This is a genomic window from Cereibacter sphaeroides 2.4.1 (genome assembly GCF_000012905.2).
In the GTDB taxonomy this organism is placed as follows: domain Bacteria; phylum Pseudomonadota; class Alphaproteobacteria; order Rhodobacterales; family Rhodobacteraceae; genus Cereibacter_A; species Cereibacter_A sphaeroides.
In genome coordinates, this window is record NC_007493.2 from 3,116,897 (window position 1) to 3,172,941 (window position 56,045).

The 56,045-nt window shown below is 70.1% G+C and carries 47 protein-coding genes and 1 riboswitch (2 of these 48 running past the window's edge); of the genes, 30 read left to right on the forward strand and 17 right to left on the reverse strand.

The features are described 5' to 3' along the window. Positions 1-502, forward strand: partial view of a DNA topoisomerase (ATP-hydrolyzing) subunit B gene (gyrB, locus tag RSP_RS15120; protein ID WP_002721924.1) — the end only. The gene continues 1,934 nt to the left of window position 1, outside the view; 502 of the gene's 2,436 nt are visible here — the last part of the coding sequence; its start codon lies off the left edge, out of view; it ends in the stop codon at positions 500-502. On the opposite strand, the gene RSP_RS15125 is transcribed toward gyrB, so the two are convergent. Beyond that, positions 459-1,748, reverse strand: a complete 1,290-nt coding sequence (locus tag RSP_RS15125) for a DUF2254 domain-containing protein (RefSeq protein WP_011338895.1) — start codon at positions 1,746-1,748, stop codon at positions 459-461. The genes gyrB and RSP_RS15125 overlap by 44 nt on opposite strands. 89 nt (positions 1,749-1,837) lie before the next feature. On the opposite strand from RSP_RS15125, the gene zapE reads away from it, so the two are divergent. Beyond that, on the forward strand, positions 1,838-2,914 hold the full coding sequence (gene zapE, locus RSP_RS15130) for a cell division protein ZapE (RefSeq protein WP_011338896.1): 1,077 nt from the start codon (positions 1,838-1,840) through the stop codon (positions 2,912-2,914). Between the two features lie 207 nt (positions 2,915-3,121). Here the strand turns inward: zapE and serB are convergent, their stop codons facing one another. After that, positions 3,122-3,997, reverse strand: a complete 876-nt coding sequence (gene serB / locus RSP_RS15135; RefSeq protein WP_011338897.1) for a phosphoserine phosphatase SerB — start codon at positions 3,995-3,997, stop codon at positions 3,122-3,124. A gap of 139 nt (positions 3,998-4,136) precedes the next feature. Here serB and RSP_RS15140 point away from each other — a divergent pair, with 139 nt between their 5' ends. The 4 genes from RSP_RS15140 to RSP_RS15155 all read left to right on the forward strand — a co-directional run bounded on the left by RSP_RS15140 (position 4,137) and on the right by RSP_RS15155 (position 9,052). Continuing rightward, a complete protein-coding gene (locus RSP_RS15140) occupies positions 4,137-5,294 on the forward strand; it encodes a phosphoserine transaminase (protein WP_011338898.1) in 1,158 nt (385 codons plus the stop codon). Positions 5,295-5,374: 80 nt separating this feature from the next. Beyond that, positions 5,375-6,970 carry a phosphoglycerate dehydrogenase gene (gene serA / locus RSP_RS15145; protein ID WP_002721933.1) on the forward strand — a complete coding sequence of 532 codons (1,596 nt, stop codon included), beginning with the start codon at positions 5,375-5,377 and terminating at the stop codon, positions 6,968-6,970. Between the two features lie 98 nt (positions 6,971-7,068). Next, a complete protein-coding gene (locus RSP_RS15150) occupies positions 7,069-7,800 on the forward strand; it encodes a metallophosphoesterase family protein (RefSeq protein WP_011338900.1) in 732 nt (243 codons plus the stop codon). Between the two features lie 82 nt (positions 7,801-7,882). Beyond that, complete coding sequence (locus tag RSP_RS15155) at positions 7,883-9,052, forward strand: acetyl-CoA C-acyltransferase family protein (protein WP_011338901.1); 1,170 nt, start codon at positions 7,883-7,885, stop codon at positions 9,050-9,052. Positions 9,053-9,061: 9 nt separating this feature from the next. On the opposite strand, the gene pbpC is transcribed toward RSP_RS15155, so the two are convergent. Next, positions 9,062-11,086 (reverse strand): penicillin-binding protein 1C, encoded by a 2,025-nt coding sequence (gene pbpC, locus RSP_RS15160; protein ID WP_011338902.1) that lies wholly within the window; start codon positions 11,084-11,086, stop codon positions 9,062-9,064. Then, positions 11,083-16,509, reverse strand: coding sequence for an alpha-2-macroglobulin family protein (locus tag RSP_RS15165; RefSeq protein ID WP_011338903.1), 5,427 nt, complete (start codon positions 16,507-16,509; stop codon positions 11,083-11,085). The genes pbpC and RSP_RS15165 overlap by 4 nt, the downstream gene beginning before the upstream one ends. Positions 16,510-16,663: 154 nt before the next feature. Between RSP_RS15165 and RSP_RS15170 the strand changes: the two genes are divergently transcribed. Further along, the gene (locus tag RSP_RS15170) at positions 16,664-19,213 is read left to right on the forward strand and encodes a hybrid sensor histidine kinase/response regulator (protein WP_011338904.1); all 2,550 of its coding nucleotides are present in this window, start codon (positions 16,664-16,666) and stop codon (positions 19,211-19,213) included. A gap of 153 nt (positions 19,214-19,366) precedes the next feature. Here the strand turns inward: RSP_RS15170 and yaaA are convergent, their stop codons facing one another. Genes yaaA through RSP_RS15185 form a run of 3 tightly spaced genes read right to left on the reverse strand, consistent with a single transcriptional unit; the run spans position 19,367 to position 22,533 of the window. After that, positions 19,367-20,140, reverse strand: coding sequence for a peroxide stress protein YaaA (gene yaaA / locus RSP_RS15175; RefSeq protein ID WP_011338905.1), 774 nt, complete (start codon positions 20,138-20,140; stop codon positions 19,367-19,369). Beyond that, complete coding sequence (recQ, locus tag RSP_RS15180; protein WP_011338906.1) at positions 20,140-22,185, reverse strand: DNA helicase RecQ; 2,046 nt, start codon at positions 22,183-22,185, stop codon at positions 20,140-20,142. The genes yaaA and recQ overlap by 1 nt, the downstream gene beginning before the upstream one ends. A 57-nt stretch (positions 22,186-22,242) precedes the next feature. Next, positions 22,243-22,533 (reverse strand): YggT family protein, encoded by a 291-nt coding sequence (locus RSP_RS15185; protein ID WP_017140014.1) that lies wholly within the window; start codon positions 22,531-22,533, stop codon positions 22,243-22,245. A gap of 128 nt (positions 22,534-22,661) precedes the next feature. On the opposite strand from RSP_RS15185, the gene RSP_RS15190 reads away from it, so the two are divergent. The 6 genes from RSP_RS15190 to arfB all read left to right on the forward strand — a co-directional run bounded on the left by RSP_RS15190 (position 22,662) and on the right by arfB (position 27,811). After that, complete coding sequence (locus RSP_RS15190) at positions 22,662-23,189, forward strand: acyl-CoA thioesterase (RefSeq protein WP_017140015.1); 528 nt, start codon at positions 22,662-22,664, stop codon at positions 23,187-23,189. 94 nt (positions 23,190-23,283) lie between these two features. Continuing rightward, a complete protein-coding gene (locus RSP_RS15195; RefSeq protein WP_011338909.1) occupies positions 23,284-24,654 on the forward strand; it encodes an MFS transporter in 1,371 nt (456 codons plus the stop codon). Then, positions 24,651-25,535, forward strand: coding sequence for a penicillin-insensitive murein endopeptidase (gene mepA, locus RSP_RS15200; RefSeq protein ID WP_002721953.1), 885 nt, complete (start codon positions 24,651-24,653; stop codon positions 25,533-25,535). Before RSP_RS15195 ends, mepA begins: the two co-directional genes overlap by 4 nt. Continuing rightward, complete coding sequence (locus RSP_RS15205) at positions 25,508-26,398, forward strand: esterase-like activity of phytase family protein (RefSeq protein WP_017140016.1); 891 nt, start codon at positions 25,508-25,510, stop codon at positions 26,396-26,398. Before mepA ends, RSP_RS15205 begins: the two co-directional genes overlap by 28 nt. Positions 26,399-26,479: 81 nt before the next feature. Continuing rightward, entirely contained in the window at positions 26,480-27,106 is a 627-nt protein-coding gene (locus tag RSP_RS15210; RefSeq protein ID WP_011338911.1) for a queuosine precursor transporter, read from the forward strand. 279 nt (positions 27,107-27,385) lie between these two features. Then, entirely contained in the window at positions 27,386-27,811 is a 426-nt protein-coding gene (gene arfB, locus RSP_RS15215; RefSeq protein ID WP_002721956.1) for an alternative ribosome rescue aminoacyl-tRNA hydrolase ArfB, read from the forward strand. A gap of 8 nt (positions 27,812-27,819) precedes the next feature. Here the strand turns inward: arfB and pncB are convergent, their stop codons facing one another. Further along, positions 27,820-29,112 carry a nicotinate phosphoribosyltransferase gene (pncB, locus tag RSP_RS15220; RefSeq protein WP_011338912.1) on the reverse strand — a complete coding sequence of 431 codons (1,293 nt, stop codon included), beginning with the start codon at positions 29,110-29,112 and terminating at the stop codon, positions 27,820-27,822. A 1-nt stretch (position 29,113) separates the two neighbouring features. Continuing rightward, a complete protein-coding gene (gene pncA, locus RSP_RS15225) occupies positions 29,114-29,719 on the reverse strand; it encodes a bifunctional nicotinamidase/pyrazinamidase (RefSeq protein ID WP_011338913.1) in 606 nt (201 codons plus the stop codon). Between the two features lie 192 nt (positions 29,720-29,911). Between pncA and RSP_RS15230 the strand changes: the two genes are divergently transcribed. Both RSP_RS15230 and RSP_RS15235 read left to right on the forward strand, forming a co-directional pair. Then, a complete protein-coding gene (locus RSP_RS15230) occupies positions 29,912-30,694 on the forward strand; it encodes an SDR family NAD(P)-dependent oxidoreductase (RefSeq protein WP_011338914.1) in 783 nt (260 codons plus the stop codon). After that, positions 30,691-31,614: a 2-dehydro-3-deoxygalactonokinase gene (locus tag RSP_RS15235; RefSeq protein ID WP_011338915.1), complete on the forward strand. Its 924-nt coding sequence runs from the start codon at positions 30,691-30,693 to the stop codon at positions 31,612-31,614. Before RSP_RS15230 ends, RSP_RS15235 begins: the two co-directional genes overlap by 4 nt. Here RSP_RS15235 and RSP_RS15240 read toward each other — a convergent pair. Beyond that, positions 31,572-33,182, reverse strand: coding sequence for an alpha-amylase family glycosyl hydrolase (locus tag RSP_RS15240; RefSeq protein ID WP_011338916.1), 1,611 nt, complete (start codon positions 33,180-33,182; stop codon positions 31,572-31,574). The two genes, RSP_RS15235 and RSP_RS15240, sit on opposite strands and share 43 nt — an antisense overlap. Before the next feature lie 460 nt (positions 33,183-33,642). Here RSP_RS15240 and RSP_RS15245 point away from each other — a divergent pair, with 460 nt between their 5' ends. The 5 genes from RSP_RS15245 to RSP_RS15265 all read left to right on the forward strand — a co-directional run bounded on the left by RSP_RS15245 (position 33,643) and on the right by RSP_RS15265 (position 39,003). Further along, a complete protein-coding gene (locus RSP_RS15245; protein WP_009563407.1) occupies positions 33,643-34,881 on the forward strand; it encodes an MFS transporter in 1,239 nt (412 codons plus the stop codon). Between the two features lie 92 nt (positions 34,882-34,973). Next, positions 34,974-36,146 (forward strand): MFS transporter, encoded by a 1,173-nt coding sequence (locus RSP_RS15250; protein WP_009563408.1) that lies wholly within the window; start codon positions 34,974-34,976, stop codon positions 36,144-36,146. Between the two features lie 48 nt (positions 36,147-36,194). Next, on the forward strand, positions 36,195-37,229 hold the full coding sequence (locus tag RSP_RS15255) for a glycosyltransferase family 4 protein (protein ID WP_011338917.1): 1,035 nt from the start codon (positions 36,195-36,197) through the stop codon (positions 37,227-37,229). Continuing rightward, positions 37,226-37,852, forward strand: coding sequence for a glycosyltransferase family 29 protein (locus RSP_RS15260; protein WP_011338918.1), 627 nt, complete (start codon positions 37,226-37,228; stop codon positions 37,850-37,852). Before RSP_RS15255 ends, RSP_RS15260 begins: the two co-directional genes overlap by 4 nt. A 128-nt stretch (positions 37,853-37,980) precedes the next feature. Continuing rightward, positions 37,981-39,003, forward strand: coding sequence for an aspartate-semialdehyde dehydrogenase (locus RSP_RS15265; protein ID WP_002721972.1), 1,023 nt, complete (start codon positions 37,981-37,983; stop codon positions 39,001-39,003). Positions 39,004-39,088: 85 nt separating this feature from the next. On the opposite strand, the gene RSP_RS15270 is transcribed toward RSP_RS15265, so the two are convergent. Beyond that, positions 39,089-39,733 (reverse strand): carbonic anhydrase, encoded by a 645-nt coding sequence (locus RSP_RS15270; protein ID WP_002721974.1) that lies wholly within the window; start codon positions 39,731-39,733, stop codon positions 39,089-39,091. Positions 39,734-39,872: 139 nt separating this feature from the next. On the opposite strand from RSP_RS15270, the gene RSP_RS15275 reads away from it, so the two are divergent. From RSP_RS15275 to RSP_RS15285, 3 genes are all read left to right on the forward strand, one after another. Further along, the gene (locus RSP_RS15275; protein WP_011338920.1) at positions 39,873-40,256 is read left to right on the forward strand and encodes a hypothetical protein; all 384 of its coding nucleotides are present in this window, start codon (positions 39,873-39,875) and stop codon (positions 40,254-40,256) included. Positions 40,257-40,326: 70 nt separating this feature from the next. Next, positions 40,327-41,712, forward strand: coding sequence for a leucyl aminopeptidase family protein (locus RSP_RS15280; RefSeq protein ID WP_017140017.1), 1,386 nt, complete (start codon positions 40,327-40,329; stop codon positions 41,710-41,712). Next, entirely contained in the window at positions 41,712-42,524 is an 813-nt protein-coding gene (locus tag RSP_RS15285) for a C40 family peptidase (RefSeq protein WP_017140018.1), read from the forward strand. Before RSP_RS15280 ends, RSP_RS15285 begins: the two co-directional genes overlap by 1 nt. 106 nt (positions 42,525-42,630) lie before the next feature. Here the strand turns inward: RSP_RS15285 and RSP_RS15290 are convergent, their stop codons facing one another. From RSP_RS15290 to RSP_RS15300, 3 genes are all read right to left on the reverse strand, one after another. Then, positions 42,631-43,851: a winged helix-turn-helix domain-containing protein gene (locus RSP_RS15290; RefSeq protein WP_011338923.1), complete on the reverse strand. Its 1,221-nt coding sequence runs from the start codon at positions 43,849-43,851 to the stop codon at positions 42,631-42,633. Positions 43,852-43,865: 14 nt separating this feature from the next. Then, positions 43,866-45,044, reverse strand: a complete 1,179-nt coding sequence (rlmN, locus tag RSP_RS15295) for a 23S rRNA (adenine(2503)-C(2))-methyltransferase RlmN (RefSeq protein ID WP_002721983.1) — start codon at positions 45,042-45,044, stop codon at positions 43,866-43,868. Positions 45,045-45,182: 138 nt separating this feature from the next. Continuing rightward, positions 45,183-45,713: an invasion associated locus B family protein gene (locus RSP_RS15300; protein WP_002721985.1), complete on the reverse strand. Its 531-nt coding sequence runs from the start codon at positions 45,711-45,713 to the stop codon at positions 45,183-45,185. Positions 45,714-45,879: 166 nt separating this feature from the next. On the opposite strand from RSP_RS15300, the gene RSP_RS15305 reads away from it, so the two are divergent. Beyond that, complete coding sequence (locus RSP_RS15305; protein ID WP_011338924.1) at positions 45,880-46,869, forward strand: asparaginase; 990 nt, start codon at positions 45,880-45,882, stop codon at positions 46,867-46,869. Positions 46,870-46,884: 15 nt separating this feature from the next. Here RSP_RS15305 and RSP_RS15310 read toward each other — a convergent pair whose 3' ends face one another. Beyond that, entirely contained in the window at positions 46,885-47,724 is an 840-nt protein-coding gene (locus RSP_RS15310; RefSeq protein ID WP_011338925.1) for an SDR family oxidoreductase, read from the reverse strand. Positions 47,725-47,858: 134 nt separating this feature from the next. Between RSP_RS15310 and RSP_RS15315 the strand changes: the two genes are divergently transcribed. From RSP_RS15315 to RSP_RS15325, 3 genes are all read left to right on the forward strand, one after another. Next, positions 47,859-49,337: an AMP nucleosidase gene (locus RSP_RS15315; protein WP_002721991.1), complete on the forward strand. Its 1,479-nt coding sequence runs from the start codon at positions 47,859-47,861 to the stop codon at positions 49,335-49,337. A 128-nt stretch (positions 49,338-49,465) separates the two neighbouring features. Beyond that, on the forward strand, positions 49,466-49,753 hold the full coding sequence (locus RSP_RS15320; protein ID WP_002721993.1) for an HU family DNA-binding protein: 288 nt from the start codon (positions 49,466-49,468) through the stop codon (positions 49,751-49,753). Between the two features lie 69 nt (positions 49,754-49,822). Then, positions 49,823-50,704 (forward strand): DMT family transporter, encoded by an 882-nt coding sequence (locus RSP_RS15325; RefSeq protein WP_011338926.1) that lies wholly within the window; start codon positions 49,823-49,825, stop codon positions 50,702-50,704. Here RSP_RS15325 and aroC read toward each other — a convergent pair. Then, complete coding sequence (aroC, locus tag RSP_RS15330) at positions 50,701-51,801, reverse strand: chorismate synthase (RefSeq protein ID WP_002721996.1); 1,101 nt, start codon at positions 51,799-51,801, stop codon at positions 50,701-50,703. The genes RSP_RS15325 and aroC overlap by 4 nt on opposite strands. Before the next feature lie 112 nt (positions 51,802-51,913). Next, a riboswitch (TPP riboswitch) is annotated at positions 51,914-52,013 on the forward strand. Between the two features lie 34 nt (positions 52,014-52,047). Between aroC and thiB the strand changes: the two genes are divergently transcribed. From thiB to RSP_RS15345, 3 genes are read left to right on the forward strand one after another with little or no spacing between them, the layout of a single operon-like run. Then, entirely contained in the window at positions 52,048-53,031 is a 984-nt protein-coding gene (thiB, locus tag RSP_RS15335) for a thiamine ABC transporter substrate binding subunit (RefSeq protein ID WP_017140019.1), read from the forward strand. After that, positions 53,007-54,521, forward strand: coding sequence for a thiamine/thiamine pyrophosphate ABC transporter permease ThiP (locus RSP_RS15340; RefSeq protein ID WP_011338928.1), 1,515 nt, complete (start codon positions 53,007-53,009; stop codon positions 54,519-54,521). The genes thiB and RSP_RS15340 overlap by 25 nt, the downstream gene beginning before the upstream one ends. Further along, on the forward strand, positions 54,508-55,203 hold the full coding sequence (locus RSP_RS15345; RefSeq protein WP_011338929.1) for a thiamine ABC transporter ATP-binding protein: 696 nt from the start codon (positions 54,508-54,510) through the stop codon (positions 55,201-55,203). Before RSP_RS15340 ends, RSP_RS15345 begins: the two co-directional genes overlap by 14 nt. Before the next feature lie 49 nt (positions 55,204-55,252). On the opposite strand, the gene petC is transcribed toward RSP_RS15345, so the two are convergent. Further along, positions 55,253-56,045 carry the 3' portion of a cytochrome c1 gene (gene petC, locus RSP_RS15350; RefSeq protein ID WP_002722004.1) on the reverse strand. The gene runs 65 nt beyond the window's last position, so the window shows 793 of its 858 coding nt (coding positions 66-858); its start codon lies beyond the right edge, outside the window; it ends in the stop codon at positions 55,253-55,255.

Sequence of the window (56,045 nt, forward strand, 5' to 3'; positions counted from 1 at the left end):
CGAACGGCTGGATCTGACCGCTGCCGAATATGAGCGCGGATGGAAGGGCCGGATCACGCAGGATCACGGCATCCGCCTCTCGCGCGTCCTGCGCGGCGTGGAAGAGCTTCGCACCCTCGACGGGGCCGTGCTGCGCTCGGGTGAGGCCCGGCGGCTGTCGCAGGTCTCCGGCCAGACCCGCGATGTCTATGCGCCGGGCGCGCGGCTCGTCCGCAAGGACCGCGAGCAGCCGATCCACGGGCCGATCGCGCTGCTCAAGGCGGTGCTGGCCGAGGGCGAGAAGGGCCTGTCGCTCCAGCGCTACAAGGGTCTCGGCGAGATGAACCCGGAGCAGCTGTGGGAGACGACGCTCGATCCCGAGGCGCGAACTCTCCTGCAGGTGAAGGTGGACGATCTGGCCGAGGCCGACGACATCTTCACCAAGCTCATGGGCGACGTGGTCGAGCCGCGGCGCGAGTTCATCCAGCAGAACGCGCTGAACGTGGAGAATCTGGACACCTGAAGCCGAGCCGGGCCGCCTCGGCCCGGAGCCGGTCGAGGTCCCGATCGAATGTCAGTGCCTGTTCGGCGCGCAGCAGCGTCTCCTCCGAGAGCGCGCGCGCCGGATGTCCGAACAGCTGCGGTGCGCAGGTGGAGAGGGCGGCCAGCGCCCGCTGCAGGCGGATCTGCACCTCGAGCTGGCCGGCCCCGTCGCGGGCGATCCAGCGGAACGCGTCTTCCAGCACATCCTCCGGCGAGAGGCGGCCCACATGCAGCCGCCTGTGGCGCACCTCGCCCTTGGCCTTCTCCAGCGCCTTCGCCCAGTCGGCCAGCACGCGGGACGAGGTGCCGATCACGTCGATGGCCGTGCCGGGATCGTTGACCCCCGGCGAGAGCGCGCGCGAGGCGGTTTCCGACAGCACGATCATCGCGAAGCGCGGATCGGCCTCGAAGGTGCGCTGGCCGCCGATCACGAAACAGGCGCGCGCCAGTGCGACCTGTTCCGTATCCAGCCTCTGTCCCGCCAGCAGGAGCGGCCGGTTCGGATCCGCATAGGCGCCCGGCCGCGCCGCCACATAGAGGTCGATCTCCCACTCGTCGGCGAGGCGGGCGAGCTCGGCGACATTGATCGCCTGAACGAATCCCATCCGGTCGGGCAGCACGGCGGACCGGCCCTCGGGCAGCTCGGTCATCGGCACGCCGCCAAGCCAGGGCTCAGCCGCATCCGCCGCGAAGGCGCGATCGGCCGCTTGCTCGACGAGGTCGATGACCTCGGAGACGTCGCCGAGGTTCGAGAGCCTTCCGACCCAGCGGATGAGCGCCACGATGACGGCCATGATGACGGCGCAGGTCACGAGGAACAGGATGACCTTCGCCTCATCGCCGTAGTAGTTCGTCGAGAGCCCGACCAGACCCACGATCCCGTAGATGAAGCCGCCCAGAAAGGTCGAGATTGCATTCTGCGCCGTGCGGTCCTCGGTCAGAAGCGGTCGCGCCCGCGGCGTGGCCGCGCCCGCCGCCGCCTGAAGCGACGAGGCCATGATGCCCAGCGAGAAGATCGAGACCGCCAGCAGCGAATTCGACAGCACGTCGAGCAGGTCATAGACCCCGTCGAGCCCGATCAGACTGTTGACGTCCGACGGCAGCATCCGACCCGCCAGCGGCGCGGTCGACAGCACGAGCAGCGCGATGACGGCATAGAGGGCGGGAGTGAACCACAGGGTCCGCCGGATGCGGGACCACAGGATGCGCAAGCGGATGGGACTCATGAACGAACTCTCCAATGTGATCGGGAACGCGACCCGTCTCGGCGCGGTTCCGCCCTTTTCCGCGCGGCGGGGGCGGTCTATGAGGGCCCATGCGCAAATCCCTGACTGACATCTACGAAGCCCGCGTCGATGCGGAAGAGCTGCGGGCCGACCCCGCGCAACATGCGGTGCTCGAGGATCTGGAGGGGATCCGTCAGTGGCTCGAGGCCCACCCCGAGCGCAAGCGCGGCCTCTTCGGCCTCTTTGCCGCCAAGGAGGAGCCGCCGAAGGGCCTCTATCTCTGGGGCGGCGTCGGCCGCGGCAAGTCGATGATCATGGATCTCTTCACCGAGGCGGTGGAGATCCCGATGAAGCGACGCGTGCATTTCCATGCCTTCATGCAGGAGGTGCAGCAGGGGATGCACGAGGCCCGCAAGAAGGGCGTCGAGGATGCCCTCCAGCCGGTCGCCGACAGCGTGGCGGGGCAGGTGCGGCTGCTGGCCTTCGACGAGATGCAGATCACCGACATCACCGACGCGATGGTGGTGGGGCGGCTGTTCCAGAAGCTGTTCGAGCAGGGCGTGGTGATCGTGACCACCTCGAACCGGCCGCCCGAGGGGCTGTACGAGAACGGGCTCAACCGCGAGGTCTTCCTGCCCTTCATCGACCTCCTGCGCGAGCGGATGACGGTGATCGAGCTGGAAAGCCCGACCGACTACCGCCAGCACAGGCTGCAGGGGGCGCAGGTCTTCTTCCATCCGGCGCGCAAGGCCGAGCAGGCGATCGCGCGGATCTGGTCCGACCTGACGGGCGGCGACCGGGGCCATCCGATGCGGCTGCCGGTGAACGGACGGACGGTCGAGATTCCGCGCTTCGCGAATGGCGTGGGCCGCGCGACCTTCTGGGGTCTCTGCGCCCGCCCGCTGGGACCTGCCGATTTCCTCGCCATCGCCGAGGCCTGCCGGGTGCTGATCCTCGAGGACATTCCCCGGCTCTCGGCGGAAAACTACAATGAGGCCAAGCGGTTCGTGACCCTGATCGACGCGCTCTACGAGGCGCGGGTCCGGCTGATCGCCTCGGCCGCGGACGAGCCCGAGCGGCTCTATATCGAAGGCGAAGGGTCGTTCGAATTCGAGCGGACGGCCAGCCGCCTGCGCGAGATGCAATCTGCCGACTGGGCGAACTGAGCGGGGACGGCACCCGCTCAGGCCGCGCTGTCGGGCCGGCCCTGTCGCGGTAGGGCGGGACCGGTATGACCGAACATCAACGAAGGCGTGGGATGGATCGCTCCCGGCAACCCAAGGCCGGGTGCGCGCCAGAGGGCGACCCCGGCTGAGGGCTGCAAACCTGCTGTCCCTCCGGTCTTGGACCTTGCGTCCGCCTGCCCGCCGGGCTCAGGCGCGGATCTCGTCCTCAGCGTAGCCCTGCACGAAGAGCAGCGCGGTCAGGTCGCCGTGGTTGATGCGGATATCGCATTCGGCGGCCACCACCGGCTTGGCGTGCAGCGCCACGCCCGCGTCCGCGCGCTTCAGCATCCCAAGGTCGTTCGCGCCGTCGCCCACCGCCATGGCTTCCGCAACCTCAATCCCCAGCCGGGCGCAGATCTCCTCCAGCGCCGCGAGCTTGGCCTCGCGCCCGAGGATCGGCTCGGCCACCGTGCCGATCAGCGCACCCTCGGCCACATGGAGGACGTTCGCGCGGTGCTCGTCGAAGCCGAGACCCGCCGCCACCTTCTCGGTGAAGGCGGTGAAGCCGCCCGAGACCAGCGCCGCGCGCGCGCCATGGGCCTTCATCGTCTGCACCAGTGCCCGCCCGCCCGGCATGTACTGGATCCGCGTCTCGAACACCCGGTCGATCACCGAGGCGGAGAGGCCCTTCAGAAGCCCCACCCGCTCGCGCAGCGCCGACTCGAAGTTCAGCTCGCCATTCATCGCCCGCCGGGTGATGCCTGCGACATATTCGCCGACGCCCGCCTCGTCGGCCAGCTCGTCGATACATTCCTGCCGGATCATCGTCGAATCCATGTCCGCCAGAAGCAGCTTCTTGCGCCGCCCTCCGGCCGGGACGACCGCGAGATCGACCTTCAGCGCCTGCAGATCCTCCCAGACCTGCCAGCGGTTCGAAGGCATTGCAGCGACGGGAAATTCCGCCGCCACCCCCGGTTGCAGCCAGCGCGCGTCGCCGCCGCCCCAGGCATTGCGGAGCGACTCGACGGTGGTTCGCTCGAGCCCCGGCGCGGCCGGGTCGGTCATGAGGACGGCAACGAACATCGCACTCTCCCAAGGTCGCTTTTTCAAGATCGAGCGCCGCTCTAGGACAATTCTTTTCCTTGCGCCAGAGCCTGCCGGGGCGTAATGGCGACAGCGGGACACCTCTCCCCAACGAGAGGCATCTATCTGGAAGGATACCATGTCTGATCTGCAGACCCCGGCCGCGCGGCCGGCCAATCCGCGCTTCTCTTCCGGCCCCTGTGCCAAGATTCCCGCCTATTCGCTGGACCTTCTGTCGGACGCGCCGCTGGGCCGCTCGCACCGTGCCGCCGTCGGCAAGGCCAAGCTGAAAGAGGCGATCGACCTCACCCGCGAGATCCTCGGCGTGCCGGAAGGCTACCGCATCGGCATCGTCCCCGGTTCGGATACCGGCGCGGTCGAGATGGCGATGTGGTCGCTGCTGGGCGCGCGCCCCGTCGAGATGCTGGCCTGGGAAAGCTTCGGCGAAGGCTGGGTCACCGACGCGGTGAAGCAGCTGAAGCTGGATGCGACCGTGCGCAAGGCGGCCTATGGCGAGATCGTCGATCTGGCGCAGGTCGATTTCACCCGCGACGTGGTCTTCACCTGGAACGGCACCACCAGCGGAGTGCGCCTGCCCAACGGCGATGCGATCCCGGCCGACCGCGAAGGTCTCACCATCTGCGACGCGACCTCGGCGGCCTTCGCCATGGACCTGCCCTGGGACAAGCTCGATGTCGTGACCTTCTCCTGGCAGAAGGTGCTGGGCGGCGAGGGCGGCCACGGGATGCTGATCCTCAGCCCCCGCGCGGTCGAGCGGCTGGAAAGCTATACGCCCGCCTGGCCGATGCCGAAGATCTTCCGCATGACCAAGGGCGGCAAGCTGATCGAGGGCATCTTCCAGGGCGAGACGATCAACACGCCCTCGATGCTCGCGGTCGAGGATTACCTCGTCTCGCTTAAGTGGGCGCAACGGATCGGCGGGCTCAAGGCGCTGGTCGCCCGCGCGGAAGCGAACTCGAAGGTCGTGGCCGATTTCGTCGCGGCGCATGACTGGATCGCGAACCTCGCCGTCGATCCCGCGACCGCCTCGACCACCTCGGTCTGCCTGAAGTTCACCGATCCGCGCATCGCGGACGGTGCGGCCTTCGCCAAGGCGGTGGCCAAGCGGCTCGAGAAGGAGGGCGTGGCCCTCGACGTCGGCGCCTATCGCGATGCGCCCGCGGGCCTCAGGATCTGGTGCGGCTCGACCGTCGAGACGGCCGATGTTGCGGCGCTGATGCCCTGGATCGAATGGGCCTTCGAGGCCGAGATCGCGGCGCTCGCCAAGGCCGCCTGAGCCTTACGCTCTCTGACCACCGCTTCGGGGCGGGGCACCTCTGCCCCGTCCGCTGATCCCCTACCGACAGGATGCCCGACATGGCCCCCCGCGTTCTCGTTTCCGACGAACTCTCCGAAACCGCCGTCCAGATCTTCCGCGACCGTGGCGTCGAGGTCGACTACATGCCGAAACTCGGCAAGGACAAGGAAAAGCTGGCCGAGATCATCGGCCAGTACGACGGCCTCGCGATCCGTTCGGCCACCAAGGTGACCGAGAAGCTGCTCGAGCAGGCCACCAACCTCAAGGTCATCGGCCGCGCCGGCATCGGGGTCGACAACGTCGATATCCCGGCCGCCTCGCGCAAGGGCGTGATCGTGATGAACACGCCCTTCGGCAACTCGATCACCACCGCCGAACATGCCATCGCGATGATGTTCGCCTGCGCCCGGCAGCTGCCCGAGGCCAATGCCTCGACCCATGCCGGCAAGTGGGAGAAGTCGCGCTTCATGGGGGTCGAGCTCTTCAACAAGACGCTCGGCGTGATCGGCGCGGGCAACATCGGCGGCATCGTCTGCGACCGGGCGCTGGGGCTCTCGATGAAGGTCGTGGCCTACGATCCCTTCCTGTCGGAAGAGCGCGCCAAGGCGCTCGGCGTGACCAAGGTCGAGCTCGACGACCTGCTGGCGCGCGCCGATTTCATCACGCTCCATGTGCCGCTGACCGACAAGACCCGCAACATCCTGTCGGCCGAAGCTATCGCCAAGACCAAGAAGGGCGTGCGGATCATCAACTGCGCCCGCGGCGGTCTGGTGGACGAGAAGGCGCTGGCCGAGGCGATCAAGTCGGGCCATGTGGCCGGCGCTGCCTTCGACGTGTTCGAGGTCGAGCCCGCCTCCGAAAGCCCGCTCTTCAACCTGCCGAACGTGGTCGTGACGCCGCACCTCGGCGCCTCCACGACGGAAGCGCAGGAGAATGTGGCGCTTCAGGTGGCCGAGCAGATGTCCGACTATCTGCTGACGGGCGCGGTGCAGAACGCGCTCAACATGCCGTCGGTCACGGCGGAAGAGGCCGCGGTCATGGGCCCGTGGGTCAAGCTCGCCGGCCATCTCGGCGCCTTCGTGGGCCAGATGACGGACGAGCCGATCAAGGCGATCAACGTGCTCTATGACGGGGCCGTGGGCGAAATGAACCTCGCCGCACTGAACTGCGCCACCATCGCGGGCATCATGAAGGCCACCAACCCGGACGTGAACCTCGTCTCGGCTCCGGTCGTGGCCAAGGAGCGCGGGATCCAGATCTCGACCACCACGCAGGCCAAGTCGGGCGCCTTCGATGCCTACATCAAGCTGACGGTCGTGACCGACAAGCGCGAGCGGTCGGTGGCGGGCACCTGCTTCTCGGACGGCAAGCCGCGCTTCATCCAGATCAAGGGCATCAACATCGACGCCGAAGTCGGCCGCCACATGCTCTACACCACGAACGAGGACGTGCCGGGCATCATCGGCCTCCTCGGCATGACCATGGGCAAGAACGGCGTCAACATCGCGAACTTCACCCTCGGCCGGACCTCGGTCGGGCAGGAGGCCATCGCGATCCTCTACCTCGATCAGGCAATCGATCCGAAGGTGGTGGAGACGCTCGAATCGACCGGCCTCTTCCAGCAGGTGAAGCCGCTCGAATTCGACGTGGCCTGACACTTCCTTCGGCTGCCCTTCCGGTTTCCGGCCGGGGCGCATAAGGTGCGGAGGTCCGGCGCGGCCGGGCCTCCTTGTCATTTTCCGGAAGGACCGAGATGCGAAGCTACGCCATCGGCGACATCCACGGGCACCTGTCGCTCCTGCAGGAGATCCACGGCCGGATCGCCGCAGACCGCGCGCGGACCGGGGACGACGAGGCGCCTGTCGTGCATATCGGCGATCTGGTCGACCGCGGCCCCGACAGCCGCGGTGTCGTGGAATATCTGCGGCAGGGGATCGAGCAGGGCGAGAACTGGGTGGTGCTGAAGGGCAACCACGACCGGATGTTCGCAGGCTTCCTGCGCGACCCGGCCCATCAGGATCCGGGCCTGCGCGGCGACCTCTCGTGGCTCCATCCGCGGCTGGGCGGCGGGCCGACGCTCGAATCCTACGGCGTTGCCCATGCCGCCGACCGTCCCGTGGCCATCGTCCACCGCGAGGCCGTTGCGCTGGTTCCGGCCGAGCATGTGGCCTTCATCGAGGCGCTGCCCGCAGTCTACCGCCGCGACGAGGCGCTTTTCGTCCATGCGGGCATCCGCCCGGGCGTGCCGCTCGCCGAGCAGATCGAAGACGATCTCGTCTGGATCCGCGAGCCCTTCCTGTCCGATCCGCGCGATCATGGCATGCTCGTCGTCCATGGCCATACGGCCATCGATGCCGTGACGCATTACGGCAACCGGTTGAACCTCGACAGCGGCGCGGCCTATGGCGGGCCGCTCTCGGCCGTGGTGATCGAGGGGCGCTCGGTCTGGCAGCTGGGCCCCGAGGGGCGCCGCCCCATCGCCTGATTTCCCTGTCCGACGTAACGTCACCGGCGCGGTCGCCGGATCGGCGGCTATGGTGCGGCCATCCAGAGAGAAAGGCCGCGCCATGTCCGACATCCTCGTCCTCTCCGCCGTCCGCACCGCCATCGGCGGCTTCGGCGGCGCGCTCGCCGCGGTCCCGCCGGGCGATCTCGCCACCACCGTCACCCGTGCCGCGCTGGAGCGCGCAGGCGTGGAGCCCGGCCGCGTGGGGCATGTGGTCTTCGGCCATGTCATCAACACCGAACCGCGCGACATGTATCTCTCGCGCGTGGCGGCGATGCAGGCGGGTATCCCGTCGGAGGTGCCGGCGATGAACGTGAACCGGCTCTGCGGCTCGGGCGTGCAGGCCGTCGTCTCGGCCATGCAGGCGCTGATGCTGGGCGATGCCGAGGTGGCGCTGGCGGGCGGCGCGGAATCGATGAGCCGCGCGCCCTATGCGCTGACGACGGCGCGGTGGGGCCAGAAGATGGGCGACACGCGCGCGCTCGACATGATGACGGGGGCGCTCAACTGCCCCTTCGGCACCGGCCACATGGGCATCACCGCCGAGATCGTGGCCGAGCGCCACGGCATCAGCCGCGAGGATCAGGACGCGTTCGCGCTGGAAAGCCAGACCCGCACCGCCCGCGCGCAGGAGGAGGGCCGCTTCGACGGCCAGATCGTTCCGGTCGAGATCGCCTCGCGGAAGGGGCCGGTCTCCTTCTCCCGCGACGAACATCCCAAGGCCACCACCCTCGAGGCGCTCGCGGGGCTGCGTCCCGCCTTCCAGAAAGGCGGCACGGTGACCGCAGGCAATGCGAGCGGGATCAACGACGGGGCCGGGGCGCTGATCCTCGCGCGCGAGGGGGCCGTGCCCGACGCGCGTCCGCTCGGCCGGCTGATCGGCTATGCCCATGCGGGCGTCGATCCCGAGGTGATGGGGCTGGGGCCGATCCCGGCGGTAAAGGCGCTCTGCGCGCGCACCGGCCTCTCGGTCGCGGATTTCGACGTGATCGAGTCGAACGAGGCCTTCGCGGCACAGGCGCTGGCCGTGGCGCGCGCGCTCGATTTCGATCCGGCCAGGGTGAACCCGAACGGCGGCGCCATCGCGCTCGGCCATCCGGTCGGCGCCACCGGGGCGATCATCACGGTGAAGGCGCTCCACGAGCTGCACCGGACGGGCGGGCGCCGGGCCCTCGTCACCATGTGCATCGGCGGCGGGCAGGGGATCGCGCTGGCGCTCGAGCGGGTCTGAGCCTCTGCTCTAGCGCAGTCGCACCGCGGTCCGGGCAGAGCGGCCGTCCGCGTCGATCACCGAAAGGGTGAGGAACCCCGCCGGCAGGTCGAGCAGCGTCTCGCGCCCGCCGAGCGAGACCGCGACCGGCGCCCCGTTCGCGAGCCAGGTGAAGGGGGCGGTCCCGCCCTCGACCTTCACCTTCAGCCCGCCGCGCAGCCGCTCGACCTCGGCCCCGTCGGGCGGGAAGGCCACCTGCGGCCCGCCCACGGTCTGGAAGGCCGCCAGCCGCGAGCGGAACCGGCGGAGCGGCTGCGGCAGCTCGGCATTGCTCACGGTCAGGGCCGCGCGCGGCGGGGGCGGCAGCGGATCCAGCGCGGGCTTCAGCCGGGCGAAGGTGCGGAACAGCACCGGCGCCGCGAGATCGGCGCCGAAGACCCCCGGCACCGGGGTGCCGTCGGCCCGCCCGAGCCAGATCCCCACCACATGCTGTCCGTCGAACCCCACCGCCCAGGCGTCGCGGTGGCCGTAGCTGGTGCCGGTCTTGTAGGCCAGCCGGTTCGCCGGCGCGCCGGGCGGCGGCGCCATGCCCGACAGGATGTCCGCCACCTGCCAGGCCGAAACCTCGGACATCAGCCGCCGCCCCGGCGCGCCCTCGCCCTCGACATGGAGCGGCAGCACCACCCCGCCGCGGGCGAGCGCCGCATAGAGCTGGACCATGTCGGAGAGCGTGACGCCCACGCCTCCCAGCGCCACGGCGAGGCCCGGCTGCCCGCCCGGCAGCACCGGCTTCACCCCCGCCTGCTCCAGCGCGGACAGAAGCCGCGCCGGCCCCAGCGCATCGGTCAGCGCGACTGCGGGCAGGTTCAGCGACATCTGCAACGCCTCGCGCGCGCGGATCTCGCCGCGGAAGATCCGGTCGAAGTTCTGCGGCCGGTAGCCCGCGAAATCCATCGGCCGGTCGTCGAGCAGCGTCTCGGGATGGGCGAGCCCCTCGTCGAAGGCAAGCCCGTAGATCAGGGGCTTGAGAAGCGAGCCCGGGCTGCGCAGCGCCACCGTCATGTCGAGGAACCCCTGCCGCCGGTCGGCGCGATAGGCCGCCGATCCGACCGAGGCCAGGATCTCGCCCGAGCGGTGATCGGCCACCAGCATCGCCACCTGAAGCCGCTCGCCCCGCGCCTCGACCGTCTCGGCGGCCAGCGCCTCGAGCCGTTTCTGCAGGGCCGCGTCGAGCGTCAGCCGGTGCGTCTGGCGCAGCGGATCGGCCTTCGCCACCCGGTCGGCCAGATGCGGTGCCACAGCGGGGAAGGGCTTGCGCGCCCGCGGCACCGGCTCCCGCAGGGCAGCCTCGGCGCGGTCGGACTCGATCACCTCCGCCCGGACGGCGCGGGCGAGGACGCGGGCCCGCGCGGCCTCGGCCCGCTCGGGGTGGCGGTCGGGCCGCCGTCCCTCGGGCGATTGCGGGATGGCGACCAGAAGCGCCGCCTCGGCCGCGGTCAGCCGGGCGGGCTCCTTGCCGAGGTAGGAGATCGACGCCGCCCGGATCCCCTCGAGGTTGCCGCCATAGGGCGCCAGACGGAGGTAGAGCGACAGGATCTCCTCCTTCGAAAGCCGCCGCTCCAGCGCCAGCGCCACCCGCATCTGGCGCAGCTTGCCCGCCACCCGGCCCGTGCCGCTTTCTTCGAGGAGCCGCGCGACCTGCATGGTGAGGGTCGAGCCGCCCGATACCACCTGCCCGTAGCGCAGCGCCTGCAGCACCGCCCGCGTCAGCGCCAGCGGATCGATGCCGCCGTGGTCGTAGAAGCGGCCGTCCTCGTAGGCCACGAGCATCTTCAGGAACAGCGGATCGACCGGCCCCGGCTCCAGCCGCCAGCGGCCGTCGGCGACGGTATAGGCGCGCAGCAGCGTGCCGTCGCGCGCCTCGACCTCGACCGAGGTCTGCAGCGCCAGAGGCGGCATCGCTGTCGCGGCGATGAAGCCCTCGACCCCGTCGCGGGCGGCGGCGGCGAGGAACAGCCCCGCCGCCGCCGCGAACAGCCACCGCGCCCGGATCATGGGGTGACGGTGACGCGGCCCGCCTCGGTCCAGGCGCGGAACTCGGGCCGATACATGTCCTCGACCGAGGCCGCCGGATGGTGGAACGTGCCCGGCGAGACGGCGCGCACGATATAGGCCAGCCGGAAGGCCTCGCCGTCATAGCGGTCGAGGGCGGCGAGGAAGCGGTCCTGCCGGAACTCGGCATGGGCCACATTCTCGACCGGGGAGAGCCAGTCGAGCGCATCGACCTGCCCGCCCCGCATCAGGTTCGGGTTGTCGATCTCGAAGCCCGCGGGCAGCGGGTCGTTGACCATGAGCCGCCCCTCGCCATTGCCGAAGGGCGTCACCTCCAGCACCGCGACCAGCCGGGTGCCCGCAGCGACCGAGCCCGGATCGGCGGCCTCGCCCTCCATCGTGTAGTAGCTCCGCGCGATGGCATAGCCGTTGCCGCCCGCGGACTCGGGCTCGGAGGGCACGCCGGTGGTGGTCACGGTCAGCACCTGCGGCCCGCCCGAATTGGTGACCGCCACCGCCGGATCGCCGTCGCGCAGCAGCCGGACGAGCGGCCCGGTCGCGGGGGTGCCGTCGATGGCGATCCCTTCGAGCTCCGGCCGGTCGATCAGCGCGTTCGTGGCCAGCAGCGTCCAGACCGCCTCCTGTGTGGAGAGCGTGCCGGTGCGCGCGGCGAGCGAGGTCGTCACCGCCTCGCGGTCCACCGCCTGCGAGCCTGCCTCGGCCGCGAGCGTCAGCACGGTCGCCGCATCGCGGTAGGCGGTGCCGTAGTCGGCGCGGAACACCTGCTGCGACTGGGCCACGAGCGACCCGTTCAGCCGCGCGGCCGCCTTGCGGAACATCGCATCCGCCCGCTGCTGATCGCCGTAACTGGCCAGCGCCGCCCCGAGCTGGGCCTGCGCCGCGGGGGTGGAGAAGGCATCCGCCTTGACGTCCGCATAGTAGCGCAGGTCGCCGATGGCGGCCGCCCCCTCGCGCGCGAGAACCATCAGCGCATAGGCCAGCGCCTCGCCGCCCTCGTCGAAGTCGGCCGAGTAGTTCACCTGGTTGCGGAGGTTGTCGAGCGCCCGGCGCAGCGCCAGCTCCGGCACCTTGTGCCCCTGCGCCTTCGCCCGCGACAGGAAGTCGGTGACATAGGCATCGAGCCAGAAGTCGCCCGACTGCGCCTGCCAGAGGCCGAAGGCCCCCTCGGCGGTCTGGTTGGTCAGCACCTCGTCGATGGCCTGCCCGATCCGCACCGACATGTCCTCGGTGCCGGGCAGGTCGAGCGCCCGGGCCACGCTGCTCAGATAGAGGAGCGGCAGCGCCCGCGACGTGATCTGCTCGGTGCAGCCGTAGGGATAGCGGTCGAGGCTCGCCAGCAGCCCCGCCGTATCGAGCCGCGCAATCGGGCCGATGGCCATGGTTGCGCGCCCCGTGCCGGGCACGAAGCCCGCGAACAGGTTGTCGTCCAGCGTGAAGGTCTGGCCGCCCTCCAGCGTCAGCCGGTCGCGCCGCGCGATCTCGGGGTCGTTCACCTCTACCGGCACGACGAGCCGCTTGGTCAGCTGCTTGCCGTCCGGCGTGGTGAGCGAGACCTCGATCTCCTGCAGGCCCGTCCGGCCGGCCGAGACCGGCACCTCGATCCGGGCGCGGCCTTTCTCGGCCAGATCGAGGCCCGAGGGCACCGATCCGACCGTCAGGCCCGGCGAGGAGACATCGAGGCTCACCCGGCCGGCGGGGCCGGTCGCATGGGCGATATCGAGCAGCAGGCGGCTCTCGTCGCCGGGCGCGAGGAAGCGCGGCAGGCTCGCCGTCACAACGACCGGATCGCGCACCAGCACGTCCTGCTCGGCATGTCCCACGCCGGTCTTCGACCAGACGACCGCCATCACCCGCACCGTGCCGTTGAAGGCGGGCAGATCGAAGGTGGCGCGGGCGAGACCGTCGGGCCCCACCTCGACGGGGCCCGAGAAGAAGGCCACCAGCTCTTCCGTGGGAGGCGGGGCCTGCGTCTGCGCCCGCCCGCCGTCGCCGCCCGAGCGCACCGAGCCCTGCGCGCCGTTCATCCCGTCGATCAGCCGCCCGTAGAGGTCGCGGATGCCGACGCCGAGTTTCCTCTGCCCGAAGTAATGGTCCTCCGGGTCGGGCGTCTCGAAGCCGGTGAGGTTCAGGATCCCCACATCGACCGCGGCGAGGGTGGCATAGGCCGTCTCGCCCGGAGCCGTGCCCTCGACCTTCACCGCGACCTCCATCGGGCCACGCGGCGCGGCCTCGGGCGCGGTCTCGATGCGGGTCGCGAGCTTCTTCTCGCCCGGATCGATGGCGGCATGGGCGAGGCCCAGCGCCCGGGTCGGGTTGCGCCCTGCCGCCACATCCATCGGCCGCAGGAGCGTGGCCGTCACATAGACGCCCGTCCCCCACTCGTCCGTCACCGGCAGCTCGACCAGCGTTTCGCCCTCGCCGACCTCGACCGCCTTCATCGCGATCAGCCGGTTCGAGAGCACGGTGACCAGCGCCTTGCCGGGTGCGCGCGGCACGATGCGCAGCTGTGCCGTCTCGCCGGGCCGGTAAGCGGGCTTGTCGAGCGACAGCTCCAGCGTGTCGGGCGTGGCGGTCACGTCGGCGGGCGCATACCAGCCGGCGTAGAAGCTCGTCGAGCTGGCGGCCTGGCGCCCATCGCTGCGCTCGACCACGAGTTCATACTGGCCCCAGTCCACCGGCGCCCCGATCTCGACCGGAGACGTGCCGAGCTCCGCCTCGCCCTCGGCCACCGGGGTCCGGGTCTCGACCGGCTCCCAGGCCCAGTTGCCCCATTGCTGATACCATTGATAGTCGGTCTCGATCCGGTTCAGCGTCCAGCGCACAGACATCGGCACGGGCGTCTCCTCGGGGCCCACGCCCACCAGCGCGAAGCGCGCGTCGGTGCCCTGCGCCGCCACCCCGTCGAACAGCGGGCGGATGCCGATCATCGGCTCGGCCGGGCGCAGGCGGCGGGTGATCGTCCGCTCCACGGGCCGCCCCGATCCTTCCGAGACACGGGTCGCAACGAGGATCTCGAGCGGGCGCGCCGGATCCTCGACCTGCGGCAGATCGAGGGCGAAGCGCGCCTGACCGGCCTCGTCGGTGCGCTGGCCGCCGAACGAGGCGACCTGCGGATCGAAGCTCGCCGTCGAGCGGCCGAAGACATAGCCCGGAAACTTCGGCAGCCCCTCGGCCGCGCGCAGCAGCACCTCGCCCTCGATGGCGAGATCCGCCCCCGGCGCGCCATAGAGGAAGTTCGCCTCGACCGTCAGTTCGGGCAAGTCGCCGAGCGCGATGGGCGCCTCGGGCAGGCTCGCCGTCACGTCGATCCGTTCGGGCAGGAAATCCTCGACCAGCACGGTCTTCGCGGCGAGCGGCGCCGCCTCGAGATCGGCCAGCACCTCGAGCCGCCAGACCCCCCGGGGCGCCGAGCCCGCGAGCGGCAGATCGAACACATGGCCGCCCGCCCCGGTGCCCGAGGCCAGCGCGCGGGAATATTCCACCCCGTCGGGCCGCTTCAGGATCGCGGTCAGCGGCAGCCCCTCGATGGCCGCGGCCTCGCCGTCGCGGGCCAGCGCGAGGGCATGGATCGTCTCGCCCGCGCGATAGGCGCCGCGCTCGGTCGCAAGGAACACATCCACCGGCGGGGCGGGTTCGTGCCCCTCCACGCCCCGGTCGGACAGGTCGAACTCCGGATCGGTGAGCGACAGGAACGCGATGTCCGCCTCGCCCTCCTTCACCACCACCAAAGCGGGCTCGGCCGCCCCGGTGCCGCGCGTGAGGCCCGCATCGAAGGCGGCGAGGCCCTGATCGTCCGTCGTGGCCGTGCCCAGCACCGCATTCGCGCGCGACAGAAGCTCGACCGTGACGCCGGCCTTGGGCTCGGCCGATCCGAGGCTCCGCACGAAGACATGCAGCCCGTCCGTCCCCGACAGCGTCGTCACGCCGAGGTCGGAGATCACGAACCACTGCCAGGCGGCCGGATGTTCGTAGACATCCTGCCCCGGGATCGCGGCCTTCAGCGCATAGATGCCCGCGGGCAGGCCCCGCAGCGGCTCCTCCATCGGCAGGCGGGTGGTCATGTCGCGGTTGACCTCCATCGCCACCTCGCCGGTGCCGGTCCAGATCTCTTCGCCCACCTCGGAGGTGAACTGGTCGGCCTGCCACTGATCGAGCGGGCGGCCGAGGTAATCCTGCTGGATCGCCCGCAACAGGTTGCGGTCAGACACCCGGTAGACCGCCAGATCGAGCGTCCTCGCGTTCACCGTCTCGACCGGGATCGCCGGCGCGCCGGCGCGCGGCAGCACATAGGCCCGGCTCGGGAAGCGCACCGAGGGCGAGCGGTCGCGGACATAGGCCGCGATCTGCACCGACTTGGCGAGCGTCTGGCCGTCGGCCGCGGGCAGCCCCTCGCGGAAGGTCAGCACATGGCGCGCCCCGTGTGCCACGCCGCCCACGCAGATCCGCCGGTCCTCGGCTTCGACCGTCAGCCCCGGCTCTCCGAGCTGCACATAGCTTGCGTAATCGATGCCGCTGTCGGCCAGCTTCTCCGAGAAGGTCACGCAGATCCGCGGCCGCACCCGGTCGGCCTCGACCGCATTCTCGGTGATGCGGAAGCCGTATTTCCCTGCCGCCGTGTCGAGCAGCCGGGCCGTGTCGTCGCGCGGCTGGATCGACTGGGCGAGGCGCAGCGCCTGCACCATGTCGCGCCCGCGGTCGATCGTCTCGGCCGAAAGCGCGAGTTCGACCAGCGCCGTGTGGCGCAGCGCGGGCGAGCCCGCGCGCAGATAGCCGTTGATCGCCGCCCGGAAGGCGCGGTCGCGCAACGTGTCGCGGGACGAGCTGTCCGCCTCGCCCGCCGCCCGCAGACGGCGCGCATAGTCGATCCAGCTCTCGGCCCGGTCCGAGGCGCTGACCGCCGCGCCGGTGAAGTTCGCCGCCGCAATCCGGTCGCCCTGCGCCTCGGCGCGGGCCGCGCTCTGGAGATGCTCCTCGGCCGTGTAGCCGTTCACCGTATGCTCGTGGCCGAGCCCTGCCGCCTGCTCCTTCGCGCGCGTGAGATCATAGTCCGACAGGAAGGCCAGATCCGAGGCGCGGGCGCGGGCCGTCTCCTGCCGTGCGGGATCCTCCGGCACCACCACGCCCGAGATCGCCCCCTGATAGGGTGCGGCATCGCCCGAAGTGGATTTCGGGAAGCACGAGCCGTTGCGCCCGTTGAAGGTGAAGGCGGTGCAGCCCGTCCGCGACAGGCAGGCGCGCTCGCAGCCGTCGAGCGTCGTGTCGAGGAGGGTCGCCATGTCGCTGCCCGGCAGGTCGGTATCCGCGCTCAGGACGACGCGGCGGTCGGGCAGCCAGTCCTGCGCGGCCGCGGTGAGCGGCAGCATCAGACCGAGCATCAGGACCGGCAGCAGGTGACGGATGCGCATGGGAAACTCCTCCGGAAGTCTTCGGCGGATGCTGTCACCGGGCTGCCGGAGAGGCAAGGATTCTCGGGGCGTTTCTGCGCCCAAGGCCGCTCGCGCTTAAGAAGAGATTCATTCTGCGGCCGCAGGATGCGGCAGGTCTAGGCGGGGCGGACGGATGGACATCGAGCAGAAGCTGGCCAAGGAGCGGCGGGCGCGGCTGGCTGCCGAACGGCTGCTGGAATACAAGCAGCGCGAGCTTTTTGCCGCCAACGAGAAGCTCGCGATCCACGCCCGCGCGCTGTCGGATCAGATCATCGAGCAGCGCGCCGTGGTCAAGACAGCCCTCTCCGAGGCCGAGAAGCTGAAGGGGCAGAACAGCCGCTTCCTCTCCGAACTCGAACGCGCCCACACCGCCGCCGTCATGGCCGAGCGGCGGCTGTGGGATTCGATCGACGCGATCGAGGACGGGTTCGCCGTCTTCGACGCCGGTCAGCGCCTCGTGGCCGCGAACGAGGCCTACCGCTGCCATTTCGAGGGGCTCGAGGTGCGGCCGGGCATGGCGCTGGCCGACCTCCTGCAGCTGGCCACCACCCATGGGCTGATCGACCTGCGCGGCGAGCCCGCCGATCACTGGCGGCAGCGCATGATCCGCCGCTGGGACGAGGATCCGGTCGAGCCCGAGATCGTGCGCCGCTGCACCGGCCAATGGCTGCGGCTGGTGAACCGGCGCGCGCGCGACGGCGACATGGTGAGCCTTCTCATCGACATCACCGAGCAGATGCGGCTCCGCGCGGCCATCGACGCGATCCCCGACGGATTCGTCCTCTTCGACCGGGCCGAGCGGCTGGTGCTCTGCAACGACCGCTATCGCGCGATCTATCCCCGTTCCGCCGAGGCGCTGCGGCCCGGCGCCCCGTTCGAGGAGATCCTGCGGCACGGGCTCGCGCACGGTCAGTTCCCGGAAGCCGCGGGCCGCGAGGAGGAGTGGCTGGCCGACCGCCTCGCGGCCTTCCGTCACCTCGGCGGCGCGGCCGAGCAGCAGCTCGACGACGGGCGCTGGCTGCGGGTGATCGAGCACGAGACCCCCGATGGCGGCCGCGTGGGCCTCGGCGTCGACATCACCGAGCTGAAGCGCCAGCAGGCCGCGCTCGAATCCGCCCGCGCCGCCGCCGAGGCCGCCAGCCGGGCGAAGTCCGCCTTCCTCGCCAACATGAGCCACGAGATCCGCACGCCCATGAACGGGATCGTGGGCATGGCGGACCTCCTCTGCGAGACCGTGCTGACCGAGGATCAGCGCCTCTTTTCCGAGACCATCCGGTCGTCGGGCGAGGCGCTTCTCGTCATCATCAACGACATCCTCGACTATTCGAAGATCGAGGCGAACCGGCTGACGCTGCACCCCGAGCCCTTCGATCTCGAACGGACCATCCACGAGGTCGCCATGCTGCTCCAGCCCAAGGCGCGGGCCAAGGGGATCGACCTGCTCATCGACTTCGACCTGTTCCTGCCCACGCGCTTCGTGGGCGACCCGGGGCGGCTGCGACAGGTGCTGACGAACCTGATCGGCAATGCGGTCAAGTTCACGGCCGCCGGCCATGTGCTGATCCGTGTCGTGGGCCTCGAGGTCGCGCCGGGGCGGCACGACCTGCGCGTGACGGTCGAGGATACCGGGATCGGGATCGCGCCCGAGCATCTCGACCATGTGTTCGGCGAGTTCAACCAGATCGAGGCCGAGGCCACCCGCCGCTTCGAGGGCACCGGCCTCGGCCTCGCCATCACCCGCCGCCTGATCGAGCTGATGCAGGGGGCGGTCTGGGTCGAGAGCGAGCCGGGGCGCGGCTCCTGTTTCGGCTTCCGCCTGACGCTGCCCGCCGCCGATGACGAGGCCGCCCCGCCGGTGCCGATCGAGGTGCGCCGCGCGCTGGTGGTGGATGGCCAGTTCATCAACCGCACCATTCTCGAACGCCAGCTTGCCCCTTGCGGCATCTCGGTCACGCTCTGCCGCTCGGGGATCGAGGCTCTGGCCGAACTGTCGGCGGATGCGGGCTATGACCTCCTTCTGACCGATCACGAGATGCCCGACCTCGACGGGCTTGCGCTGGCCCAAAGGGTGCGTGCGGGCGGCTTCTCCATGCCGATCCTTCTTCTGACCTCGAACCCGTCCGCCGTGCGCGATCATCCGGCCGAGGCGCTGCTGGCCGGAGTGCTGCAGAAGCCGCTCCTGCGCTCTGATCTCTACCGGCGCCTCCAGTCTTTGACCGCGCCCCCCGCCGCGCCGGACCGGCCGCCGCCCGTGCCGGTGCCGGCGCTCCGGCGGATGCGGGTGCTGGCCGCCGAGGACAACCGCACCAACCAGCTCGTCTTCGGCAAGATGGTGCGAGACCTCGACATCGACCTCACCTTCGCCGACAACGGCCGCGAGGCGGTGGAGCTTTATGATCGCATCCGGCCCGATCTCGTCTTCATGGATATCTCGATGCCGGAAATGGATGGGCGTGCGGCCGCGCGCGCCATCCGCGCCCGTGAGCGTGGGGGCACCCATGTGCCCATCGTGGCACTGACGGCCCACGCGCTCGAGAGCGACGCCCGGGCCAGTGCCGCCGCAGGTATCGACCGGACGCTCACCAAGCCCCTGCGCCGGGCCATGATCCTCGAAACGCTGGCGGCCTTCTGTCCGGCAGGCACCCGGCCCATCCAGCCCGCCTTGGTCGAGGGGCCGGACTGAGGCTTCGGCCTCGCCCGGGCGGGCGACATGTAGGCAAGGCGGCCGAAAGATTGAGGCGGCACCGCGGCATCTGCGGGGATCGCGATCCATGCACGCCGGGGAAGCGGGGGCGTCGGGGAAGCCCAGTTGACAGCCGGCAACGAGGGCGCCGGGTCAGCCCGCGCGCAGGAAGACGGGGCGCTCGTCGGTGGAGAGGTCGGGCTCGTAGGCGTAGCCGCCCGCGCGGAAGGCGCGCAGGTCCTCCGGGTCGTCGAGCCGGTTCTCGGCGATGAAGCGGGCCATGGCGCCCCGGGCGCGCTTGGCCCAGAAGCTCACGATCTTGCGCTCGCCGTTGCGCTCTTCGAGGAAGGTGGGCGTGATCACGGGGAGCTTCAGCGCCGCGCGATCCGCGGCGGTGAAATATTCCACCGACGCGCAGTTCACGAGGACGCGCGCCCCGGTCTCTGCCGCGCGCGCGTTCAGGGCCTCGGCAATCCGGTCGCCCCAGAAATCGTAGAGCGTCGCGCCGCGCTCGGTCGCAAGCCGCGTGCCCATCTCGAGCCGGTGCGGCTGGATCCGGTCGAGCGGGCGCAGGAGCCCGTAGAGGCCCGAGAGGATGCAGATCCTCTCCTGCGCCCAGCGGAGCGCATCGGCATCCATGGTCCGCGCCTCGAGACCGGCATAGGTGTCGCCGTCGAACAAGGCGACCGCAGGCACGGCCGCATTTCGCGCTTCGTGAAATTCCGCGAAGCGCGCCACGTTCAGCCGGGCCAGCGGCTCGGAGATATGCATGAGCCGGCGCAGGTCGGCCGCGGTCAGATCGCGCGCGACCCGCGCCAGCGCATCGGCCTGATCCTGCAGGCGCGGCTCGGACGGCGCGAGATCCGCGGGCAGATCGAGGGCGGGCTGCGCCGCGAGGCGCTTGGCGGGCGACAGGACGGCGAGCATCAGGCCTCCCGCAGCACGTCGAGGAAGGCCTCGCCGAAGCGCTCGATCTTCTGCGCGCCGAGATCGCCCACGCGGTCGAGATCGGCGAGCGTCGTGGGCCGCGCCTCGGCGATCCGGCGCAGCGTGCTCTGCGGCAGGCTCAGCGGCTTGCCGGTGCCGTCCTCGCCGCGCATCAGCGCGACCTGCGCCTCGGCCAGCCGGTCGAAGAGCTCGGCCGCACCCCGCCCCGCCAGACGGCGGCGCTGGGGATGCATGGCGGCCTCGGCCTCGCCGGTGACGACGGCAAGGAAGGTCGCGCCGTAGCTCTCGAGCTTCTTGGCGCCGACGCCTGTGATCCCGGCCATCTCGTCGAGGGTCTGCGGCCGACGCTCGGCCATCTCGATCAGGGTGCGGTCGGTGAAGATCACATAGGCGGGCACGCCCGCGGCCTCGGCGAGCGCCCGGCGCTTGGCCTTCAGCGCAGACAGAAGCGGCGCATCCTCCTCGGAGATCAGCGCGCGGGCCTGCGGCCGGGCCGCGGCGGATTTCACCGTGTCGCGGCGGAGCGTGATCTGCTCCTCCCCGCGGAGGATGGGGCGGGCGGCCTCGGTCATCTTCAGCGCGCCGTGGCGTTCGGGATCGGGCCGCACCAGATCGCGCCCCATCATCTGCCGGAACACCGCCTCCCACGCCGGGCGCGAGAGATCCCGGCCGACCGAGAAGGTGGGCAGCCCGTCGTGGCCGCGGTCGCGCACCTTCTGGGTCGCAGTGCCGGTCAGGATGTCGATCAGATGGCCGGTCCCGAACCATTCGCCGGTGCGCAGGATCGCCGACAGCGCCTTGCGCACCGCCTCGGTCGCATCGAAGAGCTCGGCCGGGCGGTCGCAGAGATCGCAGGTGCCGCAGGGCTCGGAGCTTTCGCCGAAATAGCCGAGCAGCACCTGCCGCCGGCAGGCGGTGGCCTCGGCCAGACCCAGCAGCGCGTTCAGCCGGGCATGATCGGCGGCCTTGCGGTCGGGCGGGGCCAGCCCCTCGTCGATCTGGGAGCGGCGCAGGCGGATGTCGTCGGGGCCGTAGAGCGTCAGCGTCTCGGCCGGGGCGCCGTCTCGGCCAGCGCGGCCGATCTCCTGATAATAGCCCTCGATGGATTTCGGCAGGTCGGCATGGGCCACCCAGCGGATGTCGGGCTTGTCGATGCCCATGCCGAAGGCAACCGTCGCCACGACGATGAGACCGTCCTCCTGCTGGAAGCGGATCTCGACCGCGCGCCGGTCGTGGGCCTCCATCCCGCCATGATAGTGGCAGGCGGAATGCCCCGCCTCGCGCAGCGCCTGGGCGAGCGTCTCGGTCTTGGCGCGGGTGGCGCAATAGACGATGCCCGAGCGGCCCTTGCGCGCGGCGGCGAAGGCCAGGATCTGCTGGCGCGGGCTCGCCTTGACGGCGAAGGCCAGATGGATGTTCGGCCGGTCGAAGCCGCGCAGGAAGGTGGCGGGCGCCACGCCGTCGAAGAGGCGCGCCACGATCTCTTCCTGCGTTTCGGCGTCGGCGGTGGCGGTAAAGGCCGCCAGTGGCACGTCGAGCGCGCGGCGCAGTTCGCCGATGCGCAGGTAATCGGGGCGGAAGTCATGGCCCCACTGGCTCACGCAATGGGCCTCGTCCACCGCGATGAGCCCCACCCCCACCCGGCGCAAGAGCGCGAAGGCCCCGGCCGAGGCGAGCCGCTCGGGCGCCATGTAGAGGAGCTTGATCCGGCCCTCGTCGAGCGCCCGGAACACCTCGTCCGTCTCGGCCTCGGTGTTGCCCGAGGTGAGCGCACCGGCCTCGACCCCCGCCTCGCGCAGCGAGCGCACCTGATCGCGCATGAGCGCGATCAGCGGCGAGACGACGAGCGTCACCCCTTCGCGGGAGAGGGCGGGCAGCTGGTAGCAGAGCGACTTGCCGCCGCCCGTCGGCATGATGGCGAGCGTGTTCTGCCCCTGCCGCACCGCCTCGACGATCTCTTCCTGCCCCGGCCGGAAGTCGGAAAAGCCGAAGATCGAATGAAGAAGCTCGCGCGGGGTGGGCATAAGGCAATCCGTCTGGGTCCGGCGCGGGGCCGGACCGTCAGGTGAGGTGGGGAAGGATCAGAAGTAGAAGCTGGCCATGTTGTTGCGCAGCACGATCTGCAGCGCGTAGATCGCGACCAGCACGATCAGCGGTGCGAGATCCAGACCCCCCATCGAGGGCAGGATGCGGCGCACCTGCGAATAGATCGGCTCGAGCAGGCGGCTCAGCCCGTCCCAGATCTGGCCGACGAGCGGCTGACGCAGGTTCAGCACCTCGAAATTGATGAGCCAGCTCATGATGATATGCGCGAAGATGATGAACTTCGCGATGTCGAGGATCAGCATCAGGATCTGGAAGAGCGATATCATGGACGCATCCTTCACGGGAAATCTCAAAGACAGGTATAGACGGGCCCGCCAAAGGGCAACCTCGTTCCGCTGCGTTGGCCTTGACGGGACCGTGATGGCGTAGCACCCAAGGCGTGAAGGAGTGATTGATGTATCCTTACGTCCGCCTTTTCATGGAGATGCGCCGCGCGCGGCGGCTCGATCCCCTGCCGGTTCTGGGTACGCACCGCTCCTCGCACCGCTGCCTGCCCTGGGATCTCGCCCCGTGGCGCGAGCTCAACAACGGGCGGACGCTGACCCTGTTCGATCTGGGCCGGGCGCCGCTTCTGGTGCGCACGGGGATGCAGCGGATCTGCTCCGAAAAGGGCTGGGGCATGACGGTGGCGGGCAGCTCGGTGCGTTACCGGCGGCGCGTGGTGCTGATGGAACGGCTCGAGATGGTGAGCCGCTGCCTCGGCTGGGACGGACGGTTCTTCTACATGGAGCAGAGCCTCTGGCGGAAGGGCGACTGCACGAGCCACATGCTGCTGCGCGCGGCCACGACCACGGGATCGGGCATCGTGCCGCCGGCCGAGGTGGCGGCGGCCCTCGGCGCGGGCGAGAGCCCGCCCCTGCCCGACTGGGCGCAGGCCTGGATCGAGGCCGACGCGCTGCGGCCCTGGCCGCCTGCGGCCTGAGGCAGGCGCCCGTGCCCCGAGACGCGTGGCCCGGAGCCTCGGGTTGCGTCGGGGACGCATTTCGGGCTTCATCCGCGCGATCCACGGAGGGGCCATGGCACGCGCGCGACTTCGCATATGGGGCTGGTATTTCTTCGACTGGGCGAGCCAGCCCTACAGCACCCTCCTCCTGACCTTCGTCTTCGCACCCTATTTTGCCGAGGTGGCGCGCGGGCGCTATCTGGCCGAAGGCATGGACGCCGTGGCCGCGGGCGCGGCGGCGCAGTCGCTCTGGGCCACCGGCCTCGGCGCGGCCAGCCTTGTCGTGGCGCTGCTCGCGCCGCTTCTCGGGGCCGTCGCGGATGCGGGCGGGCGCAGGCTCGTCTGGATTTGGGGCTTTTCGGCCTTCTACATCCTGGGCTCGGCGGGGCTCTGGGCGCTGGCGCACGGCGGAGACGGCCTCGTCTGGGCGCTGGTCTGCTTCGGGCTGGGCTTCGTGGGGATGGAATTCGCGACCATCTTCACCAATGCGCTCCTGCCCTCGCTCGGGCCCCGCGACCGGATCGGCGAGATCTCGGGCTCGGGCTTCGCCTTCGGCTATCTGGGCGGCGTGCTGGCCCTGGCGCTGATGCTCCTCTTTCTGGCCGAGAGCGCGCAGACCGGGCGGACCCTCATCGGCCTTCCACCGGCCTTCGGCCTCGACCCGGAGCTGCGCGAGGGCACGCGCGCCGTGGGACCCTTCACCGCCCTCTGGTATGCGGTCTTCATGGTGCCCTTCTTCCTGTGGGTGCGCGAGCCCGCCCTGCCGCGCAGCCCTGTCCGGTTCGGCGCGGCTCTGGGCCGGCTCGGCAGCTTCCTGAAAAGCCTGCCCCGGCGGCGGAGCCTCGCGGCCTATCTCGCCTCGTCGCTCCTTTATCGCGACGCGCTGAACGCGCTCTACGGGTTCGGCGGCGTCTATGCCTCGGGCGTGCTCGGCTGGAGCATCATCCAGATCGGCGTCTTCGGCGTGGTGGGCGCGGTGACGGCCACCGTCGCCTCGTGGGCAGGAGGGCGCGCCGACCGCCGCTTCGGCCCGAAGCCCGTGATCGCCGTCTGCATCCTGCTTCTGACGGCGGTCTGCATCCTGATCGTCGGCACCGCGCGCGAGAGCCTCTTCGGCCAGCCGCTGCCCGAGGGCTCGCGCCTGCCCGATCTGATCTTCTTCGGCTGCGGCGCGCTGATCGGCGGCGCAGGCGGGGCGCTTCAGGCCGCGAGCCGCACGCTGATGGCCTGCCACACCACGCCCGAGCGCGCGACCGAGGCCTTCGGGATCTACGCTCTGTCCGGCAAGGTCACGAGTTTCCTCGCGCCGTTCCTGATCGCGCTCGCCACCGGCCTCAGCGGATCGCAGCGCGCGGGCATCGCTCCGCTGATCCTTCTCTTCCTTGCGGGGCTCGTTCTGCTAGTCTGGGTGAAACCGGGCGGCGAACAACGGGCAGTGACATGATACGCATTCTCTCCTTCCTCCTCGCTCTGGGGATGGCCACGGGCGTTCAGGCCGAACCCAAGGCCAACAAGCTGTTCGGGGCGCAGACCGGCCCCTCGCGCCATGCGCCCATGCCGATCGGCAGCTACAACCGGGGCTGCGCGGCGGGGCTCGTGCAGATGCCCGAGAGCGGGCCGACGTGGCAGGTGATGCGCCTGTCGCGCAACCGGGCCTGGGGCCATCCCGAGATGATCGAGTTCCTGCAGGCGCTGTCCGTGGCGGCGCGGCAGATCGGCTGGGCGGGGCTCTATGTCGGCGACATCAGCCAGCCGCGCGGCGGGCCCATGACCTCGGGCCATGCCAGCCACCAGATCGGCCTCGATGCGGATGTCTGGATGCTGCCGCCGCGGAGGCTCGACCTGACGGTGGCGGACCGCGAGCGGATCTCCTCGATCCCCGTCCGCTCGGCCGACCAGCGCAGCGTCACCGCGAACTGGACGCGGGCGCACCACACGCTCCTGCGCTCGGCCGCCTCCGACGACCGCGTGGACCGGATCTTCGTGGCCGCTGCCGTGAAGCTCGAGATGTGCAAGACCGCGACCCGCGCCGACCGGGCCTGGCTGCAGAAGATCCGCCCGGTGCCGGGGCACGACACCCATTTCCACATCCGCCTGAAATGCCCGCGCGGCGCGGTGGCCTGCCAGACGCAGACGCCCACGGTGGCCGAGCTCTCGAAGGGCGGCGACGGCTGCGACGAGACCCTGACCTGGTGGGTGACGGACTATCTGAACCCGCCCAAGTCGCCGCCGAAGAAGCCGTCGGGCCCGCGGCCCAAGGGCGCGCGCGACTACACGCTTTCCGATCTTCCCGCCCAATGCCGCGAAGTCCTCGCCTCGCGCTGATCGCGGGGCTCGTGCTGGGCCTTGCGCTCGGCGGCAGTGCGGACACACCGGGCGACGGGGTCACGCGCTTCGTCTGGACCGCCGAGGATCCTTTGTTCGGCGGGCTCTCGGCCCTCGAGATGTCGGAGGACGGCCGCTCGGTCACGGTTCTGTCGGACCGGGGGGCCTGGACGCGCGGACAAGTGATCCGCGACGCCGAGGGCCGGATCCTCGACATTCGGACCGAGCCGATGCGCCTTCTGCGCGGCCGCGGCGAGGAGCCTCTGGCGCGGCGGCGCAACGACAGCGAGGGGCTCGCCCTTGCGCGGGACGGCACTGCCTATGTCTCGTTCGAGGGCGCGGCCCGGGTGTTGCGCTACCGCGACCTGTCGGGCCCGGCCGAGAACCTGCCCGTGCATCCCGATTTCGCCCTGATGCAGAGGAACAGCGCGCTCGAAGCGCTGGCCATCGATGCCGGGGGCGCGATCTACACCCTGCCCGAACGGTCGGGCAGCGCCACGCGGCCCTTCCCGGTCTATCGCTATCAGAACGGGGTCTGGACCCAGCCCTTCGCCGTGCCCCGCCGCGGCTCCTTTCTGATCGTCGGCGCGGATTTCGGCCCCGATGGCCGGCTCTATGTGCTCGAGCGGCGGTTCCGCGGCCTTCTGGGCTTTGCCAGCCGCGTGCGCCGCTTCACCCTCGGCCCCGAGGGGATTACCGCCGAAGAGACGGTGTTCGAGACCCGCTCGGGCCGGTTCGGCAATCTCGAGGGGATCTCGGTCTGGCGCGATCCCGGCGGCGGCACGGTCCTGAGCCTCGTCGCCGACGACAATTTCCTGTTCCTGCTCCGGACCGAGCTGGTCGAGCTGCGCCTCCGCGATTGACAGGCGGCCCCCTGCGGGAGTAGGCCGCGCTGTCCCCGGACGGGGGCCAAGTCTCCGCGACCTTGTCAAAACGGAAAAGACATGACCCGCAGCCTGATCCCCGCCATTCTGGCGATGGCCGCCATCGTGGTGGCCTCGAACATCCTCGTTCAGTTCCTGTTCGGCCAGTGGCTGACCTGGGGCGCCTTCACCTATCCTCTGGCCTTCCTCGTGACCGACCTCACGAACCGCTTCCGGGGCGCCGCCGCCGCGCGCCGCGTGGTGCTGGCGGGCTTTGCCACCGGCATCGTCTGCTCGCTGATCGGCACGCAGATCCAGGGCGAGTTCGGCCCGCTCGTCACGCTGCGCATCGCGCTGGGGTCGGGGCTTGCCTTCCTCGTGGCCCAGATGCTCGACGTGACCGTCTTCGACCGGATGCGCCATGCGCGCGGCTGGTGGCAGGCGCCGCTGATCTCGACGCTCGTGGGCTCCAGCCTCGATACGCTGATCTTCTTCGGCACCGCCTTTTCGGCGGCGCTCGTCTGGCTGGAACCTTCGAACGACGTGTCCTGGGCGAACGAGATCCTGCCGCTACTGGGCGCAGGGCCCGAGGCTCCGCTCTGGCTTTCGCTGGCCGTCGCGGACTGGTCCATCAAGCTTCTGCTCGCTTTGGTGGCACTCCTGCCGTTCCGCATCATTGTCAGGCGGATGACCGCAGACGTTGCGTAATCATCATTTGACAAACACCAGATCTGTGCCACCTTTCCCCTTATCGGCAACCATTTGAAAGGAGGTGATCCAGTGTCTAGAGTGATATTGGAGAGACGTGTCGGGACAGCCATCGGGGGTGTTTTCTGAGGGCAGCCCCTCTTTGAACGCACCGGTGGTTGGGCTAGCTCCTAACTGGCTCATCTCCTTGGATCTCGGAAAGGGTCGCCCCTCGTGGCGGCCCTTTCTCGTAGGGCGCGGCCCGTTGCGGAGGGCCGGCGCCCGCGATAGGCCCCTTTCATGCTGCGCATCACCGATCAGATCACGCTCGCCGACTGGGAACTGACCGAGAGCTTTTCGCGCTCGTCGGGGCCGGGGGGGCAGAACGTCAACAAGGTCGAGACGGCCGTCGAACTGCGCTTCGAGGCCGAGCGGTCGCCGCATCTGTCGCCCGCGGTCAAGGCGCGGCTGAAGCGGCTGGCGGGTCGGCGCTGGACGCAGGAGGGCGCCATCGTCATCCGGGCGGAAGAGACGCGCAGCCAGCAGCGCAACCGCGAGCTGGCGCGCGAGCGGCTGGCCGAGATGGTGCGCGCGGCGCTGGTCGCGCCGAAGCGGCGGATCGCGACGAAACCCACGCTCGGCAGCCAGCGCCGCAGGCTCGCCGCCAAGTCGATCCGCAGCGACGTGAAGGCCGGGCGCGGCCGGGTGAGCGACGAGGAGAGCTGAGGCCCGTCTCAGACCTGCACTTCGTAGGCCACCTGATCGCCCACGCCGAAGACGCGCTTGTAGCGCGCGATCTCGTCGGCGGGACCCATCGCCTTCAGCGGATTGTCCGAGAGCTTCACCGTGGGCCGTCCGTCCGCCGCCACCGCCTTGCAGACGAGGCTGAAGGGGGCCAGCGCATCGTCCTTCACGAGGCCGCGGAAATCGTTGGTGAACATCGTCCCCCAGCCGAAGCTGACCTTCACCTGGCCGTGGAACTGGCGGTGCAGCTCCTCGATCTTCTCGACATCGAGCCCGTCCGAGAAGATCACGAGCTTGCGGCGCGGATCCTCGCCCCGGCTCTGCCACCAGCGGATCGCGGTCTCGGCGCCCTGGGCCGGGTCGCCCGAGTCGATGCGGATGCCCGTCCAGGTCGAGAGCCAGTCCGGCGCGCGGGCGAGGAAGCCTTCGGTGCCGTAGGTGTCGGGCAGGATGATGCGGAGGTTGCCGTCATGCTCCTCGTGCCAGTCGGCCAGCACCTGATAGGGCGCGCGGGCGAGGTCTTCGTCCGTCGTGGCCAGGGCGGAATAGACCATCGGCAGCTCGTGGGCATTGGTGCCGATGGCCTCGACCTCGCGCCGCATGGCGATCAGGCAGTTCGAGGTGCCGGTGAAGGCATCGCCCAGCCCCTCGATCATCGCCTGCACGCACCAGTCCTGCCAGAGGAAGGAATGCCGCCGCCGGGTGCCGAAATCCGCGATCTTCAGCCGCTCGATCCGCTTCAGCCGCTCGATCTTCTCCCAGAGCTTGGTCATGGCGCGGGCATAGAGCACCTGCAGCTCGAACCGCCCCATCGTGGCCAGCACCGCGCGCGAGCGCAGCTCCATCAGCACGGCCAATGCCGGGATCTCCCACAGCATGACCTCGGGCCACTTGCCCTCGAAGGTCAGCTCGTATTGCCCGTCGCGCTTCTCCAGATGGTAGGGGGGCATCCGCAGGTTTTCGAACCACTCCATGAAGTCGGGGCGGAACATCTGGCGCTTGCCGTAGAAGGTGTTGCCGCGCAGGAAGGTGCTCTCGCCGCGCGACAGGCTCAGCGTGCGGATATGGTCGAGCTGTTCGCGCAGCTCGCCCTCGTCGATCAGCTCGGCCAGCCGCACCGAGGAGGTGCGGTTGATGAGGCTGAAGCGCACCACCGTGTCCGGCCTGTTGCGGAACACCGACTGGCACATCAGGAGCTTGTAGAAGTCGGTGTCGATCAGCGAGCGGACGATCGGATCGATCTTCCATTTGTGATTGTAGACGCGGGTGGCGATATCGACCATGTCAGGGCTCCAGCGCGACGCCGGCCTCGGCCATCTGCGCCTTGATCGCGGCGAGCGATCCGTTGAGGTCGATGGCGGCCGAGGCGCCTTCCAGCACCGTCACCCGGAAGCCCAGCCGGGCCGCATCGAGCGCGGAATAGGCCACGCAGAAGTCGGTGGCGAGGCCCGCGAGCGTCACCGCCTCGATCCCGCGGCTGCGCAGGTAGCCCTCGAGGCCGGTGGGGGTGGTGCGGTCGTTCTCGAAGAAGGCCGAGTAGCTGTCGATGTCGCGACGGAAGCCCTTGCGGAGGACGAGATCGGCCGGCGCCGTCTCGAGCGCGGGATGGAACTCGGCGCCGCGCGTGCCCTGCACGCAATGGGTGGGCCAGAGCACCTGCGGCCCGTAGGGCATCTCGATCAGAGAGAAAGGCACCGCCTCGTGGGTGGAAGCGAAGGAGGAATGGTCTGCCGGATGCCAGTCCTGCGTGAAGATGCGCGCGCCGAACTCGGGCAGGAGCGCGTTGATCCGGGGGATGATCGCGTCCCCTCCGGCGACGGCGAGCGCGCCGCCCGGGCAGAAGTCGTTCTGCACGTCGATGACGATCAGGGCTTCGGTCTGGGGACGCATCCCTGCCTCCGTTAACACTTCTTTCGCCAAGGGCTAAGGAGTGCGCGCCCCGAGGTCAATGGAGGCCGCACCGCAGCAGCCTTGACGCCCGCCGCGGCCTCGGGCGACAAGATGCGGCAACGGCGCCCCGCGCGGGCGTCCTCTGGCCCGGGCCCTTGCTCCGCGGCCGCTCCCCCGACCGGAGGTTTCCCCATGACAGACACACCCGCCGCCCATCCCGTCTTCCCCGACCTGAAGGGGGCGTCGGTCTTCCTCAGCGGCGGCGGTTCGGGCATCGGGGCTGCGCTGACCGAGGGCTTCCTGCGGCAGGGCGCGCAGGTGGCCTTCGTCCAGCGCTCCGACGCCACCGCCTTCTGCGACCGGATGGAGGCCGAGACCGGCGCGCGACCGCTGTTCCTGCCCTGCGACGTGACCGACATTCCGGCGCTGCGGCAGGCGCTCGCCGAGGTGGCCGAGCGGCAGGGGCCGATCCAGGTTCTCGTGAATGCTGCCGCCCACGACGACCGTCACACCACGGCCGAGGTGACGGAGGACTACTGGGACCGCGCACAGGCGGTGAACCTCAAGCATTACTTCTTCGCCGCGCAGGCCGTCATTCCCGGGATGAAGGCTGCGGGCGGCGGCTCGATCATCAACTTCTCCTCGATCTCCTACATGATGGGCAATGCGGGCTATCCGGCCTACACGACCGCCAATTCGGGCATCAACGGCCTGACCCGCAGCCTCGCGCGCGAGTTCGGGCCCGACCGGATCCGGGTCAATGCGCTGGCGCCGGGCTGGGTGCTGACCGAGCGGCAGAAGGATCTCTGGGTGACCGAGGACGGGCTGCAGGCCCATCTCGACCGCCAGTGCCTGAAGGAGGCGCTGGTGCCCGCCGATATCGTGGGGGGCGTGCTGTTCCTCGCGTCGGAGGCCTCGCGGATGATGACGGGGCAGGCGCTGGTGATCGACGGCGGCGTGGTGGTAACGGGATGAGGCCCGGCTGGATCGCCGCCGACTGGGGCACGAGCCGCCTGCGCGTCTGGGCGATGGGGGCGGAGGGCGTGCTGGCCGAGGCCCGGTCGGACGAGGGCATGGGGCAGATCGCTGTGGGCGGGTTCGAGGCGGCGCTCCTGCGGCTGATCGGCCTCTGGCTTAGCGACGGGCCTGCGGTGCAAGTCGTAATCTGCGGCATGGCCGGCGCGCGGCAGGGCTGGCAGGAAGTGCCCTACCGCAGGCTGCCCTGCGCGCCGGTCGATCCGCAGGCGCTGGTGCCGGTGCCGTCGGAGGATCCGCGGATCGCCGTCCGCATCGTGCCGGGGCTCGCGCAGGCGAAGCCCGCCGATGTGATGCGCGGCGAGGAGACGCAGATCGCGGGCGCGCTGGCGCTGCTCGGATCGTTCGACGGGGTGATCTGCCTTCCCGGCACCCATTCCAAATGGGCGCAGGTCTCGGCCGGCGAGGTGGTGAGCTTCCGCAGCTTCCTGACCGGAGAGCTTTTCGCCCTTCTTTCGGAGCGCTCGGTGCTGCGCCACGGGCTTGCCGCCGAGGGCTGGGACGACGAGGCCTTCCTCGCCGCCGTGTCGGACGGCATGTCCCACCCCCAGAAACTCGGCGCAAAGCTCTTCGGCCTCCGGGCCGAGGCTTTGTTGCAGGACCTGCCTCCCGCCACGGCGCGGGCGCGGCTGTCGGGGCTGCTGATCGGGCTCGAGCTCGTGGGCGCGCGCAGCTACTGGCTGGGCCAGCCGGTCGTGCTGGTGGGCGAGGAGGCGCTCGCCGCCCGCTATGGCGCAGCGCTTGCCGCGCAGGGCGTGCAGGCGCGCCTTCTCCCGGCCGCGGCCTGCACGCTGGGCGGGCTCGCCGCCGCCGTGGGTCAGCTGACGCTGGCATCCTCCGGAGCGGGCAGGAAGGCATAGCCGTTCGCCCCGAGGGTAAGGCGGTCGCCCTCGAGCACGGCGGCCTGTGCCGGGCCGATCAGCCCGCCATGGCCCGGCAGGGTCGCCGAGACCGGCTCGATGCCGAGGTTGAAGAAGCAGGCGAGCGACTGGCCGTCGAGCGTCCGGGTGAAGCCCAGCATCGGCTCCGGCAGGTCGAAGAACCGGCTGCGGCCGCGGATCAGCGCGGGCTGGCTCCGGCGGAACTGCAGGAGCGCCCGGTAGGTCTCCAGCAGCGAGCCGGGGATGCCCTTCTGCGACGCCACGTTGCGCGCCAGCTGCGGCGGCTTCACCGGAAGCCACGGCGTGCCGGTGGTGAAGCCGCCCGCGGGCCCGTCGTCCCAGACCATCGGCGTGCGGCAGCCGTCGCGCCCTTTCTCCTCGGGCCAGAACCGGAGGCCCGGCGGATCGGTCAGCTCCTCATAGAGCAGCTCGGTCTCTGTCTGGCCCAGCTCCTCGCCCTGATAGAGACTGACCGAGCCCTCGAAGGACAGGAGCATGGCCGCCGCGAGCCGCGCCACATCGTCCTCGGCCCCGTGGCCGGCCCAGCGCGTCGCATGGCGCACCACATCGTGGTTGGAAAAGGCCCAGCAGGGCCAGCCCTGCGGTGCGGTGGCGAAGAACTCCTCGATCCGGCTGCGGAAATGCCCGGCGGTGAAGGTGCGCGAGAGCATCTCGAACGTGTAGGCCATGTGCAGCCGGTCGGTCCCGCTGGTATATTCGGCCATGATCGCAAGGCCGCGCAGCCCGTCGGCCACCTCGCCGACCATCGCCCTGTCCGGGTAGTCGTCGAGCAGCTTCCGCATCCTGAGGAGGAAGGCGATATTCTCGATCCGCGACTTCGAGAAGGCATGGTCCTGCATGTCGTAGGCATTGACCGGCGGGATCGGCCCGTTCTGCGGGTTCGGCCGGTTCGACCTGAGCTCGGCGTCATGGAAGTAGAAGTTCACCGTGTCGAGACGGAAGCCGTCCACGCCCCGATCAAGCCAGAAGCGCATCTGGTCGAGCAGCCAGTCCTGCACCTCGGGATTGTGGAAGTTGAAGTCGGGCTGCGAGATCAGGAAGTTGTGCAGGTAATACTGCCGCCGCTGCGCATCCCATTCCCAGGCCGAGCCGCCGAAGACCGACAGCCAGTTGTTCGGCGGGCTGCCGTCGGGCTGCGCGTCGGCCCAGACATACCAGTCGGCCTTGGGATTGTCGCGGCTCCGCCGGCTCTCGCGGAAGAACGGATGGGCCGAGGAGGAATGGCTGAGCACCTGGTCGATGATGACCTTCAGCCCAAGCTCGTGCGCGCGAGCGAGGAGCGCGTCGAAATCCTCCATCGAGCCGAAGAGCGGGTGGATGGCGGTGTAGTCCGACACGTCGTAGCCCATGTCCTCCATGGGCGAGGGAAAGATCGGCGAGAGCCAGATCGCATCGGCCCCGAGCCAGGCCACATGGTCGAGCCGCTCGATGATGCCGCGCAGGTCGCCCACGCCGTCGCCGTCGGAATCCTGAAACGAGCGGGGATAGATCTGATAGGTCACCGACCCGCGCCACCAGTCCGACATGCTGCCTCCTCGTCCTCTTGCCTCCCCCCATCAAGCGACAGCCCGCGGCAGCGGTTCCCCTCCGACAGGCCTCCGCACCTTGCCGGCGGCCTGTCGGGCGGTCCGTTTCCTGTCCATCCAAAGCCACGCCAGTCTCCTCCCGATGCCAGTCCTGGCTGGTGCTGCCTTCGGAGGCCCGGGGCAGACGGATCCGACGAAGCCTTCCAGCGCGACAGGGATGGGGTGCGGTCCCGAACCCGCATCGGCGATCCGGCAGAAGAAGACCTGCGGACGATGCGCGCGCTGTGGCCGCCTTCCCCTGAAGATGGGCTCTGCCTCGCCCCCGCCGCCCGAGGCGGCGGGGTTGCCCGGCGAGGTCTCATAACGGATCCTGACACGAAACATCAGAAAATACCGTTTGACGCGGCGACATGGGCCGGAGCAGGCTCTGCGCCCGCCCTTAAGTCCGCCCGGATCTCCCATGACCAAATCTCCGATCTTCACGCCCGTCCTGATCTCGGGCTGCATCGTCCTGATGCTGGGCTTTGCGATCCGCGCCAGCTTCGGCGTGTTCCAGATCCCCATCGCCGAGGAGTTCGACTGGCCGCGGTCCGACTTCTCGATGGCCATCGCCATCCAGAACCTCGCCTGGGGCATCGGCCAGCCGATCTTCGGGATGCTGGCCGAGAAGTTCGGCGACCGCCGGGCCATCGTCGCGGGCGCGCTGACCTATGCGGCGGGTCTCGTGCTCTCGAGCTTCGCCGTGACGCCGCTCCAGCATCAGTTCCTCGAGGTGCTGGTGGGGTTCGGGATCGCGGGCACGGGCTTCGGCGTGATCCTTGCGGTGGTGGGACGGGCCACGGCGCCGGAGCATCGCTCGCTGGCGCTCGGCATCGCCACGGCTGCGGGGTCGGCGGGGCAGGTCTTCGGGGCGCCCGCGGCCGAGATCCTGCTGGGCTTCTACAGCTGGCAGACAGTGTTCGTGATCTTCGCGGGCGTCATCCTTGCCGCGCTCTTTGCGCTGCCCTTCATGCGTGCGCCGGTCACCGCGACGAAGGCCGAGCTCGAGGAGTCGCTCGGCACGGTGCTCAGACGGGCCTTCCGCGATCCGTCCTATACGCTGATCTTCGTGGGCTTCTTCTCCTGCGGCTATCAGCTGGCCTTCATCACCGCGCACTTCCCCGCCTTCGTGACGGAGATGTGCGGGGCGATCGATCCGCGCGGCCCGCTGGCGGCGCTGGGGATCACCACCACCTCGGCGCTGGGCGCACTGGCGATCTCGCTGATCGGGCTGGCCAACATCGTGGGCACGATCACCGCAGGCTGGCTCGGCAAGCGCTACTCGAAGAAATATCTGCTGGCCGCGATCTACACCGGGCGCACGCTGGCGGCCGCGCTCTTCATCCTCGTGCCGATGACGCCCACCACGGTCCTTCTCTTCTCCCTCAGCATGGGCGCGCTCTGGCTCGCGACCGTGCCGCTCACGAGCGGGCTCGTGGCCCATCTCTACGGTCTGCGCTACATGGGCACGCTCTACGGGTTCGTCTTCCTCAGCCACCAGCTCGGCAGCTTCATGGGTGTCTGGCTGGGCGGGCGGATGTATGACATGACCGGCGACTATACGATGGTCTGGTGGATCGGCGTGGGTGTCGGCGCCTTCTCAGCCATCGTTCACCTGCCCATCCGCGAGACCCGCAGCCCCGCGCTGCAGCCGGCCTGACCGGCTGCCATCCGCGAAGCGCGAACGGCACGGACTCTTGCCCTGTCCGCGGCGGCGGATATACCTCGGACCCGCGAGCGGGAGGAGACGTGATGCGCGCCGGGATTGCCTGCCTCGTGCTGGCCTATGTGCTGAGCCAGTTCTACCGCGCCTTCCTCGCGGTGCTCGCCCCCACGCTGAAGGCCGAGCTCGGAGTTTCGGCCGAGGATCTGGCGGCCGCCTCGGGCATCTGGTTTCTGGCCTTCGCGCTGATGCAGTTCCCGGTGGGCTGGGCGCTCGACCGGATCGGGCCGCGGCTCACCTCCATGGTGCTCCTCGGCGCGGGCGGGGCGGGCGGGGCGCTCGTCTTCGCGCAGGCCGAGGGGCCGGGGGCCCTGATGGCCGCCATGGCGCTGATCGGCATCGGCTGCTCGCCCGTGCTGATGGCGAGCTACTATATCTTCGCGCGCAGCTTCAGCCCGGCCCTCTTCGGCACGCTTGCCGCGGCCGTGGTGGGGATCGGCAGCCTCGGCAATATCGCGGGCTCGGTGCCGCTTGCCTGGGCGGTCGAGACCTTCGGCTGGCGCGAGACGCTGATGGCGCTGGCGGGCGTGACGCTCGCTGCCGCCGCGGCGATCGGGATCCTCGTCCGCGATCCGGCCCGCGTGGAGGGCCCGGCCCGAGGCTCGATGCTCGATCTCATGCGGATGCCCGCGCTCTGGCCCGTGCTCGCGATGATGGTGGTCTGCTACGCGCCCGCCGCGGGCCTACGCGGGCTCTGGATCGGGCCCTATTATGCCGACGCCTTCGGCGCGGCCCCGGCCGAGATCGGGCGCGCGACGCTGGTCATGGGCCTTGCCATGGTGGCGGGCAGCTTCGCCTACGGGCCGCTCGACCGCCTGCTCGGCACCCGCAAGGGGCTGATCCTCGGCGGCAATCTCCTGACCGCCCTGTGCCTGCTCGCGCTCTGGGCCTGGCCTGCGACGGGCGGCTGGCCCGCGCTTCTGCTCTTCGCGGGGATCGGCTTCTTCGGCGCCTCCTTCCCGATGGTCATCGCCCACGGTCGCGCCTTCGTGCCGCCGCACCTGACCGGGCGGGGGGTGACGCTGCTCAATTTCTTCGGGATCGCCTCGCCCGGCCTCATGCAGTTCGCCACCGGCGCGGTCCACGGATCGGTGGCTCCGGTGCCGCCCGCCGCGCCCTATGCCGCGCTCTTCCTGTTCTTCGCGCTCTTCATCCTTGCCGGCTGCGCGATCTATGCGGTCAGCCGCGACCGGACGGACTGACTTTCCGTCCGCCGTGCTCTGCGCTAACCAGAGCCTCGGAGGGACACCATGCCAGTGCAGCCGGATCGGATCGAGGTCATCGCGCCCAACCTCAAGCGTCGCCTCTCGGGGGTGACGGCCACCATCGCGCGGCTGGTGCCGGTTCAGGCGCGCCTGATCGGCATCGCGGCCACCGGCCCGGGGCTGCCCGCAGACCTTCCGCACCTGCCGCTCTGGCGCCTGCCGTTCCTGCCGCGCGACCGCTGGCGGGTCTGGCACGCCCGGCGCAACACCGAGATGCTGCTGGGCATCGCGCTGCGCCATCTGCTGCGCCGGCGGCTGAAGCTTCTCTTCACATCGGCCTCGCAGCGCCGGCACACGGGCTATACGCGCTGGTTGATCGGGCGGATGGATGCGCTGGTCGCCACCTCGCGCCGGACGGCCTCCTATCTCGAGCGGCCCGCCGAGGTGATCCTGCACGGGATCGACACCGACACGTTCCGCCCCGGCGACCGGGCCGAGGTGCGGGCGCGGCTGGGCCTGCCCGAGGCGGTGCTGGTGGGCTGCTATGGCCGGATCCGGGCGCAGAAGGGCACGGATGTGTTCGTTCATGCCATGATGCGGCTCCTGCCCGAGCGGCCGGGCGTGGCTGCGGTGGTGATGGGGCGCGCGGTGGGCGAGCATCAGGCGTTTCTCGACGGGCTCCGCCGCGAGGTCGAGGCGGCGGGGCTGGGCCAGCGCATCCTGTTCCGGCCCGAGGTCACGGTGGATCGGATGCCCGACTGGTATCGCGCGCTCGATCTCTATGTGGCGCCGCAGCGGTGGGAGGGCTTCGGGCTCACGCCGCTCGAGGCGATGGCCTGTGGCGTGCCGGTGGTGGCGACCCGCGTCGGCGCCTTCGAGGAGCTGGTGAGCGCGGACACGGGGCGGCTCGTGCCCCCGGGCGATCTCGCGGCGATGGTGGCGGAGGTGGCGGCGCTCCTCGACGATGCCGCCCTTTGCGGCCGGATGGCCGAGGCCGCCCGGGCGCGCACCCTCAAGGGGTTCCGCATCGAGGATGAGGCGGCGGCCCTCGTCGCGCTCTACCGGAGGCTTCTTGCATGACGCGGCTCGGATTTCTCTTCGCCCGCACCTTCCGCCGCGAGGCGCCGCTGGCGGCCCTCTCGCTGCCGGAGGAAGCGCTGCTTGCCCGCTTCGCCACCGAACGGATCGCGCTGGTCGGCAATGCGCGCAGCCTGTCGCAGGCGGCCTTCGGCCCCGAGATCGACGAGGCGGACCTCGTGATCCGGCTGAACCGCGCGCCGATGCCGGCCGCGGCCAGCCACGGCACGCGGACGGATGCGCTGGCGCTCGCCACTTCGCTTCAGGCCGAGGCGCTCGATCGGCTTGCGCCGCGGCTCACCCTCTGGATGTCGCCCAAACGCAAGCGGCTGCCGTGGCATGTGGCGAGCCGCCGGGGCTTCTACCTCCACTCCCGCGCGGACTACGAGGATCTGAAGCGTCGGCTGGGCGCGCCGCCCTCGACCGGGCTCATGATGATCGACCTTCTGGCGCGGAGCCGCGCGGCCTCGGTCACGCTCTACGGTTTCGATTTCTTCGCCAGCCTGTCGCTCACGGGGAGCCGGACCGCCGCGCAGGTGCCGCACGATTTCGGCGCCGAGGCCCGCTTCGTGCAGGCCCTGCTCGAGAGCGACCCGCGCTTCACGCTGCGCGGATCCCCGGGCTGAGCCCGCAGGGTGGGTCCCGCGCAGCGCACCCCCTTGTCCACAAGCCTCTCCGGCCCGATTCCGCTTTCCCCGTGACCCCCGGTGCGCTATGGGGGCGCGTCATTCCGACATGAGAAGAGGGGTCCCCGATGGGCTACAGGGTCGTCGTCGCGGGTGCCACGGGCAACGTGGGCCGTGAAATGCTGAACATCCTCGCCGAGCGCGAGTTTCCGGTGGAGGAGATTGCCGCTCTGGCGAGCCGCAAATCTCTCGGCACCGAAGTGAGCTTCGGCGACAAGACCCTGACCACCAAGGACCTTGACACATTCGACTTCACCGGCTGGGATATCGCGCTGTTCGCGGTGGGCTCGGACGCGACCAAGATCTATGCGCCGAAGGCCGCGGCCGCGGGCTGCGTCGTGATCGACAACTCGTCGCTCTACCGCTACGACCCGCAGGTGCCGCTGATCGTGCCGGAAGTGAACGCCGATGCGATCGAGGGCTACAAGGCGAAGAACATCATCGCCAACCCGAACTGCTCGACCGCGCAGATGGTCGTGGCGCTGAAGCCGCTGCACGACCGGGCCAGGATCAAGCGCGTCGTCGTCTCGACCTACCAGTCCGTTTCGGGCGCGGGCAAGGCCGGCATCGACGAGCTCTGGAACCAGACCAAGGGCATCTACGTCCCGGGTCAGGAGGTCGAGCCCTCGAAGTTCACCAAGCAGATCGCCTTCAACGTGATCCCGCACATCGACAGCTTCATGGAAGACGGCTCCACCAAGGAAGAGTGGAAGATGGTGGCCGAGACCAAGAAGATCCTCGATCCGAAGGTGAAGGTCACGGCGACCTGCGTGCGGGTGCCGGTGTTCGTGGGCCACTCCGAGGCGATCAACATCGAGTTCGAGGATTTCCTCGACGAAGAGGAAGCGCGCGACATCCTGCGCGAGGCTCCGGGCGTGCTCGTCGTCGACAAGCGCGAGGCCGGCGGCTACATCACCCCGGTCGAATGCGTGGGCGATTATGCCACCTACATCAGCCGCATCCGGCAGGATTCGACCCTCGACAACGGGCTGAACCTCTGGTGCGTGTCCGACAACCTGCGCAAGGGCGCCGCGCTGAACGCGGTGCAGATCGCCGAGGTTCTGGGCAACCGCTGCCTGAAGAAGGGCTGAGATCGGGACGGGGCCGCGTCGCGGGCCCCGCTTCCTCCGAGACCGTGAAGCCCGCGGCAGGCGCACCTGCCGCGGGCTTTCGTCTTCAGACCGGCACGAAGCCCTGTCCGGGCGTGTATTGCTCGAGCGATCCCTCGCCGATGTGGGTCCAGAGCGCGTGCAGCGTCAGCACCTCGCGCTCGACCGCCTCGCGCACGAAGGGGAAGGTCATCAGGTTGCCGATGCTGACCAGCACGGCCTCCTTCTCCAGCGCGGTGACGCGCTCCTCCTCGGGCAGATCCTTCACCCGCTCGTAGCCGGGGCGCAGGATGTCCATCCAGCGGCCGACGAAGCTCGAGGTTTCCTCGAGCTGCGGCGCCTTGCCCGAGCACATGTCGTGGCAGCCCTTGACGCCGCCGCAGTTGGAATGGCCGAGCACCACGATATGGGCCACACCGAGCGCTGTGACCGCATATTCGACCGCGGCCGAGGTGCCGTGCTGCTTCCCGTCGGGGCTGTAGGGCGGCACCAGATTGGCGATGTTGCGGTGGATGAAGAATTCGCCCTCGTCCGCGCCGAAGATCGAGGTGACATGCACGCGCGAGTCGCAGCAGGAGATCACCATGGCGCGCGGATGCTGCCCGCTCTCGGAGAGCCGGCGATACCAGGACTTGTTGTCGGCGAAGGTGGTGGCACGCCAGCCGTGGAAACGCTGGACAAGGTAGTTCGGAAGCGGCCTCGCATTGTGCATTGCGTCGTCCTCAGTCAGGTCCACGCGCTTGAATAGGGGGCGGCCGGGGAAAATTCGAGGGATTTTTTTCGGGGCACCGCAACCTTTTGTTCAGCGCCCCGACGCAGGCTCGTCTCGGGTGTGTAGGGGGACAGGTGAGATGACCTGCATGATAATGGCCCTGAGGCCGGTGGATCGCGTGCGGCAGGATGCGGAGCCCATTGCCGCCATGTATCGCGAAATGGGCACGAAGGCTGCCGAGCAGATCGTGAATCGTGCCTTTGCGGAGCTGGCGATGACCATCGCCGCGCTTTCGCATCAGGTCAGGATGCGCGATCGGGCCGAGATCCCGCGGCGTCTGCGGCGGCTGCAGCGCATGTGCGAGAACCTCGGGATGGTCAGCTTGGGCCTCGTTGCGGCAGATGCACGCGGCGCCGTCGAGCTGGGCGACATGACGGCCTTTGCCGCGATCTGGGCGCGCCTCCTCCGGGTGGCAGAGCGGTCGCTGGCCTCCGACAAGGAGTTGCTCGACCTCAGCCTCTGACCGGCGGGGCTTGCGGGTGGCGCCGGAACGGCTAGGCTCGCCGGGATTATTCAGCCTTCCGGAACGAGCCATGCCCCTTTCCTTTGCCGATCCCGCCGCGGCCTCGCGCCCGGTCCATGTCGTTGCGTCCGACGCGCTGGCCGACTGGCTCGGCGGCCGGACCGAGGCCGAGGGCGCCTGGCTTGCCGCCACCGGTTTCGAGGCCTCGCTGGGTGAGCTGCGCCTGCTGCCGGACGCGGAGGGCGGCGTCGCGGCGGCCGTTCTCGGCTCGGGCACGGCCAAGGCCCGCGCCCGCAGCCGCTTCGGCCTCGCCCGCGGTCTTGCCGCCCTGCCGGAAGGCGACTGGCATCTCGAGGGAGATCTCTCGCCCGAAGCGGCCGGCGAGGCGGCTCTGGGCTGGCTTCTGTCCGCCTATGCCTTCACGCGCTACCGCAGCGCGGCGAAGTTTCCGAAGGCGCGCCTGAAGCTGCCCGCGGGCTGCGACGGCGCGCGGCTCATGGCCATGGCCGAGGCCGAGGCGCTGACCCGCGATCTCATCAACACCCCCGCCTCCGATCTCGGGCCGCAGGAGCTGGAGGACGCCTTCCTTGCCCTGGCCGACCGGTTCGGCGCCGAGACCGCGGTGATCCGCGGCGACAAGCTCCTCGACCGCAACCTGCCCATGATCCATGCCGTGGGCCGCGCCTCGACCCGCGCGCCGCGCCTGCTGGAGATGCGCTGGGGCGAGCGCGGGCCGCGCGTCACGCTGGTGGGCAAGGGCGTCTGCTTCGACACGGGCGGGCTCGACATCAAGCCCTCGACCGGCATGCTCCTGATGAAGAAGGATATGGGCGGGGCCGCCACCGTCATGGGGCTCGCGCAGATGATCATGGCGCTCGAGCTGCCGGTGCGGCTGCGCGTGCTGGTGCCGGCGGTGGAAAATGCCATATCCGGCAATGCGATGCGCCCGAAGGACATCCTGACCTCGCGCAAGGGGCTGACGGTCGAGGTGAACAACACCGATGCCGAGGGGCGGCTCATCCTCGCCGATGCGCTGGCGCTGGCCGATGAGGAAGAGGCCGATCTCATCGTCTCGATGGCCACGCTGACCGGGGCCGCCCGGGTGGCGGTGGGCCCGGATCTCGCGCCCTTCTACACCGATGACGAGGATCTGGCGGCGGCGCTGCAATCGGCGGCGGGCCCCGCCTGCGATCCGGTCTGGCGCCTGCCCTTCTGGGAACCCTACGAGGCCCTGATCGAGCCCGGCATCGCGGATCTGGACAATGCCCCGTCGGGCGGCTTCGCGGGCTCGATCACGGCCGCGCTCTTCCTGCGCCGCTTCGTCGAGAACCCGCGCTACATGCATTTCGACATCTACGGGCACACGCCCGCCGATGCGCCGGCACGGCCGAAGGGCGGTGTGGGGCAGGGGGCGCGCGCGATCCTCACGGCATTGCCGCGGATGCTGGATCTGTGATGGACCGCCGGACGACCCCCTGCAGCGGCGAGGTGGCTCATGTCTCGCTGAAGGGGCAGGTGGCGGCCCCGCGCTTCACCGATGGCACGCCCGCGCGGATCGGCCTGCCGGTCGTGGATCTCCTCGCCCGTCCGGATGGCCCGCGGGACCGGCAGCTCCTGCTGGGCGAGGATTTCCTCGTGATCGACCGGCGCGAGGGCCATGCCTTCGGCCGCGCCGCCAAGGACGGCTATTGCGGCTGGCTGCCCGAGGCCGCGCTTGCAGCGCCAGAGACGGCCACCCACCGCGTGGCAGTGCCCGCGACTCATCTCTATCCCGAACCGCGGGTGCAGGCGCATGAGATCGCCGCCCTCAGCTTCGGCGCGCGGTTGACTGTCATTGGCGAAGCGCGAAATTTTCTGCAGACGACAATGGGTTGGGTTCCCGCCTGCCATCTGTGGCCGCTGGATCGGCTCCATTCCGACCCCGTGGCCGTGGCGCGGCTCTTTCACGGCACGCCCTATCTCTGGGGGGGCAACAGCCGGGCGGGCATCGATTGCTCGGGTCTCGCGCAGGCAGCGCTTCTGGCCTGCGGGATGGACTGTCCCGGCGACAGTGACCTGCAGCAGACGGTCGGCACTGAGGTTTCCGGCGACCTGCAGGCGGGAGACCTTCTGTTCTGGAAGGGCCATGTCGCCATGGCCATCGATGCGCAGCGCATGATCCATGCCACGGGGTATGTGATGGGGGTGATCGAGGAGGAGACGGAGGCCGCCATCGCCCGGATCGCCGCGGCCGGTGAGGGGCCGGTTCTGGCGCGCCGCCGGCCCTGAGGGCGAGAAACCGCGGCGGGGCCATGGCGCGCGGCTCGAGCGACGAAGGCCGTGAGCCGCCCTGCGGCGTAGAGGCCTCCGCGGCGCACCTGAGGGCAACCTGCCGCTAGTCTCCGGCGACGCTCCCCTCGGGCAGCGTCTCGCGCAGCCAGTCCGGCTCGAACTTCACCTGATCGCAGCCCGCGAACTGCGCCAGACGGTCGAGCTCGGCCCCGAGCCGCCCGAGCCGCCGCGAGCCGAGCCGCACCCCCGCCTCGGGCCAGAGCGCGCGCACGCGCAGGCTGCCGCTCTCGCGGTGGGCGCGCATGTCGATCCGGCCGATCAGCCGGTCGCCCTCGAGGATCGGGAAGACGTAATAGCCGTAGGTGCGCTTGGCCTCGGGCACGAACACCTCGATCCGGTAGCGGAAGCCGAACAGCCGTTCGGCGCGGGCCCGGTCGCGCAGCACCGGATCGAAGGGCGACAGGATTCGCAGCCGCGGCGAGGGATCGGGCGCGGCCTCGGCCAGCGCGGCCACCTCCGGGCGGGCGTAGCTGCGCCGGAGGCTGCCGTCGGCCCCCTCGACGCGGACCTCCACGATCTCGCCGCGCGCGAGCGCATCGTGACACCAGGCCTGCGCCTCGGCGGGGCTGGCGGCGGCCCAGAAGGCGGCCAACTCGCCCGAGGTGGCGAAGCCGAGCCTGTCCAGCGCCTCGGAGCAGGCCCAGTGGATCGTGGCGGCGTCGCCCGGATCCATCGCGAGCCACCCGGACGGGATGACGCGGGAGGTCAGATCGTAGACCTTGCGGAACGAGTCGCGGCGCGTGATGGAAAGCTCGCCCACCCGCCAGAGATATTCCAAGGCGGCCTTCGACGGATGCCAGTCCCACCAGCCGCCGGTGCCGCGCTCTTCCTCCTCGCCCACTTCGGCGGCCGAGACCGGCCCGCTTTCGGCGATCCGCGCGAGGACCGCATCGAACTGCTCCTCGAACCCCTCGCGCTGCCAGCCGCGCCAGCGGGCCAGCAGCCGCGGCCGGTCGCGGCGGAAGCGGTGGTGCCAGAAGGGGAAGAAGCGGGCGGGGATCACCGCCGCATCATGGGTCCAGTGTTCGAACAGGTGGCGCTGCGCGAGCAGACGGTCGAGCGCCTCGGGCCGGTAGGCCTGCCTCCGCGCGAAGAGGATCATGTGATGGGCGCGGGCGACGGTCGAGATGCTGTCGATCTGGACGAAGCCCAGACGGTCGATCAGCGCCAGCAGCGCCTCGCCCTTGGCCGGGCCGGTGGGCGGCTCGGCAAGGGCGTGGAGATGCAGGAACAGCCGGCGGGCGAGCGGGTTGGGGAGGATCACGGCCGCCGGCCCGATCAGAGGCCGGTTTCGGCGGCGATCTGGGCCCGGCTCTTGCGGGCCCGCTCGGTCGCGGACTTGAGCTGGCCGCAGGCCGCCATGATGTCCTCGCCGCGCGGGGTGCGGATCGGCGAGGCGTAGCCGGCCTTGTAGATGATGTCGGCGAAGGCCGCGATCCGCTCGGGCGTCGAGCGGCGGTAGGGCGCGCCCGGCCATTCGTTGAAGGGGATCAGGTTGATCTTGGAGGGGATCCCCGAGATCAGCTTCACCAGCCGCCGGGCATCCGCATCCGTGTCGTTCACCCCGTCGAGCATGACATATTCGAAGGTGATCCGCTCGGAGTTGGACAGGCGCGGATAGTCGCGCAGGCTGTCGAGAAGCGTGCGGATGTTCCAGCGCTTGTTGATCGGCACGAGAATGTCGCGCACCTCGTCGGTCGTGGCGTGGAACGAGATGGCAAGCTGGCAGCCGATCTCCTCGGCGGTGCGGGCGATCTCGGGCACGACGCCCGAAGTGGAAAGCGTGATCCGCCGGCGCGAGAGCGAGAGGCCCTCGCCATCCATCACCACCTTCATCGCGTTTCGCACATTCTCGAAATTGTAGAGCGGCTCGCCCATGCCCATCAGCACGAGGTTCGACACCAGCCGCGTCTCGTCCTTCGGTGCACCCCGCTCGGGCCATTCGCCGAGATCGTCGCGCACGAGCATGAGCTGGCCCACGATCTCGGCCGCCGTCAGGTTGCGCACCAGCTTCTGCGTGCCGGTGTGGCAGAAGGAGCAGGTCAGCGTGCAGCCCACCTGCGAGGAGACGCAGAGCGTGCCACGGCCTTCCTCGGGGATGTAGACCGTCTCGACCTCGTGCCCGCCCGCGATCCGGATGAGATATTTCCGCGTGCCGTCCGCCGAGATCTGCCGGGTGACGACCTCGGGCAGGACGATGGCGAAATGCTCGGCGAGGAGCGCGCGATAGTCCTTGGCGAGGTTCGTCATCTGCGCGAAGTCGCGCACGCCCCAGTGATAGACCCACTGCCAGACCTGACCCGCCCGCATCTTCGCCTGCCGCTCGGGCGTGCCCGCAGCCACGAGGGCGGCCAGAAGCTCCTCGCGCGTGAGGCCCACGATGTTCACGGGGCCGCCCTCGGGCAGCTTGCGCGGCAGGGTCATCACGTCCTGGGTGATCGGAGCGTTGGCGGTCATGGCTAAGCCTCGGGAAGCGGGAAGCGCATCATATAGGGGATTCGGGACGGAAACGGAACCCGGGTCCCGCAAATGACAAGGCCCCGGCAGGGCCGGGGCAGGTCAGGGGCGGCGCGGACCGCCCTTTCGCAGACGCACTTACTTGCAGCGCGTCTCGGCGTCGGACATTGCGGCGGTGAAGCCCGAAAGCGAGAACGTGTCCTTGGTCTGGGTTCCGCGGGCCGAGCGGGCGGTCAGGACGGCGGTGCTGCCGCGTTTCATCGACGCGAGCAGCGAGGCATCGTCCTGCGCATTCGCGGGCCAGGCCCATTCCCCGTCGGTGAAAAGCTCGAACTTGGTGCCGCCGATGTCGACGTTGACGGTCGAGCCCGGGGCGAACGGATAGCCGCCGGTGAAGGAGATTTCGCCCTTGGCGCCCGAGCCCGGACGGTAGGTCACGAACAGCAGGATGTCGCCGCGGCGCACGTCGACGGCCTTGCCATCCCGCGTGGCCTGGGTCTGCTTCGGGCTCGAGACGCCCCAGCATTCCTTGGGAGAGCTTTCGGCGAACACGCTCCAGTCCGTCTTGGTCGCGACCCGGTTCGTGGATTCCTGAGCGGCCGCACCCGTCGCGAGACAGGCGAGGACAATCGCCGCCGCCGGAAGCAGGCGCCCCTTCGTGGTTCTCATCGTTCACAGCCTCCAGCTGTCAGTGCCTCTGCCCGCCCCACGCCGCCTTGTGGCGACCTTTTTGAGTAGCGCAGGCCGTTTCAACCCGATAACGCTTCTTAGCGCAAGCATTGCGCCGGACAAAAGGCCTCTTGGGCACAAAATCGCGCAGCTGTGAGGGGATGTCATGACGGATCCGGCGAGGATGGTGGAGCTCTGGCGCGGCGGGCTTCTGGAAAGCTGGCACACGGGACATGCCGCCGTGTGGAGCGCGGATGGCGGGCTGGTCGAGGCCTGGGGCGATCCCGGGACGGTGATCTTCCCGCGGTCGTCCTGCAAGATGATGCAGGCCCTGCCGCTTCTGGAGAGCGGGGCCGGGGCGGGGCTGTCGTCCCAGCGTCTGGCGCTGGCCTGTGCGAGCCATCAGGGGGCAGAGCTTCATACCGGGCACGTCGGGCGCTGGCTGACGGATCTGGGCCTCTGCGAGGCGGATCTGCGCTGCGGCGCCCATATGCCCGCCGACACGGCCGAGCGGGACCGGCTGATCCGGGCGTATGAGGAGCCCTGCCAGATCCACAACAACTGCTCGGGCAAACATGCGGGCTTCCTGATGCTCTCGCAGCATCTGAAGGCCGGGCCGGAGTATGTGGAGATCGACCATCCGGTGCAGCAGGCGGTGCGGACGGCCTTCGAGGAGGTGACGGACGAGGCGAGCCCGGGCTACGGGATCGACGGCTGCTCGGCGCCGAACTTCGCGACCACGGTGGCGGGGCTGGCGCGCGCCATGGCCTTCTTTGCCGGGGCCTCCACCGGCGGGGGCGTTCGCGAGCGGTCGGCGGCGCGGCTCGTCGAGGCGATGATCGCCCATCCCGAGCTCGTGGCGGGCGAGGGCCGCGCCTGCACCGAACTCATGCGGGCCATGGGCGGGCGCGCCGCGATCAAGACCGGCGCCGAAGCGGTCTTCGTGGCCATCGTCCCCGAGAAGCGGCTGGGGATCGCGCTGAAGATCGTGGACGGCTCGACCCGCGCCTCGGAGGCGGCCATCGCCGCCCTGCTCGTGCGGCACGGGCTTCTCGATCCGGCGCATCCGGCGGCGCGCAAGCGGCTCGATGCGATCCAGACGAACTGGCGCGGCCGCGAGACCGGCATCCTGCGCGCGGCGCCCGGGTTCCCCTGAGGCCGTGCGGGCGCCTCAGTCGCCGCCGGCGAGCAGGGAGCGCAGGCCCGAGCGGTAGTCGGGGTGGAGAAGCGCGATGCCCAGGCGCGCCTTGATCCGGTCGTTCCGCACCCGCTTCGATTCCGCATAGAAGCTGCGCGCCATCGGCGTCATCTCCGCCTCGTCGTAGGGCACTTCGGGCGGAGGCGGCAGGCCGAGCAGCTCGGCGGCATAGCCCAGCACATCCTCGGGCGGGGCGGGATCGTCGTCGCAGACGTTGTAGATCGCGCCCGGCTCGGGATGCTGCATCGAGGCTTCGAGCACCTGCGCGATATCCGCCACATGAATGCGGCTGAAGACCTGCCCCGGCTTCACGATCCGCCGGGCGGTGCCGTCGCGGACCTTCTCGAACGGGCCGCGGCCGGGGCCGTAGATTCCCGCGAGGCGGAAGATGTGGAGCGGCAGCCCCAGCGCCTGCCATTGCCGCTCGGCTTGAACCCGCGCCTGCCCCCGCTCCGTCGAGGGGGTGAGGGGCGTGTCCTCGTCGACCCAGCCGCCGGCGTGGTCGCCATAGACGCCGGTGGTGGAGAGATAGCCCACCCAGCGCGCGTCGGCCCTTGCCAGCTCTGCGCCATGGGTGGCGAGGAACGGATCGCCCTCGCGCCCCGGCGCGGCCGAGGCGAGGATATGGCTGGCCCGCGCCAGCGCGGGCCCGAGATCGCCCGGCCAGAGGAGCGGCTCGATACCGCCGGCCTCGAGCTCCGCGGCCTTGGCGGCGCTCCGCGTGGTGCCGATCACCGTCCAGCCCTGCGGCAGGAGGCGGTGGGCCAGAGCCTGCGCGGAATAGCCGTGCCCGAGGGAAAGAAGCGTCTTCATGCCGTCACTATCCCCGCGCCGCAGCGCCGCTGCAAGGGGCGAGCCTGCCGCGCCCCAAGCCGCGTCCGCGGAGGCTTGATCCCCGCCCGCGAGCCTGCGCATCCTCTCGGCAGGCAGCGACAGGAGACAGACCCGTGAGCGACGCGCCCCTTCCTCTTCTCGTCCCGGAGGTGCCGGACCGCGAGACCTTCACCGATCCCGCGCGGGCGGTGGACCGGCTGGAAGAGATCTACATCCGGTCGACCCGCTTCCTGTCGGGCCATTTCAGCGCCTCGGCCACCGGGGGCCAGCCGGGCGGGCGGGTGCGTGCCTATTATCCCGAGATCCGGCTCACGACGACGAGCTTCACCCGCGCGGACAGCCGGCTGAGCTTCGGCCATGTGGCCGAGCCGGGCTCCTATTCCACGACGGTGACGCGGCCCGACCTGTTCCGCAACTACCTGATCCAGCAGATCGACCTCCTGATGCAGAACCACGGAGTACCGGTCGAGATCGGCGTCTCGGCCACGCCGATGCCCGTGCATTTCGCGGTGGCGAACGACCCGTCCGTCTCGGTGCCGCAGGAGGGGGTGCTGTCCTATCCGCTCCGCGACGTGTTCGACGTGCCCGACCTCTCGACCACCAACGACGATATCGTGAACGGCAGCCGCCTCAGCAACTCCGACGGCTCGAAGCCGCTCGCGCCCTTCACCGCGCAGCGGGTGGATTATTCGCTCGCGCGGCTCACCCATTACACGGCCACGAACCCGCGTCATTTCCAGAACCACGTCCTGTTCACCAACTACCAGTTCTATGTGGACGAGTTCGAGGCGATCGGGCGGGCGGCGCTGGCCGATCCCGCCTCGGGCTACAGCGCCTTCGTGGGCCCCGGCGATCAGGAGATCACCGATCCCGAGACCCCGCTTGCGCTGCTGCCGCGCCTGCCGCAGATGCCCACCTATCACCTCAAGCGGCCGGACGGGCAAGGGATCACGCTGGTCAACATCGGAGTCGGCCCCTCGAACGCCAAGACCGCGACCGACCATATCGCGGTGCTGCGCCCGCACGCCTGGCTGATGGTGGGCCATTGCGCGGGCCTGCGGAACTCGCAGAGCCTCGGGGATTTCGTGCTGGCCCATGCCTATCTGCGCGAAGACCATGTGCTAGACGACGATCTGCCGGTCTGGGTGCCGATCCCGGCGCTGGCCGAGATCCAGATCGCGCTCGAGGATGCGGTCGAGGAGGTGACGCAGCTGCAGGGCTACGAGCTCAAGCGCATCATGCGGACGGGCACGGTGGCCACCATCGACAACCGCAACTGGGAACTGCGCGACCAGTCGGGCCCGGTCCAGCGGCTGAGCCAGAGCCGCGCCGTGGCGCTCGACATGGAGAGCGCGACCATCGCGGCGAACGGCTTCCGCTTCCGCGTGCCCTACGGAACCCTCCTCTGCGTGTCCGACAAGCCGCTGCACGGGGAATTGAAACTGCCGGGCATGGCCAGCGATTTCTACCGGACCCAGGTGGCGCGGCACCTCAGGATCGGAATTCGCGCCATGGAAATGTTGCGCGAGACACCGATCGAGCGCATCCACAGCCGAAAGCTGCGCAGCTTTGAGGAAACGGCGTTCCTGTAGTGAGTTGACGCGGCGGCAAGCCGGGAATAGGGCTTGCTTTATGCTGCAAAACAAGGTGTAGCCCTTGAATTCGCCCCCAGAGGCAGGAACAGACCCCGCGTCCAGCGGGGCAAGACCAGGAGACTCTCATGTCGAAACCGATGACCAAGACGCAGCTCGTCGCGACCCTTGCTGACGAGATGGGCTCGGACAAGAAGACGGCCAACGCGGCCCTCGATGCGATCGCCTCGATCGTCGCCCGTGAAGTGGCCGCCGGCGGTGCCGTGACGCTGCCGGGCCTCGGCAAGGTCGTCTGCCGCGAGCGCCCCGAGCGTCAGGTGCGCAATCCGGCCACCGGCGAGCAGGTGACCAAGGCCGCCGACAAGCAGGTGAAATTCACCATCGCCAAGGCGCTGAAGGACAGCGTGAACGCCTGAGCCGGCGATCCGGCACGGCAGCCGTTCGAGGGTCGCCATCCGGCGGCCCTTTTTCATGGGAGGGACCGGATGGATCTGCGCAGCATCGGCATGGGCCTCGCCTTTGCCTTCATGTGGTCCTCGGCCTTCGCTTCGGCGCGCATCATCGTGGCGCAGGCGCCGCCCCTCAGCGCGCTCTCGCTGCGCTTCCTCTGCTCGGGCCTGATCGCGCTCGCCCTCGGCGCGGCGCTGGGACAGTCGGCGCGGCTCAGCCCTGCGCAGTGGCGCGGCGTGGTGATCTTCGGTCTCTGCCAGAACGCCTTGTATCTCGGGCTCAATTTCGTCGCGATGCGCTGGGTGAGCGCGAGTTTCGCCGCCATCGTCGCCTCCACGATGCCGCTCCTCGTGGCGCTGGCGGGCTGGATCTTCCTGCACGAGCGGCTGAGGCCCGTCACGGCGCTGGGGCTTCTGGCCGGGATGGCAGGCGTGGCGCTCATCATGGGCACGCGGCTGTCGGGCGGCGAGGATGCCCTGGGCTTTCTCCTCTGCGTCGCGGGCGTGATCGCGCTGACGGCGGCCACGCTGACGGTGCGGGTCGCCTCGTCCGGCGGCAACCTCCTGATGATCGTGGGTCTGCAGATGCTGGTGGGTTCGGCCGCGCTGGCGCCCGCGGCGCTGCTGACCGAGACCCCGCTCGAGGTGCAGTGGAGCGGCAGCCTCGTGGCGGCCTTCGCCTACACCACACTGGTGCCGGGGCTGCTCGCCACCTGGGTCTGGTTCCTGCTCGTCGGCCGGATCGGCGCCGTCCGCGGCGCGACCTTCCATTTCCTCAACCCGTTCTTCGGCGTGGCCGTGGCGGCGGTGCTTCTGGGCGAGCGGATGGGGATCTGGGACGTGGCCGGCGTCGTCGTGATCGCGGCCGGGATTCTCGCCGTGCAGCTCTCGCGCGTGCCCGAAGCCGCCCGGCGCTAGCCGATCGTCCCGCGCAGGCCGCCGGTCTGGCCGCGGTCGAGCAGCAGATGGTCGAGCAGCACGCAGGCCATCATCGCCTCGCCCACCGGCACCGCGCGGATGCCCACGCAGGGATCGTGGCGGCCCTTCGTCACCACCTCCACCTCGCGCCCGTCGGTCGTGACCGAGCGGCGCGGGGTCAGGATCGAGGAGGTGGGCTTCACCGCAAAGCGCACCACCACATCCTGCCCGGTCGAGATGCCGCCGAGGATGCCGCCCGCATGGTTGGTCAGGAACTCGGGGCCCTCGGGGCCCATGCGGATTTCGTCGGCATTGGCGCTGCCGGTGAGGCAGGCCGCGGCCATCCCCTCGCCGATCTCGACACCCTTCACCGCGTTGATCGTCATCATGGCCGCGGCGAGGTCGCTGTCGAGCTTGCCGTAGATCGGCGCGCCGAGCCCTGCCGGCACGCCCGAGGCCCGCACCTCGACGATGGCGCCCACCGAATCGTGCGCCTTGCGCAGTCCGTCGAGATAGTCGGCCCAGAGCGCGGCCGTATCGGGATCGGGGCACCAGAAGGGGTTGCGCTCGATCTCGTCCGCGTCGAACCGGGCGCGGTCGATAGCATGCGGCCCGATCTGGACCATGTAGCCCTCGATCCGCAGGCCGGGAACCAAGGCCGCCAGCGCCGCCCGGGCGACACCGCCCGCCGCGACCCGCGCCGCCGTCTCGCGCGCCGAGGAGCGCCCGCCCCCGCGATAGTCGCGCAGCCCGTATTTCCAGTGATAGGCGATGTCGGCATGACCCGGCCGGAAGCTCCGGGCGATCTCGCCATAGTCCTTCGACCGCTGGTCGGTGTTCTCGATCATGAGCTGGATCGGCGTGCCGGTCGAGCGGCCCTCGAAGGTGCCCGACAGTATCCTGACCGCATCCGGCTCCTGCCGCTGGGTGGTGAAGCGGTTCTGGCCGGGCTTCCGGCGGTCGAGCCAGTGCTGGATCGCCTCGGCCTCGATCGCGACGCCGGGCGGGCAGCCATCCACCGTCGCGCCGAGCGCGGGCCCATGGCTCTCGCCCCAGGTGGTGACGCGGAAGATGTGGCCGAAAGTGTTGTAGCTCATGACGTTCGTCCCCGTTTGGCCGAGCCATAGGGCAGATGCGCCCGTCGGGGAACCGGATTCTGGCGCAGGGCGCGGCTTTCCTGTTGCGGCGGCGGGCCGCCCCGCTATGGTCTGTCCCACCTCGGGGTGCCCGCAAGGGCTGAGACGCTGCGCGCGAACCCGTTGAACCTGACCCGGTTAGGACCGGCGGAGGGAAGGTGCATGGCTCCTCATCCCGTTCCGTTCCGCGTCGAAGAGGAGGATGAGATGAGACTTCCGATCGTTGCTTCCTGTGTTGCGCTGGCTGCGGGAACGGCCGCGGCCGAGACGCCCGTGCTGACGGTGCTGACCTACGACAGCTTCACCTCGGAATGGGGTCCTGGCCCCGCGGTCGAGAAAGCCTTCGAGGAGACCTGCGCCTGCGACCTGCGCTTCGTCGCCGCGGGCGACGGGGCGGCGCTTCTGGCGCGGCTCCAGCTCGAGGGCGCGCGGAGCGAGGCCGATGTGGTTCTGGGGCTCGACACGAACCTCACGGCGGCGGCGGCCGCGACCGGCCTCTTCGCTCCGCACGGCGTGAGCACGCCGCTCGATCTGCCGGTGGCCTGGGAGGATCCGGTGTTCCTGCCCTTCGACTGGGGCTGGTTCGCCTTCGTCCATGACCGCAGGATGGAAGATGTGCCGGCCTCGTTCGAGGAGCTGGCGGCGTCGGACTCCAAGATCGTCATCCAGGATCCGCGCAGCTCGACCCCGGGTCTGGGCCTTCTGATGTGGGTGGAGGCGGCCTACGGCGACCGCGCGCCCGAGATCTGGGAGGGGCTCGCCGACAATATCGTGACGGTGACGCCCGGCTGGTCCGAGGCCTACGGCCTCTTCATGGAGGGCGAGGCCGACATGGTGCTGAGCTACACCACCTCGCCCGCCTACCATCTGATCGCTGAGGAGGACGATACCAAGACTGCGGCCGCCTTCCGCGAGGGGCACTATCTGCAGGTCGAGGTGGCGGGCAAGCTGGCCGCGACCGACCAGCCGGAGCTGGCCGACCGCTTCATGGCCTTCCTGCTGGAGGAGCCGGTGCAGTCGGTGCTGCCCACGACGAACTGGATGTATCCGGCGAAGCTGCCCGCCGCGGGCCTGCCCGAGGGGTTCGAGACGCTGGTGCAGCCCGAGACCTCGCTTCTGCTGTCGGCTGACGAGGCGCTCGCCCTCCGGCCCGAGGCTCTGGCCGAATGGCAAGACGCGCTGGCGCGCTGATCGTCGCCGCGGCGCTGGCCGCGCTGACGCTGGGCCCGCTCGCGCTCGTGATGGCGCGGGCGGGCGGCGGCGCGCTCGGTCCGGCCGATTGGGCGGCAGTGCGCTTCACCGTCCTGCAGGCGGCACTGTCTGCGGTGGTCTCGGTTCTGCTGGCGGTGCCGGTGGCCCGCGCGCTCGCCCGCCGCAGCTTCCCCGGCCGTCGACTGATGATCGCGCTGCTGGGCGCGCCCTTCCTGCTGCCGGTGATCGTGGCGGTCCTTGGGCTGATCGCGGTTTTCGGCCGGGCGGGGCTGCTGAACCGGGGGCTCGAGGCCGTGGGCCTGCCCGCGCTTTCGATCTACGGGCTCCACGGTGTCGTGCTGGCCCATGTCTTCTTCAACATGCCCTTCGCCGTCCGGCTGATCCTGCAGGGCTGGCTCGCGATCCCGTCCGAGCGTTTCCGGCTGGCGGCCGCGCTCGGCTTCCGGCCGGCCGATGTGGCGCGGCATCTGGAATGGCCGATGCTGCGGGCGGTGGTGCCGGGCGTGGCGCTGGTGGTCTTCGTGATCTGCCTGTCGAGCTTCGCCGTGGCCCTGACGCTGGGCGGCGGCCCGCGGGCCACGACGGTGGAGCTTGCGATCTATCAGGCCCTGCGGTTCGAGTTCGACCTGGGCCGCGCGGCGCTGCTGGCTGCGCTGCAATTCGCACTCTGCGGGGCAGCGGTGCTGGCCACTGGCGCCCTGTCGCTGCCCTCGGCCTTCGGCGCAGGGCTCGACCGCGCGCCTGTGCCCCTCGCGCCGGGGGGCTGGCGGCGCGGGGCGGACGGCTTGGCGCTGGCGCTGGCCGCGGCTTTCCTCCTTCTGCCGCTCGGCATGGTCGCCGCGCGCGGGGCGCCGGGGCTTCTCCATCTGCCGTCCGATGTCTGGGCCGCGGCGGGCCGGTCGCTCGCGGTGGCACTGCCCTCGGCCGCCCTCTCGGTGACCGGCGCGCTGGTGCTGGCGCTGGCGGGCCCCCGCTTCGGGCTGGTGGCGACCCTGCCGCTCGCCGCCTCCTCGCTCGTCCTCGGCACCGGGCTGTTCCTTGCTGTCCATCCCGTCCTCAATCCGACGCTGGTCGCGCTGCCGGTGACGATGCTCGTCAATGCCACGCTCACGCTGCCCTTCGCCTATCGCATCCTCGCACCCGAGGCGCGCGCGCTTGAGGCCGATTACGGCCGGCTCGCCGCGGCTCTGGGCCTTGGCGGCATGGCGCGGCTGCGCTGGCTCACGCTGCCGCGGCTGCGCCGTCCGCTGGGCTTCGCTCTGGGCGTGGCGTCGGCGCTGGCGATGGGGGATCTGGGCGTCATCGCGCTCTTTGCCGCCGAGGGGGGCGCCACGCTGCCGCTTCTCGTCCAGCGGCTGATGGGTGCCTACCGGCTGGAAGAGGCGGCGGGGGCGGCGCTGCTTCTGGTGCTCACGAGCTTCGCCCTCTTCTGGATCTTCGACCGCGGAGGCCGCCATGCTGCATCTTGACCGCCTGCTGATCCGGCAGGGCGATTTCACGCTCCGCGCCGATGCCACGGCCTGCGCGGGCGAGCGGATCGCGGTGATCGGGCCGTCGGGCGGGGGCAAGTCCACGCTCCTCATGGCGATCGCGGGCTTCCTCGCCCCGGCCGAGGGGCGCATCCTCTGGCAGGGCCGGGATCTCGGCCCGCTCGGTCCCGGCGAGCGGCAGGTGAGCCTTCTGTTTCAGGACCAGAATCTCTTCCCGCATCTCACGCTGCGTGAAAATCTGGGGCTCGGGATCTCGCCCGCCCTGCGGCTTGCGGCCGGAGACCGCGCGCGGATCGCCGAGGCGCTGGAGCGTGTGGGTCTTGCGGGTCTCGGGGAGGCGAAGCCGGGGCGGCTCTCGGGAGGGCAGCAGGGGCGGGCGGCGCTCGCCCGGGCGCTCCTGCGGGCGCGGCCGATCCTGCTCCTCGACGAGCCCTTCGCCGCGCTCGGGCCCGCGCTCAAGGCCGAGATGCTGGCGCTCGTCTCCGAGATCGCGGCCGAGACCGGGGCCACGGTGCTGATGGTCACGCACGACCCCGAGGATGCGCGCCGCTTCGCCCACCGCACCATCCTCGTGGCGGACGGTCGGGCCGAGGCGCCGCAGCCGACGGCGGCGCTTTTTGCCGATCCGCCGCCGGCACTCCGCGCCTACCTCGGCCCCTGAACGGAAAAGGCCCCGCCGAAGCGGGGCCTGTCCTCATCGATCCCGGGGATCAGACGTTCGTCTTCTTCTTGCCCTTCACGCCGGCCCAGAGCCGCTTGTTCGTGAGGTAGAGCAGCACCGACAGCACGGTCAGGAACATGACGGCGGTGAAGCCGGCCTGCTTGCGGGCCATCAGCTTCGGTTCGGCCGCCCACATCAGGAAGGCCGAGACGTCTTCTGCCATCGCATGAACGCTGGCGTCGTGGCCGTCGGCATATTCCACCAGATCGTCCATGAGCGGAGGCGGCATGGCGATCCACGAGCCGGCGGTGGTCTTCACGCCGTTCGCGTCCTTGCAGGTGTCGGGGACCGAACCGTTCTGGAAGGCGCGGTTGTAGTAGAAGCCGTCCGGCTCATGGCCTTCGGCGCATTTCGGCGGCTCTTCCGGGAAGCCCGTCAGCACCGAGTAGATGTATTCCGGCCCGCCGATGCCGTTGAAGAGCTGGCTGATGCCGGTGCCCATCGGGCCGTGGAAGCCCGCCCGCGCCTTCGCCATGAGCGAGAGGTCGGGCGCGTTCTCCAGCGCCGAATGGGGGAAGTGGTCGGTGGGCTTGCCCTCGCGGTCCTCACCCGTTTCCTCGTCGGTCACGGTGAACTGCGTGGCATAGGCCCGGACCTGATCCTCGGGCAGCTCGGGGCCGCCCGGTTCCGACAGGCTGCGGATCGGGACGAACTTCATCCCGTGGCAGGCTGCGCAGACCTCGGTATAGACCTGCAGGCCCCGCTGGAGCTGGTGCTGGTCGAAGGTTCCGAACGGGCCCTCGAACGAGAAGGGCACGTCCTCGACATGGCCGCCGCCGGCC

What these genes read in the sequence shown, in the direction of transcription:
- RSP_RS15280 (WP_017140017.1), top strand. Translation starts at nt 40,327, where the DNA reads ATGCCCCTTTCCTTTGCCGATCCCGCCGCGGCCTCGCGCCCGGTCCAT.
- thiB (WP_017140019.1), top strand. Translation starts at nt 52,048, where the DNA reads ATGAGACTTCCGATCGTTGCTTCCTGTGTTGCGCTGGCTGCGGGAACG.
- RSP_RS15345 (WP_011338929.1), top strand. Translation starts at nt 54,508, where the DNA reads ATGCTGCATCTTGACCGCCTGCTGATCCGGCAGGGCGATTTCACGCTC.
- RSP_RS15260 (WP_011338918.1), top strand. Translation starts at nt 37,226, where the DNA reads ATGACGCGGCTCGGATTTCTCTTCGCCCGCACCTTCCGCCGCGAGGCG.
- aroC (WP_002721996.1), bottom strand. Translation starts at nt 51,801, where the DNA reads ATGAGCTACAACACTTTCGGCCACATCTTCCGCGTCACCACCTGGGGC.
- RSP_RS15320 (WP_002721993.1), top strand. Translation starts at nt 49,466, where the DNA reads ATGTCGAAACCGATGACCAAGACGCAGCTCGTCGCGACCCTTGCTGAC.
- mepA (WP_002721953.1), top strand. Translation starts at nt 24,651, where the DNA reads ATGATACGCATTCTCTCCTTCCTCCTCGCTCTGGGGATGGCCACGGGC.
- RSP_RS15155 (WP_011338901.1), top strand. Translation starts at nt 7,883, where the DNA reads ATGTCCGACATCCTCGTCCTCTCCGCCGTCCGCACCGCCATCGGCGGC.
- RSP_RS15185 (WP_017140014.1), bottom strand. Translation starts at nt 22,533, where the DNA reads ATGATATCGCTCTTCCAGATCCTGATGCTGATCCTCGACATCGCGAAG.
- pncB (WP_011338912.1), bottom strand. Translation starts at nt 29,112, where the DNA reads ATGGTCGATATCGCCACCCGCGTCTACAATCACAAATGGAAGATCGAT.
- RSP_RS15140 (WP_011338898.1), top strand. Translation starts at nt 4,137, where the DNA reads ATGTCTGATCTGCAGACCCCGGCCGCGCGGCCGGCCAATCCGCGCTTC.
- yaaA (WP_011338905.1), bottom strand. Translation starts at nt 20,140, where the DNA reads ATGCTCGCCGTCCTGTCGCCCGCCAAGCGCCTCGCGGCGCAGCCCGCC.
- RSP_RS15240 (WP_011338916.1), bottom strand. Translation starts at nt 33,182, where the DNA reads ATGTCGGACTGGTGGCGCGGGTCGGTGACCTATCAGATCTATCCCCGC.
- RSP_RS15125 (WP_011338895.1), bottom strand. Translation starts at nt 1,748, where the DNA reads ATGAGTCCCATCCGCTTGCGCATCCTGTGGTCCCGCATCCGGCGGACC.
- recQ (WP_011338906.1), bottom strand. Translation starts at nt 22,185, where the DNA reads ATGCCCACCCCGCGCGAGCTTCTTCATTCGATCTTCGGCTTTTCCGAC.
- RSP_RS15195 (WP_011338909.1), top strand. Translation starts at nt 23,284, where the DNA reads ATGGCACGCGCGCGACTTCGCATATGGGGCTGGTATTTCTTCGACTGG.
- serA (WP_002721933.1), top strand. Translation starts at nt 5,375, where the DNA reads ATGGCCCCCCGCGTTCTCGTTTCCGACGAACTCTCCGAAACCGCCGTC.
- arfB (WP_002721956.1), top strand. Translation starts at nt 27,386, where the DNA reads ATGCTGCGCATCACCGATCAGATCACGCTCGCCGACTGGGAACTGACC.
- serB (WP_011338897.1), bottom strand. Translation starts at nt 3,997, where the DNA reads ATGTTCGTTGCCGTCCTCATGACCGACCCGGCCGCGCCGGGGCTCGAG.
- rlmN (WP_002721983.1), bottom strand. Translation starts at nt 45,044, where the DNA reads ATGACCGCCAACGCTCCGATCACCCAGGACGTGATGACCCTGCCGCGC.
- RSP_RS15265 (WP_002721972.1), top strand. Translation starts at nt 37,981, where the DNA reads ATGGGCTACAGGGTCGTCGTCGCGGGTGCCACGGGCAACGTGGGCCGT.
- RSP_RS15235 (WP_011338915.1), top strand. Translation starts at nt 30,691, where the DNA reads ATGAGGCCCGGCTGGATCGCCGCCGACTGGGGCACGAGCCGCCTGCGC.
- RSP_RS15310 (WP_011338925.1), bottom strand. Translation starts at nt 47,724, where the DNA reads ATGAAGACGCTTCTTTCCCTCGGGCACGGCTATTCCGCGCAGGCTCTG.
- RSP_RS15245 (WP_009563407.1), top strand. Translation starts at nt 33,643, where the DNA reads ATGACCAAATCTCCGATCTTCACGCCCGTCCTGATCTCGGGCTGCATC.
- pbpC (WP_011338902.1), bottom strand. Translation starts at nt 11,086, where the DNA reads ATGATCCGGGCGCGGTGGCTGTTCGCGGCGGCGGCGGGGCTGTTCCTC.
- RSP_RS15250 (WP_009563408.1), top strand. Translation starts at nt 34,974, where the DNA reads ATGCGCGCCGGGATTGCCTGCCTCGTGCTGGCCTATGTGCTGAGCCAG.
- RSP_RS15285 (WP_017140018.1), top strand. Translation starts at nt 41,712, where the DNA reads ATGGACCGCCGGACGACCCCCTGCAGCGGCGAGGTGGCTCATGTCTCG.
- RSP_RS15325 (WP_011338926.1), top strand. Translation starts at nt 49,823, where the DNA reads ATGGATCTGCGCAGCATCGGCATGGGCCTCGCCTTTGCCTTCATGTGG.
- RSP_RS15255 (WP_011338917.1), top strand. Translation starts at nt 36,195, where the DNA reads ATGCCAGTGCAGCCGGATCGGATCGAGGTCATCGCGCCCAACCTCAAG.
- zapE (WP_011338896.1), top strand. Translation starts at nt 1,838, where the DNA reads ATGCGCAAATCCCTGACTGACATCTACGAAGCCCGCGTCGATGCGGAA.
- RSP_RS15190 (WP_017140015.1), top strand. Translation starts at nt 22,662, where the DNA reads ATGTATCCTTACGTCCGCCTTTTCATGGAGATGCGCCGCGCGCGGCGG.
- RSP_RS15300 (WP_002721985.1), bottom strand. Translation starts at nt 45,713, where the DNA reads ATGAGAACCACGAAGGGGCGCCTGCTTCCGGCGGCGGCGATTGTCCTC.
- RSP_RS15305 (WP_011338924.1), top strand. Translation starts at nt 45,880, where the DNA reads ATGACGGATCCGGCGAGGATGGTGGAGCTCTGGCGCGGCGGGCTTCTG.
- RSP_RS15165 (WP_011338903.1), bottom strand. Translation starts at nt 16,509, where the DNA reads ATGCGCATCCGTCACCTGCTGCCGGTCCTGATGCTCGGTCTGATGCTG.
- RSP_RS15210 (WP_011338911.1), top strand. Translation starts at nt 26,480, where the DNA reads ATGACCCGCAGCCTGATCCCCGCCATTCTGGCGATGGCCGCCATCGTG.
- RSP_RS15150 (WP_011338900.1), top strand. Translation starts at nt 7,069, where the DNA reads ATGCGAAGCTACGCCATCGGCGACATCCACGGGCACCTGTCGCTCCTG.
- RSP_RS15205 (WP_017140016.1), top strand. Translation starts at nt 25,508, where the DNA reads ATGCCGCGAAGTCCTCGCCTCGCGCTGATCGCGGGGCTCGTGCTGGGC.
- RSP_RS15230 (WP_011338914.1), top strand. Translation starts at nt 29,912, where the DNA reads ATGACAGACACACCCGCCGCCCATCCCGTCTTCCCCGACCTGAAGGGG.
- RSP_RS15340 (WP_011338928.1), top strand. Translation starts at nt 53,007, where the DNA reads ATGGCAAGACGCGCTGGCGCGCTGATCGTCGCCGCGGCGCTGGCCGCG.
- RSP_RS15275 (WP_011338920.1), top strand. Translation starts at nt 39,873, where the DNA reads ATGACCTGCATGATAATGGCCCTGAGGCCGGTGGATCGCGTGCGGCAG.
- RSP_RS15170 (WP_011338904.1), top strand. Translation starts at nt 16,664, where the DNA reads ATGGACATCGAGCAGAAGCTGGCCAAGGAGCGGCGGGCGCGGCTGGCT.
- pncA (WP_011338913.1), bottom strand. Translation starts at nt 29,719, where the DNA reads ATGCGTCCCCAGACCGAAGCCCTGATCGTCATCGACGTGCAGAACGAC.
- RSP_RS15270 (WP_002721974.1), bottom strand. Translation starts at nt 39,733, where the DNA reads ATGCACAATGCGAGGCCGCTTCCGAACTACCTTGTCCAGCGTTTCCAC.